This window comes from Agromyces sp. NPDC058104, from assembly GCF_042884835.1.
GTDB lineage: Bacteria > Actinomycetota > Actinomycetes > Actinomycetales > Microbacteriaceae > Agromyces.
Map to the genome: position 1 here is coordinate 687420 of NZ_JBHVTD010000003.1, position 56514 is coordinate 743933.

The window sequence follows — 56514 nt, forward strand, 5'->3', positions numbered from 1 at the left end:
ACACGTCGAGCGCGTCGGCGAAGCTGCCGTAGTTGGTGGTGAAGAAGCCGTCGATGCCCTCGCGCGCGGCGGGGTCGAAGTAGAGGTTGCCGAACTGCTCGACCGGGATGACCTTCGTCTCGATCTCGAGCCCGATCGCCTGGCCGGCTGCCTGGATCACGTTCGCGGTCTGCTCGTGCACGGCCGAGCTGCCCTGCACGGCGAGCACGATGGGCGCGTCGGGCGCTCCGGCCTCGGCGACGAGCCGCTTCGCCCCCTCGAGGTCGGCGTCGGCCGAGAACTCCTTCGAGGCCTGCTCGAAGGCCTCGGTCTCGTAGCCCCAGTAGTCGGGGCCCGCGAGGGTGGTCGCCGGGATGCCGGCGCCCTGGAAGACGACCTTCGTGAGCGCCGCGCGGTCGATCGCGAGCGAGAGCGCCTGGCGGATGCGCTCGTCGCCGAGGCCGCCGTCGAAGTTCGCCGTGACCATGGTCCAGAACACCAGCGACTTGCCGTAGCTCGTCGTGACCTCGTCGCTGTTGGCGAGCTGGGTGAGGCCGGCCGGCGGCAGGTAGAAGTACTGGCCGTCGACGTCGCCCGTGCGCAGCGCGTTGACCGCGGTCGACTCGTCGGCGATGAAGCTGAAGCTGAGCTTCGCCGCGAGCGGCACCTCGCCCCAGTAGCCCGCGTTCGCGGCGAGCTCGATGCTCTTGCCCGAGTTCCACGCGGCGAGCGAGAAGGGGCCGGTGCACGAGAGGCCCCCGCTCGGGGTGCCGAACGCCTCGCCCGCGGTCTCGGCTGCGGCCTTCTCGACGATCGCGCCGGCCGCGGTGCCCATCGCCTGCGTGAACAGCACGTCGGGCTGGGTGAGCTTCACCGTGACCTGGTCGGGCGCGGTGACCTCCACCGAGTCGACGTTCTGGAAGTAGCTCGAGAAGTAGCTCGTCGCGGTCTCGCCGAGCTGGCGCTGCAGCGAGTAGGCGACGTCCTCGGCGGTGAGCGGGTTGCCGTTCCAGAAGGTGACGCCGTCGCGGATCGTGTAGACGATCGTGGTGTCGTCGGGCTGGTCGACCGCCGAGGCGAGGCCGGGCTCGGTGGCGAGCTCGGGCGTGAGCCGCACGAGGCTCTCGCAGAGGTTCGCGGTGACCGTGTTCTCGGCGTAGTTGAAGCCGAAGATCGGGTCGAGCGACATCGGCTCGTACGGCAGGTTCCACTTGACCTCGTCGACGGGCTGCGTGCCCGGCTCGGTGGTCGTCGCGAGGTCGGCGAGGTCGATCGAGAGCCCGCCCTCCTCGCCGTCGTTCTGGGCTGCGGTGCAGGCGGTGAGGGTGAGACCGATGACGGCCAATGCGGCCGACGCGGTCAGGATGCGGCGTCGTGACACGGGGAACTCCTTCGTCGTGGTGTCGGGGTGGTGGTTCGTGGGGTGGTGGGTGCGGTGCGGTGATGCGGGCACGGTTGCGGGGACGCGTTCAGCGCCGATGCAGGGTGCGGTCGTCGCGGACGACGCGCACGGGCGCGGGCCGGTCGACCACGATCTGGGCGAGCGACTCGCCCCGGAACTCGAGCCGGGCTGGGTGGGTGGGCCCCGACCAGTCGGCGAGGTCGGCGGCGCCGATCAGGCGGGCCCCCTCGGTGGACGAGATGCGGTAGCAGCGCTCGAGCTCGGCGTCGGTCCTCGCGCCGGTGCGGTACGCGAGCAGGTGCGCGCGGTCGACCATGCTGCCGCTGCCGAACGGGCTCCACGAGTCGCGGACGCCGTCGGAGCCGGCGGCGAGCTGCACGCCGTGCGCCTCGAGCAGGGCGAGGTCGGGCACGGGGTCGTCGCCGAGCGCGCAGGTCGTGACCCAGAGGCGGGCCGCGGCGACGCGGTCGAGCGTGTCGCGCAGCGACGGGGCCGAGGCATCCGCGAGCGCGAAGGCGTGGCTCACGGTCACCCGCCCCTGCATGCCGGCCGCCTCGGTGCGCGCCGCGATCTCGCGGATCTGCGCGAGCCCGGGCTCGCCGCCGTCGTGGAGGTGGATGTCGAGGTCGCGTCCGGCGCGCTGCGCCAGGCCGAACACGGCGTCGAGGTGCGCGTCGACGTCGCCCTCGAGGCCGAGCGGGTCGATGCCGCCGACGAGGTCGGCGCCGGCGCCGAGCGCCGCGGTCATGACGTCGAGCGTGCCGGGGTTCGTGAGGAGCCCGAACTGCGGGAAGGCCACGATCTGCACGGTGAGCTCGGGGGCGAGCCGCTCGGCGGCCGCGCGTACGCCCTCGACGTTGCGGAGGCCGAGCTCGGTCGAGACGTCGACGTGCGCGCGCATGCCCAGCGTGCCGTTCGCGCGGGCCGCGCTGAGCAGGGCGAACGCGCGCTCCTCCACGCTGCGCGTCTCGGCGAGCTGGGTCGCGAGGTCGCCCGCGATGAGCTCGGGCAGGGAGGCCGCGGGGCGCCGCGACGTCCATCGCCCGCCCCAGCTCGACTTGTCGGGGTGGATGTGCGCATCGACGAGCGCCGGGGCGACCACGACGCCGTCGGGGGACGGAACGGGCGAGACCTCTGCGGACCGGGCGCGGTCGTGGTCGATCGTCGTGATCGCGTCTGCCATGTGGGCGAACTCCTTCGTTCGAGCGTGACGGGCACCTGCCGCGTATTTGTCAGATGTTATGATAACCATACTTTCGAGCTGGAAGAGAATGGACCCGTGGAACCCATCCGACGCAAGTCACTCGTCGACACCGTGGTCGACCGCCTGAACACCGAGATCGCCTCCGGCGCCTGGCCGATCGGCACGCGCATCCCGACCGAGGCCGAACTCACCGAACGCCTCGGCGTCAGCCGACCCTCCGTGCGCGAGGCGGTGCGCTCCGTCGTGCAGCTCGGCCTCCTCGAGACCCGCCAGGGCGACGGCACCTACGTCGTCGCGAGCGACGCGACCGAGGTGGCGCTGCGCCGCACCCTCGGCGGGGCCGACTCGCGCGAGGTCCTCACCGTGCGACGCGCGCTCGACGTGCTCGCCGCGCGCGAGGCGGCCCTGCACCGCACCGAGGCCGACCTCGCCGCGCTCAGGGGCGAACTGGCGCTGCGGCGCCAGGCCATCACCCGCAGCGACGTCGAGGCCTTCGCGAACCACGACGTCGCGTTCCACGTCGGGGTCGCCGAGGCGTCGCACAACCGGCTCCTCGTCGGCATCTACGCGAGCTTCGACGGCTCCCTGCGACAGTCGGTCGCGCACAACTCGTGCCTCTCGAACAACGCAGACCCGAGCGTCGTCGACCTGCACGAGGCGCTGCTGCACGCGATCGTCGCCCGCGACGTCGATGCGGCCACCGCCGCCGCCCTCGGCGTGCTCGACCAGACCGAGCAGTCCCTGCATGACTGAGCGGGGCGTCGGCATCGGCGCCCCGCTCCTCGCCGGCGTGCTCGTGGTCGGCATCGGCCTCTCGGTGCGGTCGCCGATCACGAGCGTCTCCGCACTGCTGCCCGAGATCGAGGCCGCCGACGACTTCAGCGCGGCCGGCCTGGCGACGCTGAGCGCCATCCCCGTGCTGCTCTTCGGACTCGCCGCGCCCCTCGCGCCGGTGTTCGCCCGCCGGTTCGGGGTCGACCGCGCCGCCGCGATCCTGCTGACCGCGCTCGGCGTCGCGATGCTGGTGCGGCCGTTCGGCCCGACCGCGCTCATCGCGGGCACCGTGGTCGTCGGCGCGAGCATCTCGCTGCTCGGCATCCTCACCCCACAGCTCGTGCGCACGCATCTGCGGCGGCGCCAGGGACTCTGGTCGGGCGTCTACACCTCGGTGTTCGGCGTCAGCGCAGCGCTCGGCGCCGCGCTCGCGATGCCGCTGTTCGACGCGCTCGGCGGCGACGCCGCCACGGCACTGCTCGTCTGGGCGCTCCCGATCTGCCTCGTCGCCGTGTTCGCGCTGCTCGCCGCGCCGCGCCTGGCCGCGACGGCGACGGGCGCGGGCGAGCCGAGCACGTCGGCGGGCGACGGCTCGATCCTGCGCGCCCCGCGGGTCTGGTCGGTCACGGGCTTCTTCGGATGCCAGGCGCTCATCTACTTCGCGCTCACCGCCTGGCTCCCGACGATCGTGATCGACCGTGGAGCCGACGCCGCGACGGGCGGTCTGCTGCTCGCCTGGCTCAGCATCGCCGGGATCCCGGCCGCGCTCCTCGCACCCACGATCGCGGCGCGCTTCCGGAGCCAGTCGGCCGTGACGTCGGTCGTCTCGCTGCTCTCCGCGGCGGGGCTCGCGGGGCTCGCATTCGCCCCGGCCTCGTGGGCCGTCGCGTTCGTCGCCGTGCTCGGCGTCGCGCAGAGCGCGGCCTTCGGCCTCGCGGTCGGCCTCATCGTGCAGAAGGCGCCGAGCGCCGCGCGCACCGCCTCGTTCTCGGCGGTCGCCCAGGGCGTCGGCTACGCGGTCGCCGCGCTCGGTCCGCTCGCGCTCGGCATGTTCTCGACGGCGGGCGTCGGCTGGTCGACGCTGCTCGCCGCGCTCCTCGGCGTCGCCGCGGCGCAGCTCGTCTTCGGCGTGCTGGCCGGCCGGCCGCTCAGCCCTGCGACCGTGTCGGCCCCACCCTCGCCGCCCTCGCACGATGCCGAGCGGCTCGAGGGGCCCCACCGCACCTGATCCGGCGCCTCCCCGCCACCACCCCCACTCCGCCGAAGGACCCCGAATGCTCATCCGAAACGTCCGCCCCTGGGGATCGACCGCCGTCGATGTCCGCATCGAAGCCGGCCGCATCGCGGAGGTGCTCCCCCGCGAGGACGCGGCCGCGCCGCGCCCGGCCGAGGCACGGGATTCCGCCCGCCGGCCCGGCGCGAGAGCCGGGGACGGCGAGCTCGACGGCCGGGGCCGTCTCCTCCTTCCCGCGTTCAGCGACGTGCACGTGCACCTCGACTCGACCCGCATCGGCCTGCCGTTCCGGCCGCACACGGGCGGCCCCGGCGTCTGGACCTTGGTGATGAACGACCGCGCGAACTGGCGCAACGCCGAGGTGCCGCTCGCCGAGCGCGTCGCCGGCACCCTCGAACGCATGATCGCGCACGGCACGACCCGCGTGCGCAGCTACGCGCAGGTCGACGTCGACTGCGGCCTCGAGCGCTTCGAGGCGGTCATGGCCGCGAAGGAGCGGTTCGCCGGGCAAGCCGACGTCCAGGTCATCGCCTTCCCGCAGGCCGGCCTCCTCCGCGAGGCCGGCTCGGTCGAGATCCTCGACGCGGCCCTGGCCGCGGGCGCGGACGTCGTCGGCGGCATCGACCCGTGCGAGCTCGATCGCGATCCCGCCCGCCACCTCGACCTCGTCTTCGGCCTCGCCGAGAAGTATCAGGTCGGGGTCGACATCCACCTCCACGAGCCGGGCGAGCTCGCCGTGTTCAGCACCGAGCTCGTGATGGAGCGCACGCGCGCACTCGGCATGCAGGGCAGGGTCACCATGTCGCACGCCTACAGCCTGGGCTCGGTGTCGGATGCCACGAGCCGACGCCTGATCGACGGCTTCGCCGAGCTCGACCTCGCCCTCGCGACCGTCGCCCCCGCGGCCTCCGGCCAGCTCCCGCTCGTCGACCTCGCCGAGGCGGGGGTCAGGGTGGGCCTCGGCGAGGACGGCCAGCGCGACTACTGGAGCCCGTACGGCAACTGCGACCTGCTCGATCGCACCTGGCAGCTGGCGTTCACGCGCGGGTTCCGCCGCGACGAGCTGATCGAGCACTGCCTCGCGATCGCCACGATGGGCGGCGCGAGCATCATGGACGCCGACTCGCCGCGACTCGCCGGCGTCGGCGACCGTCCGGGCCTCGCCGTCGGCGACCGCGCCGACCTCGTGCTCGTCGACGGCGAGACCCCGACGAGCGCCGTCATGGACCGCGGCTCCGACCGCACGGTGCTCCACGATGGGCGGGTCGTCGCCGACGACCTCCGGCTCGTCGACTGACCGGCCGCCGCTCAGCCGCGGGCGGCGGTGCGCTTCGGCGCGGGCGGAGCCTGGGGCATCCGCCGCACCTGGCCGAAGCGCTCGGCCGCGGGCACGAGCAGCAGCGGGCGCGCGAGCACCCAGCCGCCGACCATGACGACGATCGACACGGCGAAGATCGCGAAGCCGATCCAGTCGTCGGACTCCCGTGCCGCGTACATGTGGTTGAGGTTGCGCAGCGCCCCGGTCGCGAGCACGAGCACGACGTGCGCGAAGGTGAAGAGCAGGAAGAACAGCATCACGGGGTAGTGCAGCGCGCGGGCGGCGCGCTCGGGCACGGCCCGCGCGAGCGGGCCCTCGAGCGGCCAGCCCGGCGAGAGCCGGAGCCCCGTGAGGATCGCGAGCGGCGAGGCGATGAAGACGATCGCGAAGTAGGCGAGCACCTGGGCGTCGTTGTACGACACCCAGGAGTTCTCGGTCGGCCAGTCGAGCGAGAGGTACTGCAGCACGACCGAGATCGAGCCGGGCACCACGTCCCAGCTCGTCGGCACGATGCGCACCCACTGCCCGGTCGCGAACAGCAGCACCACGTAGACGACGCCGTTCAGCACCCAGAACGCATCGACGACGAGGTGCAGCCACACCGAGATGCCGAGTCGGCGGGGGGCTCCCTTCGTCCGCGGCCACCGCGTGTTGTCGCGCGTCCAGAAGGCGGGCGGGCGGGCTTTCGAGCGCACGATGAGCCCCGTGCGCACGAGCATCACGAGGAAGAAGGCGTTGAAGAAGTGCTGCCAGCCGAGCCAGGCCGGAATGCCGACGGGAGCCCCCTCGGGCAACGGGGTGTGGCCGGGGTACTCGGCGATGAACGCCTCGACGGCGGGCAGGGTGCGCAGTCCCCGCGCGACGAGCACCGCCACCGCGAGGAGCACGAGCAGGCCGCCGGCGACGAGGAGGAGGCGCTTGACGGAGAGGCCCGAGACGAGCGCGGAGCGCAGGGATGACGGCACGCCTCTCAGCGTGACAAAGCAACGGGGCCGTCGCAACTCGGGCGTAATGAAGCGATCGACTCGTCGCCCGCGATGGATGCTCCGGCGAGCCCGGCCGAGCACGCCCGCCGAGGCCGACCACCGCCGGGAATTCGCGCCGTGCGGGTGCGGCTCCGTGCTCTCGGCGGCGCGAAGGGGCAGAGTGAGCACATGTTCGAGACCGATGCCGCCGATGTCGCCCAGCGGAGCTCGACCGGCTCGCTGCCGCCCGCGCCGCGGGTCGACGAGCTCGTCGCCGCCGCGCACGCGCGGTACGCGCCGCTCGACGAGGGCGACGTCGCCGACTACATCCCCGAGCTCGCCGAGGCCGATCCGGCCTGGTTCGGGCTCGCCCTGGTCGGGGTCGACGGCCGTGCGCACACCGCGGGCGACGCCGACGTGGCGTTCTCGATCCAGTCGATCTCGAAGGCGTTCGTGTTCGCGCTCGTCTGCGACGAGCTCGGCCACGAACTCGTGCACGAACGGGTCGGCGTCAACAACACCGGCCTCCCGTTCAACTCGGTCATCGCGCTCGAGCTCAACGACGGCAGCCCCATGAACTCCATGGTGAACGCCGGGGCGATCGCGACGACCGCCCTCGTCCCCGCCGCCGACGCCGAGGACCGCTGGCGGCGCATCCGGGACGGGCTGTCCCGCTTCGCGGGCCGGCCGCTCGACCTCGACGACGTGGTGCATCGCTCCGAGTCGCTCACGAACCATCGCAACCGCGCGCTCGCCCGCCTGCTGCAGAGCTACGGGCGTCTCGACGTCGACCCCGACGAGACCGTCGACGTGTACACCCGGCAGTGCTCGCTCTCGGTGACGGCCGTCGACCTCGCGATCATGGGTGCGACCCTCGCCGACGGCGGGGTGAACCCCGTGACGGGAGAACGCGTCGTCTCCGCCGAGGCGTGCCGCGACACGCTCGCCCTGCTCGCCTCGTGCGGACTGTACGAGCGTTCCGGCGAGTGGCTCTTCGAGATCGGGATGCCCGCGAAGTCGGGCGTCGCCGGCGGCCTCGTCGCGGTCGCGCCCGGCAAGGGCGCGATCGGCACGTTCTCGCCGCGGCTCGACCCCGCGGGCAACAGCGTCCGCGGGCAACGGGCGTGCGCCCATCTCTCGCGCTCGCTCGGACTCAACCTGTTCGCCTCGGACCCCGCGGGTCCGGCACCGGCCGGCGCAGCCGGCCCGATCGGAGGAACGACACGATGACCGAGACCATCGCCCCCGCTCCGACCCGGGAACGCCGATCCTGGGCGCCCATGGTCGGGCTCTTCCTCGCCCAGGTGCTCATGTCGTTCAACGTCGCCGCGCTGCCGATCTCGCTCGGCGGCATGGTCGAGGACTTCGGCGTGCCGCCGACCGTCGCGTCGACGACGATCGTCGTCTACGGCCTCGCGGTCGCCGCGCTCGTGATGACGGGCGCGAAGCTCGGCCAGCGCATCGGCTGGGTCCTCATCTTCCGCGTCGTGGTCGCCGTCTTCGCGGTCTCGTCGCTCATGATGATCCTGTCGCCCACGATCGGCTGGGCGATCGCCGGCCAGGTGCTCGCCGGGGCATCCGCCGCGATCATCGTGCCCGCACTCGTCGCCCTCATCGCCGAGAACTACCGCGGGGACCAGCAGGCGACCGCGGTCGGCTCGCTCGGCTCCGCCCGGGCGTTCTCCGGCATCAGCGCCTTCCTCATCGGCGGCACGCTCGGCACGCTCGTCGGGTGGCGCCCCGTCTTCTTCATCACCCTCGGCCTCGCCGTCGCGGTGTTCGCCCTGAGCTTCCGGCTGCGCGGCGACCGGGGCGACAAGGGCATCCGCATCGACCTCGTCGCGTCGGCCCTCATCGGCGCCGCGATCGTGCTCCTCACGCTCGGCTTCAACAACCTCAACGCCTGGGGCATCCTGCTCGCCGAGCCGGGCGCCCCGTTCTCCGTGCTCGGCCTCTCCCCCGCACCCGTCTTCGTCGTCGCCGGCCTGATCCTCGGCCAGGGCTTCTTCATGTGGACGAAGCGCCGAATGCGGCTCGGCCGCGTGCCGCTCGTCGACCTCGGGGTGCTCAGCGAGCCGACCGAGCGGGCGGCGGTGTACGCGATGTTCATCATCGTGGCGATGGAGGCCGCCGTGAACTTCACCGTGCCGACCTACATCCAGGTCGTGCAGGGGCGCACCCCGTTCGACACCTCGCTCGCGATGATGCCGTTCAACCTGACGGTGTTCGTCACCGCGACGCTCATCGTGCGCTTCTACCGTCGCCACAGCCCGCGCACGATCGCCCTGTTCGCGTTCGGCCTCACGACCGCCGCGCTCCTCTGGCTCGCATTCGTCGTCACGAACAACTGGGAGACGGTGCCGACGATCCTGGGGCTCATCGTCTTCGGCATCGGCCAGGGTGCGCTCGTGACGCTCGTGTTCAACGTGCTCGTGACGGCGGCGCCCAAGGAGCTCGCGGGCGACGTCGGCTCGATCCGCGGCACGACCCAGAACCTCGCGAGCGCCGTGGGCACCGCGCTCATGGGGGCCCTGCTCGTCACGATGCTCACGCTCAACTTCACGCAGGCTGCGGCCGAGCACCCCGAGATCCCCGAGGAGCTGAAGGCCGAGGTCGGTCTCGGCCAGGTGAACTTCGTGAGCAACGACGAGCTGCGCGCGACGTTCGAGGCGACGAGCGCGACCCCCGAGCAGGTCGACGCCGCCGTCGCCATCAACGAGGAGGAGCGGCTGAACACCCTGCGCCTCGGGTTCCTCGTGCTCGCAGGACTCAGCGCGCTCGCGGCGCTGCCGGCGTCGCGCCTGCCGAAGTACAAGCCCGAGGAGATCCCCGACCCGATGGCCGCGGCAGGCGGCGGCGACTGACGGCGGAGCTCAGATGCGTGCGGTGTAGTCGACGAGCCAGCTCTTCAGCTCCGCACCGAGGTCGTCGCGATCGACCGCGAGCTGGATCACGGCCTTGATGTAGTCCAGCTTGTCGCCCGTGTCGTACCGGCGACCCCGGAACACGACCCCGTACACCCCGCCCGTGCCCGCCACGTCCTCCGCCATCGTCATCAACGCGTCGGTCAACTGGATCTCACCGCCCTTGCCCGGCGCCGTCTCCGCCAGCACGTCGAACACCTCCGGCTTCAGCACATACCGGCCGATCACCGCATAGTTCGACGGCGCGACCTCCTTCGCGGGCTTCTCCACCAGACCCGTGATCCGCACCACATCCGGATCCTCCGTCGCCTCGACCTGCGCCGCCCCGTACAAGTGGATCTGATCCGGATCCACCTCCAACAACGCCACGATCGACGCATCCCGCTTCTGCTGCTCGTCCAGCATCCGCGTCAGCAACTCGTCCCGCGCGTCGATGATGTCATCACCCAGCAGCACCGCGAACGGCTCATCACCCACATGCATGTGCGCCCGATGCACCGCATGCCCGAGCCCCAACGGGTCGCCCTGCCGCACGTAATGCATATCGGCCAGCTCGGTCGACTCGTTCACCTTCTCGAGCTTGGCCGTATCGCCCTTCCGCTCCAGGGTCGCCTCCAACTCGGCCACCCGGTCGAAGTGATTCTCCAACGCGTTCTTGTTCCGACCCGTGATCATCAACACGTCCGTCAGGCCCGCATTCACCGCCTCCTCGACCACGTACTGGATCGCCGGCTTGTCGACCACCGGCAGCATCTCCTTCGGCATCGCCTTCGTCGCCGGCAGGAACCGCGTCCCCAACCCCGCCGCAGGAATGACCGCCTTCGTGATGCGCCCGTCCGCGGGCGCCGCCATGCTGTCCGTCATCGTCGTCTCCGTCATCGTCGTCGCTCTGCTCGTGGTGCCGGCCCGCGCGGCCGGCGTCGTGCCTCCCCGCCCGCTCATGCAGGCCGGAACCCGGTCGTCTCGGGCGGCGGGGCGTGCCGGATCATCAGGTGGCGCGTCACCGAGTAGTCGAGCAGCGGCTCGATCGACATGTCCTTGCCGAAGCCCGAGCCCTTGACGCCGCCGTGCGGCGCCTCCGAGGCGATCGGCAGGTGGTCGTTCACCCAGGTCACGCCCACGTCGAGCGACTGGCTGACCCGCAGCGCGCGGCCGACGTCGCTGGTCCAGACCGAGGAGGCGAGCCCGTAGGCGCTGTCGTTCGCGAGCGCGATGCCCTCGGCCTCGCCGTCGAAGGGCAGCACGACGAGCACCGGGCCGAAGACCTCGCCCTGCACGATCTCCGACGACTGCGCGGCCCCGACGAGCAGGGTCGGCGCGAAGTACGAGCCGATGCCGTCGAGCGAGCGGCCGCCGACGAGCGCCTCGGCGCCCTCGGCGACGGCGCGCGAGACGAAGCCCTCGACCCGCTCGCGATGGGCCCGCGACACGAGCGGCCCGATGTGCGTCTCGGGGTCCATCGGGTCGCCCGCGACGACACCCGAGACGGCCTGTCGCAGCGCCGCGACGCCGTCGTCGTAGACCGATCTCTCGAGGTAGACCCGGGTCGCCGCGGTGCAGTCCTGGCCCGAGTTGTAGGTGGCCCCCATCGTGACGGCCTGCGCCATGGCGCCGAGGTCGGCGTCGGCGAAGACGATGACCGGCGCCTTGCCGCCGAGCTCGAGATGCACGCGCTTCACCCCGTCGACCGCGCCGCGCATGACGGCCTTGCCCGTCTGGGTCGAGCCGGTGACGCTCACCATGTCGACCTCGCGGTGCGTGACGAGCGCCTGGCCCACTTCGGCGTCGCCCGTGACGACGTTGAAGATGCCGGCGGGCAGCCCGGCCTCGAGGGCGAGCTCCGCGAAGCGAAGGGTCGTGCGCGGGGTCGCGGGAGCGGGCTTCACGATCACCGCGTTGCCCGCGGCGAGCGCGGGGCCGGCCTTCCAGATCGCCATGATGAGCGGGAAGTTCCACGGCGTGATGCCCGCGACGACGCCCACCGGGCGCCGGGTGAGGATCGAGGTGTAGCCGTTCGAGAACGATCCGGCGCCGGTGCCGTCGAGCGAGCGCGCCGCACCCGCGAAGAAGCGCAGGTTGTCGATGCCGAAGGGCAGCTCGCCGTCGAACGCGGTCGTCCACGGCTTGCCCGAGTCCTCGACCTCGAGCTTCGCGAGGTGCTCGGCATCGGCCTCGAGCGCGTCGGCGAGGCGGAGCAGTGCGAGCGAGCGCTCCCCCGGCGTCTTCGCCGCCCAGGCGGGTTGCGCGGCCCGCGCCGCGGCGGCGGCCTCGTCGACGTCGGCGACGCCCGAGGCGGTGAACGACGCGACCTCCTGCTCGGTCGCCGGGTTGGTGATGACGGCGTCGCCGCCGGTGCCGGGGCGGTACTCCCCGATGAAGGTGCCGGTCGTCATGGGTGCTCCTTTCGAGAGCGGTCGCGGGCGCAGGGCCCGGTGGTCAGGAGTTGAATCCGAGGCCGAAGCGGTCGAGGGTGCGCAGCCACAGGTTGCGCCGGCCCGCGTGCGCGTCGGCCGCGAGGATGGAGCGCCGGGTGAACTGCACGATCGGGTTGCGCAACGGCTCGGGCGGGATGGGGAACGGCCGCCGCCGGACGATGTCGTAGCGGAGCCGGGAGCTGGGTTCGCCCGCCAGCAGGTCGAGCGCGACATCCGCCGAGAATCGCGACGCGCCCACGCCGAGCCCCGTGTGCCCGGCGGCGTAGGCGACCCTGCCGCCGCGGGCCGTGCCGTACGCCGCGGTGAACCGCGTCGTCGAGTCGATCGGGCCGGCCCACCGGTGCGTGAAGCGGAGGCCCTCGAGCTGCGGGAAGGTCTCGAAGAAGTGCCGCGCGAGCAGCTCGTGCGAGGCGTCGCGCTGCTCGAGGCTCGCGTCGACCCGGCCGCCGAAGTAGTACACCGCGTCCCATCCGCCGAAGAGGATGCGGCCGTCGGCGGTCGGCCGGTAGTAGTGGAACTGGTTGCCCGCGTCGGTGAGTCCCTGCCCCTCGGCCCAGCCGACGGCGGCGCGCTGCCGGGCATCGAGCGGCTCGGTCATGAGCACGTGGTCGTAGAGCGGCATGATGTAGTTGCCGAGCCGGCGCAACGGCGACGGGTAGGCCGCAGTCGCGACGACCGCGTTCCGCGCGTCGACATGGCCGAGGGCGGTCCGCACGCGCACGCCCTCGCCATGGCGGTCGACGCCGGTCGCGGCGGATGCCTCGAAGATGCGCACCCCGCGACGCTCGAGCTCGGCGGCCATGCCCCAGGCGAGCCGCGCGGGGTCGATGAGCACCGTGCCGGTGCGATCGCGGAGGCCGCCGAGATAGCTCGGCGAGTGCACGTCGGCCTGCATCTCATCCCGGTCGAGCATCTCGAGTGCGACCCCGTGCCGCGCACCGAGCTCGTGCGCCACGCGCAGGCCGTCGAGCTGCCACGGCTCGACGGCGATCGTCGTCTTGCCCGCGCGGCTCAGGCCGCAGTCGATGCCCGCCAGCTCGATCGTGGCGACGAGCTCGGCGAGGTTGCGCTCGCCCTCCTCGTGGAGCGCTCCCACCTGGTCGGGCCAGATCGCGGTGCCGTGGGTGAGCCCGTGCGTGAGCGAGCTCGAGACGAACCCGCCGTTGCGACCGGTCGCGCCGTGGGCGACGCGTTCGGCCTCGAGCACCACGACGGATGCCCCGGGGTCGCGCTCGAGCGACCGCCATGCCGTCCAGAGTCCGGTGAAGCCGCCGCCGATGACGACGAGGTCGGCGTCGACCGGCTCGGTGAGCGACGGGCGGGGCGCGGGCGCGCCCTCGTCGAGACCGCGGTCGGTCCAGTAGGGGCGCGGCGCCGCCTCGGCGATCGCGGACCGGGCCTGCGTCGCGGCGGCGCTCACACCCGTTCCCGGGCGCCGACGCGCTCGATCACGTCGGCCGCGGCCGAGACGCCGTCGCGCGACCGGATGTCGGCGCCCGCGGCGGCGACGCGCTCGCGCAGCTCGGCATCGGCGAGCAGGGAGCCCACGGCGCCCGCGAGCTCGTCGGGTGTGAAGCGGTAGGGGTCGAGCCGGACTCCGTAGCCCTGCTCGTGCACCCGTTGGGCGTTGTCGTACTGGTCCCAGAAGAGCGGCAGCAGCACCATGGGCTTGCCGAAGTGCAGTGCCTCGGTCGTCGTGTTGTTGCCGCCGTGGGTGATGACGAGGTCGACGAGCGGCAGGATCGTCGTCTGCGGGAGGAACTCGGCGCCCCACATGTTGCCGGCGAGCTCGAACTCGTCGTGCAGCGGCCCCTTCGACACGATGACGTTGACCGGCTGGTCGGCGAGCGCGGCGATGACCCGCTGCATGAGCTCGACGTCGGCCGAGCCGAGCGAGCCGAGGCTGAAGTAGACGAGCGGGCGGGTGCCGTCGGTGAACGAGACGGGCAGGTCGGCGGGCGCCTGCTCGGTCTCGCGCACCGAGGAGTCGAGCCGGTGCCAGGCCTCGTCGAGCGGGCGCTCGACGTGGTAGTCGAGCACCTCGGGGTAGACGTAGAGGTTCTCGTCACCGCGGTGGATGAACTCGAGGTCGGGCAGGGCGGGTGCCCCCTGCTCCTGCACCCAGGCGTCGAACTCGGTCCAGAGCTTCCGGTGGGTGCGCTCGTACTCGGCCCGGAAGGCGGGCCAGGCATCGCGCTCGTCCTTGCCGAGCCCCGAGAACACCGGCGCGATGTGCTCGCCCGGCACCTCGAGCGGGTTGCACGAGACGATCCGCACGAACGGCACCCCTGCGGTGACGAGCGCGGGGAACGCGAGCACGTTGTCCTCGATGATGACGTCGGGCCGCACGCGGTCGATGATCGCCTTGAGCTGCGGCTCGCAGTACTTCGCCCCGTCGACGAGCGCCTGCCAGATCGGCAGCGTCACCGTCTCGAGCTGCTCCGCCGTCGTCTTGCGGAACTCGGGAGAGACCTCGCGGATGTAGTCCTTCCAGAACTGGCCGGCGTCCTGCTCGACCTCCTCCTCGGGCGCGGGGGCCAGGTCGACGAGATCCTCCTCGAAGCCGAGCGCGGCGAGCTTGCCCTCCCACGACCGCTCGGCGGCGAAGACCACGCGATGCCCCCGCTGGAGCAGCGCATTGCCGATGCCGATGCAGTTGTTCGTCGGCCCGTAGGCGCTCTCGGGCATGAAGAGGAACGTGCGGCGCTCGTCGCCCATGGTGACTCCTTCGTCGATTTATTGAATGGTGATGAAAAGAATCTGAGTTGTCAAGCATTCGGTGAAATAAGGTCGATTCGACGTATCATTTACCAAGAATGCAGAGAACTCGTCAGTGAGGGGACCCCGGATGGCGCGACCGAAACGCCAAGAGGAGCGACGCAGCCAGCTCGTCGCCGCCGCCCAGCGGGCGATCGCGGCGCACGGCCCCGACGGCGCGCGGCTCAACCGCGTGGCCGAGGAGGCCGGGCTCACGTCGAGCGCGGTGCTCTACTACTACCCCGACATCGACGAGCTCATGTTCGAGGCGAACCGAGCCGGCATGGAGCGCTTCTACGAGGCGCGCGTGCGCATGCTCGAACAGCTCCCCGACGACCCGGTGGCGCGTCTGCTGGCCCTGGCCGAGTCGGGTCTGCCGAGCGGCCCGGGCGACACCGAAGTGCGCCTGCTCTGCGAGCTCGGCGGCTCGGCCGGCCGCAACCCCCTGATGGCCTCGCTCCTCACGACGCTCTACGACCGCCAGGTCGGCATGTACCAGGTGGTGCTCGAGCAGGGTGCGGCCCGCGGCATCTTCACGCTCGCGCAGCCGTCGCTCGTGATCGCACGCAACCTCGTCGCCCTCGAGGACGCCTACGGGTACCGCATCATCGCCGGCCACCCGACGATCGACCACGACGGGGCGCTCGAGCTCATCGTCGCGAGCGCCAGGCTCGCGACGGGTCATGCGCTGACCCCCTCCGCCTCCTCCTGAGCCGACCGGCCGGGGCCGGCCGCTCCGCCTGCGCCGCTCGCGTCGCGGCGGGCGGCCTCGGTGTCGGCATCGACGCCGGCAGCGGGCTGCTCGGCCTCCGCTGCGCCGCGGGCGACCACGGCCGCGCGGCCGAACCGCACGCCGACGGCGTCGCCACGGGCGAACCCGCTCGCACCGTGGACCGAGGCGAGGATCGGCGCCGCGACCCCCGGCACGACGACGGACAGCGTCGACGCACCGCCGAGGAAGTAGGTGTCCACGACCTCGCCGCGCAGCGTCGCGGTAGCGACGTCGGCCGTCAGTTCGACCTCTTCGGGGCGTACGACCGCGGTCGCGGCGGCCCCGTCGGCGAACCCGTGCGACGCGACCTCGACGGCGCCGACGCCGGGCACGTCCACCTGCCCGGCGCGCACCACCCCGTCGAGCAGGTTCGCCGAGCCGATGAACGACGCGACGAACCGCGACGCGGGATCGGCGTAGAGCTCCTGCGGGGTCGCGAGCTGCTCCAGCCGGCCGTCGCGCAGCACTGCGATGCGGTCGGCCATCGACATCGCCTCCTCCTGGTCGTGCGTGACGACGACGAAGGTGAGCCCGACCTCGTGCTGCAGCCGCTTCAGTTCGAGCTGCATCGAGGCGCGCACCTGGCGGTCGAGGGCCGAGAGCGGCTCGTCGAGCAGCAGCAGCTTCGGCCGCTTGACGATCGCGCGGGCGAGCGCGACGCGCTGGCGCTGGCCACCCGACAGCTGGCCCGGTCGACGTTTGGCGAGGTGGCCGAGGCCGACGACGTCCATGACCTCGGCGACGCGCGTCACGATCTCGCTGCGGCCGATGCCCTCGGCCTCGAGCCCGTATGCGACGTTCTTCTCGACCGAGAGGTGCGGGAACAGCGCGTAGCTCTGGAACATCATGTTGACGGGCCGCTTGTGCGGGGGCATCTGCAGCAGGTCGTCGCCGTCGATCTCGATGCGCCCCGCGGCCGGGGACTCGAATCCGGCGATCGAGCGCAGCAGGGTCGTCTTGCCGCAGCCCGACGGGCCCAGCAGGGCGAAGAACTCGTTGTGGGCGATGTCGAGGGAGATGTCGTGCAGGGCGACCGTGTCGCCGTAGACGGCGCGGACGCCGTCGACGTGGAGGAGGGGTGCGGTGCTCACTTCGTGGTTCCTGTCAGTCGGGTCAGTCGTTGCGCCGCGATCACCGTGACGATGCTCACGAGCAGGAGGAGGCTGGCGAGGGCGTTCACCTCGGGCGTGACCCCGAAGCGCACCATCGAGTAGATGACGATCGGCAGGGTCGGCTGGGTGGGCGCGGTCGTGAAGAACGCGATCACGAACTCGTCGATCGAGAGGGTGAAGGCGAGCAGCGCGCCCGCCACGATGCCGGGCGCGAGCTGCGGCAGGGTCACCCGCATGAACGTGCGCACGGGGCCGGCACCGAGGTCGCGCGAGGCCTCCTCGAGGCTCGGATCGAGCCCGGCCATGCGGGCGAGCACGATGGCCGTGACGAACGCCGTCGCGAAGACGGCGTGCGCCAGGATCGCCGAGTGCAGCCCGAGCGTGATCGACAGCAGCGAGAAGAAGGTGAGCAGGCCGATGCCGAGCAACAGGTCGGGCAGGATCGCCGGTGCGATCGCGAACGCCCGGATGAGTCCGCCGCGCGTGTACTTCTGGATGCCGTAGGCGAGCAGGGTGCCGAGCACCGTCGCGATGGCCGTCGCGCCCGCCGCGACGATCAGCGTGTTGACGAGCCCCTGCATGATCGCCTCGTCGGCGAAGAGCTCGGGGTACCAGCGCAGCGAGAAGCCGCGCCAGACGAAGAGGTTCTCGGAGTCGTTGAAGCTCATCACGACGACGACGAGGATCGGCAGGTAGAGGAAGGCGTAGCCGAGCCAGAGCGGCACGAGGATGCCGCGGGGCTTGCGCACGGCGCGCGGCGTCGCAGCCGGATCGGCCTCGCGCATCGCGCGCGTGGGCGGGTTCTGCACGTCAACCACGTCGGCTCCCCTCGGTCAGCCGTCGCGAGACGGCGGTCTGCACCAGGATCACGACCACGAGCATGATCGTGAGCACGAGCGCGAGCGTGGCCCCGAAGGGCCAGTCCCGCGCCTCGAAGAACTGGTCGCGGACGAGGTTGCCGACCATGATCGTCTTGCCGCCGCCGATGAGTTCTGGGATCACGAAGTTCGACATCGCCGGCACGAAGACGAAGATGCAGCCCGTGAGGGCCCCGGGCAGCGAGAGGGGCAGTGTCACCGTGCGGAACGCACGCCATCCCGTCGCGCCGAGGTTCGTCGCGGCCTCGCGCAACGACGGGTCGAGCTGCTGCAGCGAGGCGTAGAGCGGCAGCACCATGAGCGGCAGGTACATGTAGAGCAGCCCGACGACGATGGCCTGCGGCGTGTAGAGCATCGAGATCGGGTCGTCGATGACGCCGAGGCCCTGCAGCCACTGGTTGACCCAGCCGGCATTGTTGAGCAGCAGGATCCAGGCGTAGGTGCGGATGAGGAAGTTCGTCCAGAACGGCAGCACGATCGCGACGAGCGCGACCGTGCGCCACTTCGGCGAGAGACCCGCGATCGCGTAGGCCATCGGGTAGCCGAGGAGGAGCGCGAGGAGCGTCACGACGAGGGCGACGAGCACCGACTGGCCGATGACGCCGAGGTAGAGGGGTTCGGCGAGCTTCGCCCAGTTGTCGAGGGTGAACTCGAAGACGATTCCGCCGAAGCGGCCGCGCTTGAAGAAGCTGTAGAAGGCGAGCAGCCCGACCGGGATCGCCATGAAGACGATGAGGAAGATCGTGCCTGGTGCGAGGAACGGGACCGGGGCGAACCCCCGCCCCGCGCGCCGGGCGCGCGGGGCGGGAGTCGTCGGGTCGAGCGTCGAGGTCACGGCGTCAGTTCGTCGCGAGCACTTCGGCGTTGAGGTCGACGTACTTCAGCGAGTCCTCGCCGAGGTCGACGATCACCTCCTGCTCGAACAGCTCGTCGACCGTGATGCCGAGCGTCGGGTACTGCTCGATGAGGGCGGGGTCGAGGGCCTCCATCGCGGCCTGGTTCGGCACCTTGTAGAGGATGTTCTCGGCGACCCAGGTCTGCACCTCGGGGTCGAGGATGTAGTTGATGAAGGCCATCGCGGCCTCCATGTTCTCCGAGCTCTTGAGGACGGTCATCGTGTCGACCCAGAGGTCGGCGCCCTCGTCGGGGATCACGAACTCGATGTCGGGGTTCTCGGCGATGCCGTAGTTGCACCAGCCGTCCCACGCCTCGACGAGGGCGGCCTCGCCCGAGACGAGCTTCGAGTAGAAGGTCGTGTCGTCGTAGGCGAGCAACGTCGGCTTCGTCTCGAGGAGCTGGGCCTTCGCCTCCTCGAGCTCGGCGTCGTCGGTCGTGTTGAGCGAGTACCCCTGGGCCTTGAGCGCGGGCATGGCGAGCCAGCGGTCGGTCGAGAGCATCGTGGTCTTTCCGGCGAGCTCGGGCTTCGGGTCGAGGAGGTCGTTCCACGAGGTCGGCGCGAAGCCGGTCAGGTCGGGGCGGTAGCAGAGGCCGGTCGTGCCCCAGGCGTAGGGCTCGGAGTAGACGTTGCCCTTGTCGTAGTCGAGCTCGAGCGCCTCGGGGTAGAGGTTCTCCTCGTTCGGGATGAGCGACTTGTCGAGCTCCTGCAGCAGTCCCTGCTCACCGAGCGCCTGCGCGTACTGGCCCGAGACGAACGCGACGTCGATGCCGGGGTCGGCGCTCGCGGTGAGCTTCGCGACGATGTCCTCATTCGTGGTGTGGTTCACGATCGTCGTCTTGACGCCGGTCGCCTCCTCGAACTGCTCCGCGAGATCCTCGGGGTAGTAATCGGCCCAGACCGAGACCGTGAGCGTCTGCTCGCTGAGGTCGGCGTCTGGGTCGAGTGCCTCTCCCCCGCCGCCGCCGCCGGTCGAACACGACGTGGCGGCGAGAGCGAGCGCGAGTGTGCCGGCCGCGGCTGCGGCGATGCGGCGGGTCGAGCGCATGTGGAACCTCCTGCAACGGTGAACAAGGTTGAGCGATTGTTGCATCGGTCGTCAAGAAATGGCAATGCCCCCGAGAGAGTACTGGAGCGCGGGTTGCCGAATAGTTATAATCCGTATTCAATGAACTCGATGATGAGCGGTGAACGACCGGTCGTCGACGGACGAGAGCTCTCCGTCGACGACGCCGGCGCTGTGCTCGTCGACGGACGGCGCCCGGCCGCGGGCGACGGCCTCGGCCGGGCCCTCGCCCGATCGGTGCTCGGCGAGACCGTCGCGGCCGACGCCCATGAGCGGGCGATCACGGTCGACCAGACCAACGTCTCGGTCATCGTCGACGAGCGCCTCGTCGTGAAGATCGTCGGCCGCTGGGCTGCGGCCGACCGTGCGGCGACCCTGCTCGAGCGCCTCGCCGACGCCGGCAGCGACGACGTCGACCGCCTCGTCGGACGGGTGGGGTGGCGGCATCCCGACCTCGGCGTCTCCACCGTCGCGATCGTCACCGAGTATCTGCCCGGCGCCGAGGACGGCTGGACCTGGGCCGTCGACGACGTCGTCGAACACCTCGCGACGGGTGCCGAGCCCGACTGGCCGGCGCTGCTCGGCACGAGGGTCGCCCGAATCCACGACGTGCTGGGGCGCACCGCGACGCCGTCGGGCGACGACGCCCCTGCGGCCAGGCTCGCTCGAGCCGAGGACGCGCTCGCGAGGGCACTGTCGGCGACCGACCCCGCCGACGGGGCCGGCGGCGCGCGACTGCACAATCGTCGCGAGTCGCTCGCCAGCGACATCCGTTCGCTCGAGGGTGCGGCGGCCGGCCTCGAGTTCCCGATCCACGGCGACCTCCACCTCGGCCAGGTGCTCGCGTCGCCCGGCGCCGACGGGCGACGCTACACCGTCATCGACTTCGACGGCGATCCCCAGCTCTCGTCCGGCGACCGCGAGCGCGCCGATGCGGCGGCCCGCGACCTGGCGCACCTCCTGGTCTCGCTCGACCTCGTCGCCGCCGTCGCCCAGCGACGCCTCGGTCGCGCCGACGGGCGCGCGTTCGCGTGGTCCGACCGGGCGCAGGCGGCACTCCTCGCGGCCTACCGCGCCGGGCTCTCGCGCCCCGAGCTGTTCGACGAGACGCTCGTGCCCGGCTTCCGCGCCGAGCAGCTCGTGGCCGAGCTGCACTACGCCGACCGGTTCCTTCCGGTCTGGCGATACGCCCCCGATGCCGCCATCTCCCACCGACACCGCCCGACCGACGACCACCCGGAGGCCCCGTGGACCCCGCCGCCTTTCGCGCCGACCTCGACCTGATCCCCGACTCCCTCGCGACCCTCGCCGATGCCCTCGATGCGGGCCTCCCCGGCCTCGACGCCGTCGCCGCGATCGGCATGGGGCTCGGCCCCGTGCCGCGCGTGCTCGTGCTCGGCATGGGCTCGAGTCGCTACGCCGCCGACGTCGTCGCACGCCACCACCGGGCGGCCGGGCTCAACGTCGTGGTCGAGCTCGCGAGCGCCGCCCTCTTGCCGGCGCCGTCGCCCGACCTCGTGGTGGTCGCCGTCTCGGCGACCGGCGGCAGCGTCGAGGTGCTGCGCGCCATCGAGCGCTACCGCGGCACCGGTCGCCTCGTCGCCATCACGAACAGGGCCGATTCGCCGCTCGGCGAGCGCGCCGACGTCGTCGTGCCGCTCATCGCGGGCGTCGAGGCCTCCGGCATCGCCTGCCGCACCTTCCGAGCGACCTTCGCGGTGCTCGACGCGGTGCTTCGCGCGATCCGATCCGATGACGTCTCCGCTCCCTTCGACGCGGCAGTCCTCCGCCGCGCCGCCGAGGCCGCGCACGATCTCCTGCGCACCTCGATCGACTGGCTCGACCCGGTCACGCGACTCCTCGCCGGACCGTCGGGCACGTGGACGCTCGCCCCGGTGGAACGGCTCTCGAGCTCGCAGCAGTCGGCGCTCATGCTGCGCGAGGTGCCGCGCGTCGGCGCCTTCGCCTCCGAGACCGGAGACTGGTCGCACGTCGACGTGTATCTCACGAAGACCCAGGACTACCGCGCACTCGTGTTCGCCGGATCGGCGTGGGACGCGCAGGCGCTCGACTGGATGGCTTCGCGCGGCTCGCGCCTCGTGTCGGTCGGCGCCGCACTGCCCGGCGCCGAGGTCGTCGTCCGCCATCGCCACGACGACGAACCCGACGTCGCGCTGCTCGCCGAGGTGCTCGTCGGCGAACTCGTCGCGAACCGGCTCCTCGACACGGCGGACGCCGGCACAGGCGCCTGAGCCGCATCGCCCGCGACAGGCGACGCAGGTCGCCGCCGGGCCGGGTCGGATGCCGGGCGGGGTCGCGGGCCCGGTCGGGGGTCGCGGACGCCACGGGCGCAGACCCGTCGCATCGAGCTGTCGCACCGCCGTCGCCGCATGCGGCGACGCGCCGCGCCCGAACATCGCGAATCGTTCGGGCGCGGCGCTCCTGTCGGAGTTCCCCTCGACTCCCGGCTAGAGTCCTCGGAGCAACTGGTCGGCCTGCGTGACGCCCGAGGTGTACGACGAGGAGACGGTGCTCGTGCGCATGCCCGCCCAGTAGAGGACGCCGGCGACCGTCGCCGCCATGTCGGCCGAGCTGCCGCCGCTGCCGTACGGCCCCCACGAGTAGGGTTCGTTGGCCCAGTCGGTCATCACGGCCTTGTGGTACTGCAAGCCCTGGTCGCCCGCCGAGCTGCGCACGACCTCGAGGACGGCCTGATACTTCTGCTCGAGCGGGAGCGTGTGGAGCTCTCGCGCGGCGGCGCCCGTCTCCCACCCGACGATGACCTGCCCCGTGTAGCCGGGGTACGCGATGGAGGCGTTCCAGAGCGTCGTCGGGAATCGGTCCATCGACTCGGCGTAGCCCCAGTTGTCAGTGCCGTTCGGCGTGAAGACCCTGTCCGTGAACTCGAGCACGCACTTGAAGATGTTGCTGTACGTGAACGCGTCGAAGGCGGCCCATTTCGCGGCGGGAAGCCCCGGGGCGAAGGTGATGTCGCGGCGCTTCATCACGCCCGCCGGGACGGCGAACACCACCCGCTTCGCGCTCATGGTGCCCTTCGAGGTGCGCAGCTCGACGCCGCTGGCCGTGTAGTCGACCTCCTGCACCACGGTTCGCAGCATCACCGGGACGTCGCCGGCGATGAAGCGCAGCAGCAGGTCGTAGCCGCCGATGATCTTGTAGTCGCCGTCGTCGTACCGGGGGTCGCTCGGGTCCAGGATCTCGGGAGCCGGCGCCTGCTCGGGGTGCAGGCTGTACCGGATGCAGTCCCTCAGCGGCGCGACGGCGCGGGTCGCTGCGGTGTTGTACAAGGGCTCGCTGTCGTCGGTCAGCTCGTAGATGAGGCCGCTCGGCGTGTTCGTCGCGGTCACGCCGAGGCGCCGCAGGTACGCGTCGGCCTGCTCACCCGGCAGCGCTGCCGGCAGGGGCACGTTCTGCCCCGCCGGGTCGTGCTGGAGGAGGCCGTCGGGGATGCCGAGCGGGAAGAGCCACGAGGTCGGGGAGTCCCACTGGTGCCATTGCGACGACGCCGACGACGCCGGCGCGTCGGCGAGGCGGATGACGTTGTGCTGGAACATCCGCAGGTCGAACCCGGCCTGCTCGATCCAGGGATACGTGGACGCGTAGGGGCCGCCGTGCACGAGTTCGCAGCCGCGCTCGATCGGGATGCCCATCGACGTGCGGTCCGTGTACATGCGGCCGCCGATCCGATCCCGCGCCTCGACGATCACGACCCGCAGCTCGGGATTCTGGTCGGTGAGGCGGCGGGCCGCACCGATCCCCGCCGCCCCGGCTCCGACGACGATCACGTCCCAGTTCTTCTTGTCGCCGGTCGGATGCCTCAGCGAGGGCGTGCCGTTGCCGTGCCCGTTGCCGGGGCCGATCGGCGGGCCGGATGCGGCGAATTCCGCGAGTCCCCCTGCGGCGGCGAGCCCGCCCATCAGGAGGCCGCGGCGGCTGATGTTGTCCATTGGTGCAACTCCTTCATTGCTTGGATGTTCGATGACTGCGACGGCGCGTTCGGGGCGCCCGTCGCGCGACGGCATGCCGGACGACGGCATGCGCGAGGGTTCGCATCACCGTCACCAACGGACGGCGAGCGAGGGTCGGGATGGGGAGCGGTCGCCTAGTCGGCGCTGGAGACCTCGGGGACGCCCCATCCGTAGGCGAGCTTGTGCACTTCGAGCACGAAGAACGACTCGGTCGACACGACGCCGTCGACGGCGCCGATCTTGTTCTCGAGCACATCCACGATGTGCGCGACGTCGCGGCAGATGACCTCGACCATCACGTCGAACTTCCCGCTCGTGATCACCACGTAGCTCGTCTCGGGCAGCGCCGCGAGCGAGGTGCAGACGGCCCGAGCCGTGCCCGGGCGCACGCGAACCCCGATGAGGGCGAGCCGGTCGAAGCCGATGGCCAGCGGGTTGGCGATCCCGACGACCTGGAGGACGCCTTCGTCCTCCAGCTTCTTGAGGCGGTAGCGCACCGACGAGGCCGGTACGTCGAACTCGGCGGCGAGACTGGAGATCGTGCGCCGGCCGTCGACCTGGAGGGCCGCGATGATGCGGCGGTCGAGGTGGTCAAGGCCGTCGAGCTCGTTCACGGGTCGAGGCTAGCGCGGATCGCCGACGTCTGGTCGATCGCGGCGGTACGGCGATGTCGGCGGTGCCGTCGACGGATGGGTCATGGGGAATCCTCTCTCACTCGGTCGGGCACGGATCGGGCCGCAGGCTCGTGCAGGCCGCTGCCGCTCGCCGGACGGCTCACGCCGGCGGCCGCTGAGGACTCGCGACTCTCCGTCGAGCGCACCACGACTCGCTCTCGAGTCGATCTGACGGTCATCCTTGCGAAGATTTGTCGAATGCGCAATCATCTGAGGCAACTTCTCACAATTCAACAGCCACACGGATGCTCGCATCACGAATCGTCTGCTCGATGGCGAGCGACGAGGTTCGCGGCATCGATCCTGCACCATGTCAGCAACGCTCCACCGATACGGACAGCGAGGTTCTTCATGAAGGCGACCCCACGCGGCACCACGCCGCTCACGACTCGGATCGGATCGATCCTCCGCGCGCACGGCGAGGCCGAGCGGCGCGGTGTGCCGGTCGACGAGGTGCTCGGCGAGGCGGCCGACGCCCGCGCCGAGGCATCCGGCTCGAGCGATCGCGACCGCGACCGCGACCGCGACCGTGCGCAGCCGAGCCGGCGGGACGCCCTCAGGGTCGCCGGCATCGCCGGTGCGGGCGCCGCGCTCGCGATGGCCGCGCCGATGCCGGCCGCGGCCGCCGCGGCGAAGCCCGCACCCGCCCCGAGCGTCGCGATCGTCGGCGCCGGACTCGCCGGCACGCGCGCGGCGCACTGGCTCTGGCGGACCAAGGGCATCGCCTCGACCGTCTACGAGGGCAGCTCGCGGGCCGGCGGGCGCTGCTACAGCCTGCGCGGATTCTTCGACGACGGCATCGTCGTCGAGCACGGCGGCGCGCTCATCAACACCGACCACAACGCGATCCGCAACCTGGCGTCGAACCTCGGCCTGAGCCTCGACGTCGTGTCGGGCGGCAGCTACATGGGCTGGGAGGACAAGTACCGCATCGACGGCGCCGACTACCCCTACGACGATGCCAACGCCGACTGGGGCCAGGTGTACCAGGCGATGAAGGCCGACCTGGCCGCCGCCCCCTACTGCCAGACCTACGACGCGCACACCGCCGCCGGAGTGGCGCTCGACGAGATGACGGTCGACGAGTGGCTCGCGGCGAAGGTGCCCGGCGGGCTGTCGAGCCGGTTCGCGAAGCTCATGCAGTCGAACGTGATGGCCGAGTACGGTCTCGATTCGCACGAGCAATCGGCCCTCAACCTCGTGTACCTGCTCGGCTGGAACTCGCAGAACAGTCTCTCGCCCATCAACGGCGCCGACGAGAAGTACCTCGTGCGGGGCGGCAACGACCAGCTCGTCACGCGCATGATCGACGAACTGCCCGCGAACACGGTGCGTTACGGCCACGAGCTCGTCGCCGTGAAGCGCAACGCCGACGGCACCGTGCGACTCAGCTTCAAGGTCGGCAACCAGACGATCGACAAGACGGTCGACCGGGCCATCCTCGCCCTGCCGTTCACGACGCTGCGCGAATGCGACCTCAGCCAGTCGGGATTCTCGGCCCTGACGCGACGGGCGATCGACGAGCTCGGCCTCGGGGCGAACGCGAAGATCCACGTGCAGGTCTCCCAGCGGCCGTGGGTCTCGCAGGGCTTCGGCGGGGCGGCCTACACGAATCCCTCCGGGTTCCAGTGCGGCTGGGACGACACCGCCTCGCACCCGCTCCCGGTCGGCGTCTACAACTTCTTCCCGTCGGGCGATCAGGTGAAGGCGTGGTCGGGGGTGCCCTTCGGCACCGCCCCGGCGGCCCAGGTGCAGAACTACCTGGCGCAGCTCGAACCGATCTTTCCGGGCGTCTCGGCGGCCTACTCGGGCAAGGCGTACCGCGACTTCTGGTGGGCGAACCGGTGGTCGAAGGGCGCCTACACCTGCCAGCGCCCCGGCCAGTACACCCAGCTGTTCGGCGTCGGCGCGACGCCCGAGGGCAACGTGCACTTCGCCGGCGAGCACACGAGCGTCGAATACTACGGATTCCTGAACGGCGCCGTCACCTCGGGCGAGCGCGCGGCGAAGGCGGTGGCGCTCTCTTGAACGCGCCCTCCTGAACGCGTGCTCACGGCTTCCGTGTCGCGGACGCTCCCGAACGCGACCGCGGCGCGGAGGCCGTGAGCGCGATCGAGGCGCCGCGCCCGCTCACTGCGGGTACGGCGTCTCGCCGCGCTCGAGGCCGCCGACGAGCTTCGCGAGCCGGTTCGCCCGGCTCGTCGCGCTCGGCGCGGTCGTCACGCGATGGAGCACGGCGTAGCGGTTGGTCGCGTTCAGCCGGTCGAAGAGCGCGGATGCCTCGGGTGACGCCGCCAGCGCGGCCGCCAGGTCGTCGGGCACCTGCGCCGAGGACGCGCCGGCGTAGGCGCGCTGCCACCGACCGTCGGCCTTGGCCCGGTCGATCTCGGCCTGGCCGCGCGCCCGCATGCGGCCATCGCCGACGAGGCCCGCGACGAGCCCGATGTTGCGCTGCGACCAGAGCGAGGCGCGCCGGCGCGGCGTGAACCGCTGCAGGAAGCACGCGGCGTCGTGGCTGCGCTTCTGCCCGTCGATCCAGCCGCTGCAGAGCGCCTCGTCGAGGGCCTCGGCGTAGCTCAGCGAGGTCGGCTCGGTGGTGCCCTTCTTCGCGAGCAGCAGCCAGACCCCGTCGGAGGCGTCTTCGTTCGCGTCGAGCCAGGCGCGCCAGGCGGCGCGGTCGGCGACGACGAAGGGGGTGATCTCTGCACTCACGGCGGGCTCCCTCTGCGGCCGCGGAGACGGTGGCGCCCCCGGTCCTCACAGCGTACGCAGCGCCACCGACGCCGCCGCCGTCGTTCGGCTCCGCCGCATTGTTAGGGTAGGCTCACCTCATCCCCGCCGCTCGGCACTCCCCCTCCGCACCGGAAGCCCCTGATCGATGCCCCTGACCGCCCCCGCCGTCGGCGTGTCGATGCTGGGCGGTCGCGCAGGGGATCCGGCGCTCGTCGCCCAGGGCCGCGTCGTCGACTACGCCGAGCTCCGCGACCGCGTCGCCCGGCGGCGTGACGAGCTCGGCACGACCCGCCGACTCGTCATGACCGAGGCGGGCAACGCGCTCGAGCCCGTCGTCACGTACCTCGCCGCGCTCGAGGGCGGCCACCCCGTGCTGTTCGTCCCGCCCGAGGGCGACGACACCGCCCGGCGCAACCGCGCCGCCCTCGTCGAGCGGTTCGACCCCGACGTGATCGCCCGGACCGACGCCCACGACGCCGACGGCCCGCGGTGGACCCTCGACGAGCGGCGCGCGGGCACCCGGCACGAGCTCCACCCCGAGCTCGCGCTGCTCGCGAGCACCTCGGGATCGACGGGCTCGCCGAAGCTCGTGCGCCTCTCTGCCGACAACCTGCGCTCGAACGCCGCCGCGATCGCCGAGTACCTGCGGCTCTCCCCCGCCGACCGCGCCGCCACGACCCTGCCCCTCCAGTACTGCTACGGGCTCTCCGTCGTGAACAGCCACCTGCTGTCGGGCGCGAGCCTCCTGCTCACGGAGCGATCGGTCACCGACGAGGACTTCTGGCAGGAGGCGTCCGAGCATCGGATCACCTCGTTCGCGGGCGTGCCGTACACCTTCGAGCTGCTCGAGGCCGGCGGCTTCGGCGACCGCGAGCTGCCGAGCCTGCGCTATCTCACCCAAGCGGGCGGACGCCTCGCCCCCGAGGCCGTGCGGCGCATCGCGGCGCTCGGCGAACGCCGCGGCTTCGAGCTCTACGTCATGTACGGCCAGACCGAGGCGACCGCGCGCATGGCCTACCTGCCGCCCGAGCTCGCGGCGACCGCCGCCGGCGCGATCGGCCGGCCCATCCCCGGCGGGCGGCTTCGCATCGACCCGCTCGGCGGGGCCGACGACGGGTCGGATGGCTCGGACCCCGCCTCGCACGACGGCGCCGGCGCCGGCGCGCCGGCCGAAGGCAGCCGCACGGGCATGGTCGACGGCACGGGCGAGCTCGTCTACGAGGGGCCGAACGTGATGCTCGGCTACGCCGAGGCGCCCGCCGACTTCGCCCTCGGCCGCACGGTGCACGAGCTCCGCACCGGAGACCTCGCCCGCCGCCGCGACGACGGCCTCTTCGAGATCGTCGGACGCGCCAACCGCTTCGCCAAGGTGTTCGGGCTCCGGATCGACCTCGATCGCGTCGAGCGGCTGCTCGCCGAGGAGGGCGTCACCGCGCGCGCCGCCACCGACGACGAGCGCCTGCTCGTCTTCGCGACCTCCGAGCGCGCCGTCGCCCGCGCCCGCGAACGCGCGGCGACGCTCACGGGGCTGCCGCCGCACGTCGTCGCGGGCTACGCGGTCGCCGAGTTCCCCCGGACCTCGAGCGGCAAGCCCGACACCGCAGCGCTCGTGCGCTTCGCGGCCGACCACGATCGGCTGCTCGGCGAAGCCGGCGGATCCGGGGGCCCGGGCGACGTCGACGATGCGCCCGAGCAGGTGCGCCGGGTCTTCGCCACCCTGCTCGGCCGGCCCGAGGCGGGCCTCGACGATTCGTTCGCGGGGCTCGGCGGCGACTCCCTCAGCTACATCGAAGTGTCCTTGCGGCTCGAGGAGCTGCTCGGCGCCCTCCCCCGCGAATGGCCCCGACTGACCGCGCGCGAGCTCGGCGCCCACGCGGGCCGGCACCGCGCCCCCGGCGCCGGCGCGGCGCTCGACGGAGTCGCGGACGCTGCCGGGCCGGGAGCCTCACCCGTCGCCTCCGCCGAGACCGGGCCCCGGGCATCCGACCCCGGCACCGCCGGCCGGCGACGCCGCCCGTGGACGGCGCGTCTCGAGACCCCGGCGGTGCTGCGCGCCGCCGCGATCGTGCTCATCGTCGGCACGCACGCCGACCTCTTCATGATGAAGGGCGGGGCGCACCTGCTGCTCGCGGTCGCGGGCTACAACCTCGCCCGGTTCCAGCTGGCCGCGGTGCCGGGCGCGACCCGGGTGCGCCGACTCGCCCGCAGCGCCGTGCAGCTCGCCGTGCCCGCCGTGCTCTGGATCGGCGCGGTCGCCCTCGTGACCGGCCAGTACCGGCCCGCCACCGCACTGCTCGTGAACAACCTCATGCCGAGCGACGGCAGATGGAACGAGCAGTGGCAGTTCTGGTTCCTCGAGGCCGCGGTCTGGACCATCGTCGGCCTCGCGCTGCTCTTCTCGGTGCGGGCGATCGACCGGCTCGAACGGCGGGCTCCGTTCGGGTTCGCCCTCGCCGCGCTCGCGCTCGCCCTCGCCGCGCGCTTCGCGATCGCGGGCCCCCATGCCGAGCACGTCGAACGGTACAGCGCGCCCGTCGTGATCTGGCTCCTCGCGCTCGGCTGGCTCGTCGCCCGCGCCGACACCACCGCGCGCCGGCTCCTCGTCTCGGCCGTCGCGATCGTGAGCTCCTTCGGGTTCTTCGGCGAACCCGGCCGGGAGGCGATCGTCGCGGCCGGGGTGCTCGCGCTCGTCTGGGTCCCCGCGGTCCGGCTGCCCCGGCTCGTCGTGCCCGTCGTCGCGACGCTCGCGGGCGCCTCGATGTTCGTCTACCTGACCCACTGGCAGGTCTACCCGCCGTTCGAGGCCTCGGCGCCGTGGCTCGGCACGCTGCTCTCGTTCGCGGTCGGCGTGCTCGCGTGGCGCGCGTACCTCCTCGCGAGCGGGCGGCTCTCACGAATGACGGCTCGGGCGCGCGGCGCTCTCGCGTCGCGTGCGACGGCCAAGCGGGCACGGCTGGTGCGATCGGCGGAGGCGACCGAACGGACCCGCCCCCGGCAGCCGTGCCCCCGGGCGGAAGCGCTCGCTCAATCGACCGGGGCGGTCGCCGCGATCGGCGGCTGATCGCCCTCGGGGTAGAGCACCACGCCGCCGTCGACGGCGACCTGCACCGGGCAGCCGGGCTCGAAGCGCCCGGCCTCGTGCAGCGGCACGCGGTGCGTCACCTCGACCGGGAACTCGGCGGCGCCGAGGCGGAGCCGCAGCTCGGCCGAGGCGCCGGTGCGGCGCACTCCCACGACGGTCGCGTTGCCGTCGGCCGCGCCCGGGTCGAGCCGCAGCTGTTCGGGCCGCAGCATGGCGCAGACGCGCTCGGCGCCGCCGCTGCGATCGTGACGCACCACGAGGCATCCGAACGCGCAATCGGCGAGGTCGGCGCCGGCCGAGCGCGCGGGCACGACGACGACGTCGCCGAGGAACTCGGCGACGCCCGCGTCGATCGGCGCGTCGAACACCGCCGCCGGGTCGCCGGCCTGCACCAGCCGGCCGCCGGCGAGCACGCCGACCTGCTGGCCGAACGAGAGCGCTTCGTCCTGGTCGTGGGTGACGAGCACGGCGGTCACGCCGCTGCGCTCGAGCACGTCGATCACGGCCCGGCGCGTCTGCGCGCGCAGTCCCGTGTCGAGGGCGCTGAACGGCTCGTCGAGGAGGATCACGCTCGGCCGCAGGGCGAGGGCACGGGCGAGCGCGACGCGCTGCTGCTGCCCGCCCGAGAGCTCGTGCGGCATGCGCTCGGCGAGCGCCGGGTCGAGCGAGGCGAGGTCCATGAGCTCGCGGACCCGGGCGGCCCTGCCCGCGCCCCGGGGCAGCGCGAAGGCGATGTTGCGCGCGACCGAGAGGTGCGGGAACAGGGCGCCGTCCTGCGCGACGTAGCCGATGCCGCGGCGGTGCGCGGGCATCGCCGCGGCCGGGCTCGCGAGCTCGCGTCCGTCGAGCGAGATCGTGCCGGCGTCGGGGCGCTCGAAGCCCGCGATGAGCCGAAGCAGCGTGCTCTTGCCGCTGCCCGAGGAGCCGACGAGCGCGAGCCGGGTGCCGTCAGGCACCTCGAGCGAGACGCCCTGCAGCACCTCGGTGCCGCCGAAGGATTTCGAGATGCGGTGAAGTCGCAGCGTCATCGGAGGCTCCGTCGGGTGGCGTGGGCGAACATGAGGGCGACCGCGGGCACCGAGAGCAGCACGAGCAGCACGGCGTACGGTGCGGCGGCCGGGTAGTCGAGCGAGGACGCTGCGGACCAGAAGCTCGTCGCGACGGTGCGGGTGCCCGTCGGCGCGAGCAGCAGCGTCGCGGTCAGCTCGTTCGCCGCACCGAGTGCGACGAGCGCGCCGCCCGCGCCGACGGCGGGCAGGAGCATCGGCGCGGTGACCCGCAGGCGGGCGGCCCACGGCGCGACGCCGAGCGACCTCGCCGCCTCCTCGAGCGACTCGGGCACCTGCGAGAGGCCCGCCCGCAGCGGCACGAGCGCACGGGGCAGGAAGATCACGACGTAGGCGACGATCACCGTGAACGCGGTCTGGTAGAGCCCCGGCGCGAACGCGAGCGTGGTCGCGACGAGGGCGAGGGCCACGATGATCGCCGGCAGGCTGCTCGCGAGGTAGGCGGCGCCCTCGAGCAGCCGCGAGAGCCGGCCCGGGTAGCGCACCGCGAGCCAGGCGAAGGGCAGCGCGACGAGGATCGCGCAGGCCGCCCCGCCGATCGACAGGACGAGCGTCTGCACGGCGGCGGGCACGAGGGCCGCGATGTCGAACGCGTCGGCGGCGAAGAGCCAGCGCACGACGCTCGTGAGCGGCACCACGGTCGCGGCCACGACGACGGCCGCGGCGGCGAGCACCGTCAGCGGAGCGAGCCGACCGAGCCCGAGTCGGGCGGGCGGGTGCGGCGAACCGCTGCCGACCCGCGCGTACCTGGCTCGGCCGCTGCCCCGGGCGAGCGACTCGAGCGCCAGGAGCCCGAGGCAGAGCAGCGCGAGCACGAGGCCGAGCGCCGCCGCGTTCGGCCCCGCGAAGGTGGCCTGGTAGGCGACGACGATCGCGGTCGTGAAGGTGTCGAATCGGAGGAACGCGAAGGCGCCGTACTCGGCGAGGAGGTGCAGCGCGACGACGAGCGCGCCGCCGAGCACGGCGAGGCGCAGCTGCGGCAGCACGACGCGGGCGAACACGCCCCACGAGCCCATGCCGAGCGCCCGCGCCGACTCCTCGAGCGCGGGGTCGAGCCCGCGGATCGCCGCGAGCGCGGGGAGGTAGACGAGCGGGAAGTAGGCGAGCACGGCGACGAGCACCCCGCCCCAGAGTCCGCTGATCGACGGGATCGCGCTCGCCCAGCCGTAGCTCGCCACGAACGCCGGGATCGCGAGCGGGGCGACGAAGCCGACGGCGAACAGGCGCCGCGCGGGCAGTGCGGTGCGTTCGACGAGCCAGGCCGCGCCGACGCCGAGCACGACGCTCGCCGGCACGCCGATGACGACGAGCAGCACGGTGTTGACGAGCAGCTCGCCGACCTTGGGCCGGAACACGAGGTCCGAGAGCTCGGCCCAGCCCATCGCGAACGCGGCCTGGACGACGTAGGCGATCGGCACGAGCGCACCCGCGGCGAGCACCGCGACGACCACGACCAGGCCGACGGGCGCCCGACGCCGATGCGTCGCGACCGTCGGCTGCGTGGTCGCGGTCGGGGTCAGAGCAGGCCGGCTTCCGTCATCAGCTCGATCACCTTCGGGCCGTTGAGCGACGAGGGGTCGATCACGGGGGCGTCGAGGGTGTCGAGCGGGGGCAGCTCGGGCTTCGCGGCGACGCCCGAGGCGACCGGGTACTCGAAGCTGTAGCCCTCGCCGAGGATCCGCTGCCCCTCCTCGCCCGCGAGGAACGCGAGGAACTGCTGGGCCTCGTCGGGGTGCTTCGCGTTCTCCAGCACGCCTCCGCCCGAGACGCTGACGAAGGCGCCCGGGTCCTGGTCGCCGAAGTAGTGCAGCTTCGTGTCGCCGCTGTCCTCTGCGGCGGCATCCTGGTCGCGGTACCAGTAGTAGTGGTAGATGACGCCGACCGGCACCTCGCCGGCGTTGACCGCCTTCATGGTGACGATGTTGTTGCGGTACTCGACCGCGTTCTCGGCCATGCCCTCGAGCCAGGCGCGGGTCGCGTCTTCGCCCTGCGTCTCGAGCACGGCCGAGACGATCGCCTGGAAGTCGGCCTTCGCGGGGGCCGCGCCCCAGCGATCCTTCCACTCGGGCTTCTCGAGGTCCATGAGCGAGGCGGGGAGCTCGGCCTCGCTGATCAGCTCGGGGTTGTAGACGAGCACGGTGGAACGGGCGGCGATGCCAGTCCACGCGCCCGAGGCCGGGCGGTACTGCTCGGGCACGAGCGCGAGGGTCGACTCGTCGACCGGGGCGAAGAGGCCCGCCTCCTCGACGAGCGACATGGCCGGCGAGTTCTCGGTGAGGAAGACGTCGGCCTTCGACGCCGCACCCTCCTGCACGAGCTGATTGCCGAGCTCGCTGTCGTCGCCGTTGCGGAGCACGACCTCGATGCCCGTCTCCTCGGTGAAGGCGTCGGCCCACTCCTGGGTGAGCTCCTCGTGCTGGGCGTTGTAGACGACGAGGGCGTCCTCGTCGACCGCGGCGTCTCCCGAGCCTCCGGCGGCGCAGCCGCTGAGGAGCAGGGTGACGGCGACGGCGGGCACGACGGCACGGCGCAGGACTTGACGCATGGAGAGGGGGACCTTTCAGGCCGAAGCAGGCAGGTAAGGCTATCCTAAAGCACTGCGCCGCGTCATCCCGCCTCGATTCCAGGGCGTCCGGATGCCCCGTGGCCTGCCCCGCTCGCTACTGCATTCCCGCCTCGCGAGCGGCCCGGTAGCGCTCGACCGCTCGCAGCCCTCCGGCGAGGGCGCCGAAGAGCACGGCTGCGATCGGCCAGATCACCCACGAGATGCCCCACGCACTGCCGATGAAGCTCCAGGCGAGGAAGATCGCGACGACGATCGGCCAGTAGAACGCGCCGACCACCCCGACGAGGCTGCGCTCGTCGCCGCTCGCGTAGCCCTCGGAATCGGTCTTCGTCAGCGTCTCGGCGACGGATTGCGCCCAGTTGCTCGGGATGAAGAGGAGGAGCCCGATCGCGACCATCGCGAGCGTGCCGGCGACGGCGACGCCGATCCAGCTGTTCGTCACCGACGGCGGCGCGAGCAGGCTCATCGCCAGCACCGGCGACGCGGCGAGGATCCAGAGCCCAATCGCGATCTGGAGAGCCGTCGCCCGCCGGGGCGCGGCCTCGGCGACGAGCTCGCCGGCCCACCGGTCGACGTCGGGCGAGCGGGTGAACTCCCCCGCGGCGAACCTGCGGAAGGGGCCGAGCTGCGCGTCGCGGCGCACGATCATGAGCACGGCGACCACGACGACGACGAGCAGGCACGCGAGCCCGATCAGCACGGCGAGGTCCTGGCCGAGCGCGATCGCCCCGCCGGTCGCGAGCGTCGCGAGCGCGATGAGCGGTGCCGGCGCCAGGACGAACATCGCGACGGCCAGCGCCAGGCGCGACTCGGTGCGCCGCCGCACGTCGGCGTACCGCTCGGCCTCGTCCCGTGTGACGGGCGCGGGCGCGAGCCGCCGCGCGGCGTGCGACGCGGGCGCGCCCGCGCCCGCGCCCATCGCCGCTGCGGTCGGGGTCGCCGTCGGCGTCGGGGCGATCTCTGCGCTGATACCGAGCTGCGGGGCGAGCTCGTCGAGGTTGCCGAACTCGGTGATGACGCGGCCGACGGCCTCGTTCTCGGACAGGCCGTCGGCGAGGTACCCGTGGTACGCGTCCTCCATCATCGTGTGGAGCTCGGCCTTCGCCTCGAGCAGCTTCGGCGTCGGTGCGTACGCGCCGAACATCGTCTCGAGGTAGGCGGTGATGACGTTCATGCTTCGACTCCTTCGATGAACCGGTCGACGACCGACTTCGTGTCGCGCCATTCGGCGACCTTCTGCTCGAGGTGGGCGAGCCCGTCGTCGCTGATGCGGTAATAGGTGCGCGGCTTGCCCGACTCGGATGCCCCGGCGTACGAGGTGACGAGCGCCGCCGCCTCGAGTCGCTTGACGGCGGAGTACAGGGTGGTCTGCTTGATGCTGTACTCGGCGCCGGTCACGGCGTGGATCTGCTGCGCGAGCTCGTAGGCGTACGACGGCCGTTGCCGAAGCAGCGACAGCACCATCAGGTCGACGTACCCGCGGATCGCATCGGCACTGATCATGACGCCCTCCCATCGCATCGCGTTGCACTGCTGAACGTACTACGCGTGCCGTAGTACGTCAAGCATTCTGCGATGAGGACTCGGCGCTCGTGATCACTCGGGCGGCGTCGACTCCGTCCGTCGGGGCAGGTCGCGCCGCCGGAGCCACGGCTGCAGCCAGGAGGCCGCATTGGCGAGCAGCGCCACGACCCCCATGGCGAAGATGACCGGAGCCGGCCCCCACTGCTCGGCGAGCACACCGGCCAGCACCCCGGCGATCGGCATGCCGGCGAAGTTCACCAGCTGCGCGCTCGTCGCCTGGCGCGCCAGCATGCGCTCGGGCACGTAGGACTGCACCCAGGTGCGCCGCAGCACGTTCGCGGCGACGATGCCCGCGACGGCGACCGCGTTCGCCGAGACGACGAGCCAGAGCACCGGGCCCGGCTGGGCGAAGGCGAGCAGGGGCAGCATGAGCCCAGCCGCCGTCAGCGTGATGCTGACGCCTCGCGCGTCGCCGAGCAGGCGCCCGAGCGCGGGGGCGGCGAGCGCGCCGACCACGCCGCCGATGGAGGAGAGGGCGAAGACGATGCCGATCGCCGCCGGGTCGAGCCGCAGATCTCGACTGAGCCAGAGCACGAGGACCGCCTGCTGGCCGATCAGCCCGAAGTTCGCGACCGCCCCCTGCACCGCGAAGAAGCGCAGCCGCCGGTCGCCGAACACCAGCCGGAGACCCGAGCGCACCGACGCCCGCAGAGGCTCGCGTTGGGGAGCCGTCGTCGGCGGCTGCGGCCGCATCAGCACGAGGCAGACGACCGAGATCGCGAGCCCGACGGCCTCGCCGAGCATGCCCCTCACCGGGCCGACGAGCTGTCCGACGAGCCCGCCGAGGCCCGGCCCCACCGTGTTGGCGGCGTTCTCGGTGCCGAACAGCAGGCTGTTGGCGACCGGCCGGTCGCGCTCGGGCACGATGCGCACGAGCAGCTTCGTGTACGCCGACCTGAACGCGATCGTGGCCGTGCCGACGACGAGCGCGACGACGACGAGCTGCCACAGGCCCAGCAGGCCGAATGCCGCGGCCACGGGCACTGACGCGTACGCCGCGGTCGAGACCGAGTTGGCCCCGATCATCACGGCGCGCGGCGAGCGGCCGTCGACCCAGGCGCCGATCGGCAGCCCCACGACGAGCCACGGCAGCCAGGTGGCCGCGGCGATCATGCCCATCCACGTCGGGGAGGCGTCGAGGAGGCTGACGGCGACGAGCGGCAGCAGCACGCTGGTCATCCCGGCGCCGGTGACGGATGCCGCCTCGCCGGCCCACAGCAACAGGAAGTCGCGGTTGCGCCGGAGACCGCCGCCCTGCGCACCCCGCGTCCTCCGGCTGCCGGCCACACCCCCGGCCGGCGGCTGCGCCTCGCGCAGGCCCGCGACGGGGGCATCCGCGTCCACAACGACGTCGACGCCCGCCGGCCCGCCGGCCCGCCGAGCCTGCTCGACGCTCACGGCCGGTTCGGGAACGCGCGCGCCCACAGCAGCACCGCCTCCCGCCCGTCGTGATCGCGACCGGAGTACGAGCGGACCAGCGCGACGATCGCCTCGTCGAGCTCGGCCAGCTCGGCCGGGCTGAGCCAGAGCCGCGACTGGTGGGCGAACGCGACCTCGGACCACTCGGGGCGCGCGTCGCGCTCCGCCAGCCACCGTCGCGCCCGGTCGTGCTGCTCCTGGAGCATCTGCGACTCGAGCGAGTCGGCGACCGTGCGCGCGGCCGGATCGGCCAGGCCCGACGACGACCAGCGAACCCCCCGCTGCGCGCGCTGCCACCAGTGCTCGCGGGCGTCACGGGCGAGCTCGGGCGCCTCGATGACGAGGCCCGCCCTGGCCAGGATGCCGAGGTGGTGGCTGACGCTGCCGATCGCGACGCCCGCGCGCTCGGCGAGCATCGACACGGTGGCCGGACCGTCGACGGCGAGCAGGTCGTAGAGGCGGTTGCGGAGCGGATGCGTGAACGCCTTCAGCACGTCGGCGTCGACGATGTCGCGGATGCCGTCGGCGGGTTCGGGGGTGGTCTCCATGTCCCTGACGATAGATGCACAAGAGACTTTGTACAAGTGTTCTTGTGTATTTTCCGAGCGGCGCAGACGTATGTCAACGGGCAGACGCCGCACGGTCGTGCGTGCGAGGCTGTGGCACCACCGCACCATCGACGGAAGGAACACGCTCGTGACCACCGCCGCCTCCCACTCATCGATCGGCGACACCGCCGGCCGGCGCGACGTCGCCAGGCAGCTCGTCGTCCTCATCAGCTCGGTGCTCGCCATCGTCGCGGCGTTCATCGGCTCCGGCGTCGTCGTCGGCACCCCGATCCAGGATGCGGCCGGCGGCGCGCTCGACGCCGATTCGACGCTGATCGCGCCGGGCACCGGCGCCTTCCGCATCTGGAGCGTGATCTACGTCGGCATGCTCGCCTACGCGATCTGGCAGGCGCTGCCGGCCCAACGGCACGACGAGCGCCAGCGCCGCCTGGGCTGGTGGGTGACCGCGTCCCTCGTGCTGAATGCGGTCTGGATCGCGAGCGTGCAGCTCGACCTCCTGGCGCTCAGCCTGCCGATCATCGCGACCCTCCTCGTCGTGCTCTGCCGACTCTTCGTCATCCTGCGCGGCACCGCCCCGAAGAACCGGGTCGAGGCCGTCGTCGCCGACGGGTCGATCGGCCTGCACCTCGGGTGGGTCGTCATCGCGACGGCGGCCAACGCCACCGCCGTGCTCGTCGCCGCCGGCTTCGACGGCTTCGGCCTCGATCCCGAGATCTGGGCGGTGCTCGTGCTGGCTGCCGCGGCGGCAGCCGGAGTCGCGCTCGCGTTCCGGGGCGGCGGACGCATCGCGCCGGCGCTGGCGCTGAGCTGGGGGCTGTGCTGGGTCGCCGTCGCGCGGCTCACGGACGAGCCGCACTCGGTCACGACCGGCGTCGCCGCGCTGATCGCTGCGGCCGTCGTGGTCGCCGCCACGGCGATCGCACGGGTGCGTCACGAACGGGCCCGACCGCGGAGCACCGGTGGTCGACTCGAGCCCGCCGTCTCGGAGTGAGCGACCGGCCGACGTCGCCGGGATCGGTCAGGCCGACGTGACCCGATCCTCCCCCGGGCTCCACGCGTCGGCCGGGTCGACGGCCCGGGCGAGGCGGCCGGCGATGACCCCGAGCTGACGCACCTGCTGCGGGGTGAGCGACTCGAACACGAGCCGCTCGACGAGCGCGTGATGCGCCGGCGTCGACTGCACGACCGTCTCGTGCCCCGCGTCCGTCAGCACGGCAAGGGTGACGCGTCCGTCGTCGGGGGCGACCTCGCGACGAACCAGCCCCTTTCGCTCGAGACGCGAGATCGCGCGCGACAGTCGCGAGAGCGTGCTGCTCGCGAATCCCGCCAGCGTGCTCATCCTGAGCGTGCGTTCGTGTGCGCTGTCGAGCGCGAAGAGGATCCCATGCTCGAAATGGGTGAGGCCGCTGTCGCGCTGCAGCTGGGCGTCGAGCGCCGCCGGGAGCCGTTCGAGGAGCGTGGCCACGGAGGCCCACACCTCGAGCTGGGCCGCGCTCAGGCCTGACGAGTCGGACGGGATCGGCATGTTCCGAGGCTACGGCACGTGGGATTCGGCGGCTGGGCGACACTCCAAAACTTGCTCAGGAAAGTGAATTCCACCTAGAATCACTTTCCCAAGCAAGTAAATTGTGGCGCCAGATGCGTCATGGAAGGAGACACGGATGGATCTGCGACTTCAGGGCAGGACCGCGTTCATCAGCGGGTCGACGCAGGGCATCGGTTTCGCGATCGCCCAGGCGCTCGCCGCCGAGGGCGTGCGGGTCGTGCTGAACGGACGCACGCCTGAGCGGGTCGACGCGGCCGTCGCCCGGCTCCGCGTCTCGCACCCGGGGGCCGAGCACACGGGGCTCGCGGCCGACTTCTCCTCGCCGCACGAGGTGGCGCGCCTGATGGGCGAGCTCGACGACCTCGGCGACGTCGACATCCTCGTCAACAACGTCGGGCTCTTCGGACTCGCCCGGTTCGAGTCGATCACCGACGATGACTGGGGCCGCTACCTCGACGTGAACCTGATGAGCGGCGTCCGCCTCTCGAGAGCTCTGCTGCCCGGCATGCTGGACCGGGGCTGGGGTCGTGTCATCTTCGTCGGCAGCGAATCCGGCGTGAACGTCCCCGCCGACATGGTGCACTACGGCGTCACCAAGGCCGCGATGATCGCCCTCGGCAACGGCCTCGCCAAGCTCACCCGGGGCACCGCGGTCACCGTCAACACCGTCCTCGGCGGTCCCACCTACTCCGACGGCGTCGCGGCGACCGTCGCGTCGATCGCCGAGTCGCAGTCGGCTCCGGTCGACGCCGTCAAGGCGGCGATCATCGGGCAGAACACGACGACGCTCCTCGAGCGGTTCCTCGACCCGTCGGAGATCGCCGGCCTCGTCGCCTTCCTGGCCAGCCCGGCCGCCTCGGCGACCAACGGTGCGGCCGTCCGCGCCGACGGCGGCGTGCTCACCACGATGCTGTGACGACCTCGGGGGCGCACCGGGTCGCGAGCGGCCGCAGCCGCAGCCGGGGCCGCGAGCGGCACGTGCGTCCCCGCTCCCCGCACGGGCGTCGTTGCGTCGCGCGCGCGGTCGCACCGCCACGCGCGCGACGCGCCGTTCAGGCCGCGCCGGGCGCCGCGATCGGCTCGGCCGCGATGCCGCCGGCCTCCGCGCCGGCGCCGCGATCGGTGCCGCGCGCACCCGCCATGTGCCGGGCGGCGACGAGCCCGAACACGCAGGCCGGACCGATCGTCGACCCCGGACCGGGATAGGTGTGCCCCATCACCGCGGCCGAGTTGTTGCCCGCGGAGTACAGGCCGTCGATGACCGAGCCGTCGGCCCTGAGCGCACGCGCGTGCTCGTCGGTGACGACCCCGCCCTTGGTGCCGAGGTCGCCGATGACGACCTCGTAGGCCGTGAACGGGCCGCGCTCGATCGGGGCGAGGTTGTTGTTCGGGAGGACGGTCGGGTCGCCGTAGTAGCGGTCGTAGGCCGAGTCGCCCCGCTGGAAGTCCTGGTCGCGGCCGGTGCGGGCGAATCCGTTGAACTTCTCGATCTCGGCGGCGAACGCCTCGCGATCGACGCCGATCTTCGCGGCGAGCTCGTCGAGCGTGGGCGCGGTCACCTTGATGCCCTGCTTCGTCATCGCGGCGTTGGCCTTCGGATCGGCGGCGAAGGTGAGGAAGTACCGCTTCGCGTAGCGTCCGTCGAGGATCATCCAGTACGGCCCGGTGGCGCCGTCGTGCTCGAGCATGTGGTGGCCGAGGTCGACGTACGACTCCGACTCGTTCGCGAAGCGGCGTCCGCCCTTGTCGACGAGCAGCGAGTGGGGCATCGAGCGCTCGCCGACGATGAACGAGTTGAGGCCGCCCTCGACCGGGCGCACCGTGGCGCCCCACCAGGCGTCCTCCATGTACTCGAGGTCTGCCCCGACCGCCGCGGCCATGTCGATGCCGCCGCCGAGCGCACCGGGCGACCCGGCCGGGTTGCCCTCGACGCCCTGCAGCTCCTTGCGTCGTTCGCGGTCGCGGTCGAACCCGCCGGCGGCGAGCATGACGCCCCTGCGGGCCCGCACCGTGACGAGTTCGCCGCCGCGCTCGACCTCGACCCCGACGACCCGGTCGCCCTCGACGACGAGTCGCCGGGCCGGCGAGTCGAGCCAGAGCGGCACGCCGCCGTCGAGCACGACCGACTTCGCGAACGAGGTCGCGAGCGCCGCGCCCATGCCGACCAGGATCCGGCCGGTGACGAGACCGCCCAGCGTGCGGAACACGAGCCGAACGCCCTGCCAGAAGCCCGACCACGTCGACCAGGCGCGGCCGAGCAGGTACATGTCGCTGTTGAGCATCGGAAACGGCAGCAGCGCCCGCGACTTCTTGCGCCATGCGCCGATGCGGCGGCTGTCGACCGGCGCGAGCTCGATCGAGCGGCCGATCTTGCCGCCGGGGAGCTCGGGGTAGTAGTCGGGGTAATTGGCCGCCCGGATCCACCGGAAGCCGTAGCGCTCGCTCGTGAGGACGAAGTCGGCGATCCCGTCGACGAACGCCTCCTTGCGCGCGCGATTCGACGATCGGCCGGGCTCGCCGACGGTCTCATCGAGGTAGCGGAGCGCCTCCTCGCGGGAGTCGAGCGCGCCGTCGCGCTGCATGAGCGGGTTGTTCGGCAGCCAGAGCCCGCCGCCGGACATGGCGGTGTTGCCGCCGAAGCGGTCGGTGCTCTCGACCATCAGCACGGTGAGCCCCTCGTCGATCGCGCCGAGCGCGGTGGCGAAGGCGGCGGCGCCCGATCCGACGACGACGACGTCGACCTCGTCGCTCGGGTGTTCGGATGGGGGCGTTCGGGTGTCGGTCATGAATCCTCCTTGATCGATGACGGTTTCATATTACGTAACGGAGCGTTTTGTGAATAGAGCCGATACGGTGTGACCATGACCGAGCGACGACGCGGTGCGGTCCGCAGCGAGAAGGCGCGGGTGGCGATCCTGAACGCGACGGCGGCGCAGCTCGCCGAACGCGGGTGGGACCAGCTCACGATCGAGGGCATCGCGGCCGACGCCGGGGTCGGCAAGCCGACGATCTACCGGTGGTGGCCGTCGAAGAGCGCGCTCATCGCCGACGCCCTGCTCGAGGGCGCCATCGTGCTGCCCACTCCCCTGCCGGCCGACACCGGCGACCTCCGCGCCGACCTGGTCGACTGGCTCGAGCCGACCCTCGGGCTCACCGGCGACTCCGATGCGACCGCCCTGACCCGCTACCTCGTCGCCGCGGCGGCGGAGGACGCGGTCGTCGGCCACCGTCTCGACGAGGCCAACCCCGCCACCCGCCTCCTCGCCGAGCGGCTGGCCGTCGCGCAGGAGCGCGGCGAGCTCGCCGCGACCGCCTCGATCGAGCTGATCGTCGATGCGCTCATCGGCGCGTTCATCCTGCGGGCGCTCCGCCGTGCGCCGACTCAGCCCGGGCAGGCGGCGGCGCTCGTCGACGCGGTGCTCTTCGAGCAACTGGGCACGGCGGCCGCGCGCGGCTGAGGCTGCAGGCGACTCGAGACGCACAGCCGGAAACACGAAAACCCCCGGCGAACCGGGGGTTTCTCACTGCTGGGGTACCTGGACTCGAACCAAGAACAACTGAAAGGGGTCCAGGTCCGAGCAACGCTCCTGCCCTCAGGCGAAATTCCGCGGATTTCCGCGGTTCTCATGCCGTCAGTCTACCGACAATTCGCGACCGCTACGGGTTCGATTGACGGCGCAATCGGGCGTATCCGGCACGTTTCGGGCATACGGACGCCGTTAACCCAGGTCTCTGATGGGTTGCGCACGTCCTCGCTGACTGGCGACATTACGCAGCGGCACGAACGCAACCTCGCCCGCGAGCATCCTGGCTCCTCCATAGCGCGGTTCACCCTCACGGCGTCACCCCAACGCTTACCGCGGTCATGCTACGAACAGGCTGCCGCCTGGACGGACTTGCCCATCATTTGATGCAAATGTCATCCAAACTATGGATATACAATGCGCATTGTGGTCTACTTGTCACCCAGGCGGTGGCACATCCCCACCACTCCCGTCACCTGGAGTCGTCCCTCAACACACTGCACTGTCCTGCAGAACACACTGTCCTACAGAGAGGTAGCACAATGAGAACTCGTAGCAAGATCCTCGGATCGCTGGCTGGCGCCACCGGCCTGATGCTCGCGCTGAGCGGCTGCATCGGCTCGGCCGGAGCCCCCGCTCAGACGGACGCGGCCGTGGGCGGCGAGATCCGCGTCCTCATCAACGCCGGCGGGAACGCGACGTGGCTCGAGGCCGCGATCCCCGAGTTCGAGAAGGCGAACCCCGAGTACACGGTCACGCTCGATGTGCAGGAGGCGGCCGCGATCCGTGAGCGGATGGTGCAGCTCTATTCGAGCACGGACGCGCCGGACCTCGCGATGGCGCAGTGGGCGACTCCGCAGTACCAGACGCTGCTCGAGGCCGACGCTCTCGCGGACGTGAGTGGGGTCTGGCAGGACAGCGGCCTGGCCGAGAACAATACGGAACAGGTGATCGCCGGCTGGACCGCCGACGGCGAGCAGTACGGCATTCCGCTGACGAAGACCTGGTTCCCGGTGCTCTTCTACAACAAGGCGCTCTTCGAACAGGCCGGCATCACCGCGCCCGAGGGGGTTCCGACCGAGCGCGAATGGAACGACATCATCGCGAAGCTGAAGGCGGCGGGTATCCAGCCGGTCGCCATCGCCGCGGCGACCGGACAGGCCGGCGCGATGCACTTCGTCAATGCGCGGCTCGCTGCACACGCGAGCCCCGACGAGTACGCGAAGTTCACCGAGCCCACGCTCGATCCCGAGCTCGTGAAGTCCGAGGCGTTCCGTGCGTCGGTGAACGACCTGGTGGAGTGGGGCACGGCGGGCGTCTTCGCTGAAGGAGCCGCGAGCGCGCAGGAGGCGCAGGCGATCAGCCTTTTCGCCGCGGGCGGCGCCGCGATGGTCTCGGTCGGCGTCTGGGGTGACGGCATCATCGATTCCCAGAGCCCTGCCTTCGAGACCGGATGGATGCTCTACCCAGAGGCAGAGGAGCCCACGAAGTTCCTGTCGCTCAATTCCGGCGGCCTGGTGATCCCGAACTCGGCGAACAACGTCGTCGGCGCGAAGAAGCTCGCCGAATTCCTCTCGGGTGCGGAGGCACAGGCGCTTATCGCCACCTCGTCGAGCCAGACTCCGACCCGCACCGACATCGATGCCGACGTCCTTGCTGACGCGCTGCTGCCCAACACGAACGAGATGCGCGAGTCGTTCGACTCGATCGGCGAGGTGAGCCCGTGGATCGATCCGCTCGTCTCGCCGTACCTCTCCGACAATCTTTCACGGGTGCTCGTGGGTGAGATCACGCCCGACCAGTTCATCGAAGAGTTCTCCGCGAAGCTGTCCGAGTAGGCGAATACCGGATATGAGCTCAGCAACACGGGTCGCGGTGCGTGCCACCTCGCACCGCGACCCCGCGCCTCCGCCTCGTCCGGCCCAGCGCCGCACGCCGCTGCGGGTGCGGGCCCGTCAGAGCGGTACGCTCTGGTGGGTCCTGCCCGCGGTCGCGCTCTCTTTCCTCTTCGTGCTCTACCCCGTGCTCGAGACGTTCCGGTTGTCGGTGTACGAATGGCCCGGACTCGGGCCGCTGACCTTCGTTGGGCTCGGCAACTTCACCGACCTGCTCGTGAATCCAGAGTTCTGGCACTCTCTGAAGAACAACATGCTCTTCGCCGTACTGCTGACCGGCGGAACAATCGGCTTGGGGCTGCTCTTCGCGCTGGCGATCGCCGGACGCGTACGGTTCTGGCGGACATATCAGTTCATCATCTTCCTGCCGCACATCCTCCCGGTCACGGTCGTCGCGATCCTCTGGACCAACTCGCTCGACCCGAACTACGGCTGGCTGACTCAGCTGCTCCGTCCGGTCAATCCCGAATGGAGCGACCTGCTCGGCAACCCGAGCACGGCGATGCTCGTGATCTGCCTCGTGAGCATCTGGCAGCACGCCGGCTTCCCGATGGTCATGTTCGCCGGCGCACTCTCGAGCCTGCCCGCCGAAGTCATCGAGGCCGGTCGACTCGACGGCGCGAACGCCGTGCAGATGGCCACCCGCATCCAGCTGCCGCTCATCAGAGACGTCATCGCGACCGTCGTCCTCCTGCAGCTGATCTTTTCGTTCAAGGTGTTCGACATCGTGCAAGCGATGACCGCCGGCGGACCGGGCTCGGCAACCCAGGTGCTCGGCACCTTGATCTACCGCAGCGCGTACACCGACGGTGACTTCGGCATGGCATCCGCGACTGCGGTCCTCGCGAGTCTCATCATCACGGTGATCTCGTTCATCTACCTGTTCTTCCTCCGACCCGCGAAGATGGAGCGCAACGGATGAAACTCGCCCGCAGGCCTCTGAAGCTCATCGGGCACCTCCTCCTGGCCGCTTGGGCGGCCGCGGTGCTGGTGCCCCTCTTCCTCGCCGTCCTGGCATCGCTGAAGACCAATACCGAGATCTTCGCGAACCCGTTCGGCATCGACCTTGCCAACCTGCGCTGGGAGAACTACGCCACCGCTTGGAACGGCCCACCCGGCGGCGGCCCACTCTGGCAGTACGTCCTCAACAGCGTCATCGCGACCGCATGCACCCTCCTGATCGGCGTCACTCTCAGCACAGCCGCAGCCTACGGCCTCGCCCGCGCAGGCGGTCGCACGGCGATGTTCGTCACGCGGCTCTTCACGTTCATGCTCACCATCCCGGTCCTCGCGATTCTGGTGCCGATCTTCTTCATTGCCGGATCCATGGGGTTACGCAACAGCCCGTGGGGTATCAGCGTGGTGTACGCCGCGTTCGTCATTCCGCTGGCCACACTCCTGCTCCGGCCGTTCTTTGCCTCAATCCCGGCCGAGCTCAGCGAAGCCGCCCAACTCGACGGCGCAGGCCAAGTCCGCACATTCACCGCCATCTACCTGCCACTGGCATGGCCTGCGATCCTCAGCGTGCTGATCATCGAGCTGATCGGGTTCTGGAGCGAGTTCGGCATCGCCATCGTGCTGCTCACCGTACGCGAGAGCAAGACGCTGCCCATCGGCCTGCTCGCATTCAAGGGAGAGTTCTTCACCGACCTCGGCGTCCAGTTCGCCGGACTTCTTCTCGCCGCTGCCCCACTCGTGGTCATCTACTTCATCTTCAGCAAGCGCATTATGGCGGGCCTATCCGCGTCAGGCATGTTGAAGTAGCCACGCCCAGACAGACAGACAGACAAGAGAAATCGTGCACCCAATGACCAAGACCGCGACGGGCCTGATGCCCATCCTCGCAACCCCGTTCGATTCGTCAGGCGCGCTCGACCGGCCGAGCTTCCGCCGCCTCCTCGAGTTCGAGCTCGAGAGCGGCGTCGACGGGGTCGCAGTTTTCGGAATGGCCAGCGAGGGCTTCGCGCTTCGGACTGACGAGCGCCGCATCATCCTCGACGATGTGCGCGACGTCGTCGGCGGTGCCGTGCCGGTGATCGCCGGCGTGAACGCGACCTCCACGGTCGGTGCCATCGAGCAGGCGCGCGAAGCCGTCGAAGGCGGCGCAGACGTGCTCATGGTGCTGCCGCCGTACATGGTGAAACCCGCGCCTGCCTCGCTCGTCGACTTCTACGGACAGGTTGCAGCGTCAACTCCGGCGCACATCATGGTGCAGGATGCCCCGGGTGCGACCGGCGTCGCGATGTCGCCGGCGTTGATCGCCGAGCTGAGCCGCATCGACGGGGTGGAATCAGTCAAGGTCGAGGCGCCACCCACGGCGCCGAAAGTCGGCGCCGTCATCGACGCCCTCGACAGTAATGACTTCGCCATCATCGGCGGCCAGAACGCGCTGTTCTGCCTCGAGGAGTACGCTCGCGGCGCCATAGGCACGATGCCGGCGTGCGAGTTCCCTGACTTGCTGAAGCCGATACTCGACGACTGGCGCATCGCCGATTTGGCAGCTGCGCGGGACGGGTTCCAGCGGCTCCTGCCGCTCATCCTGCTCGGCCTCCAGCCGGGGATCGCTTGGTCGGTGCACAAGGAGGTGCTCGTGGCTCGGGGGATCATCGCGCACGCCGCTGTCCGGTATCCGGCGGTCGATGTCGATGCGGGCACCCGCATCGCTATCCGCGTGGTGCTCGATGAACTCGGCCTGCGGGCCGGGGCCGTGCGGGCACGCGCATGACCGGCCGGGGCGTGCTTGTGATCGGCGCGAAATCGGACATCGCGCACGCCATCGCCCGCTCGTTCGCCGACAACGGCGACCGGCTCTTCGGGGCCGGTCTCGACGTATCGGATGACCCGGTTTGGGCCGGGTTCGAAGTCGCTGACTGCGCCGATCCGGAACGCGCGAACCACGTCGTCTACACCGCGCTCGAGACGCTGGGGCGGCTCGACGTGCTGGTGCTGGCCGCGGCGCGCATTACCTTCGTCTCGGCCGACCAAGCGACCGATGAGCAGTGGCGGAGCACGATCGGCGCCAGCCTTGACACGGCCTTCTTCACCGCTCGGGCCGTTCTCCCCCATCTTCCCCGTGGTGGCTCCATCGTCGCGATCTCCTCGGTGAACGCGGTCCGCGCAGCACCGGCGCTTCCGGCATACGCCGCTGCCAAGGCGGGTCTCGAGGGCCTCGTTCGTCAGCTCGCGCTCGAGTACGGTCCGCGCGGGATCCGCGTCAACGCGGTCGCGCCTGGCACGATCAAGGCCGAACGGTACGACCATGCCGAAGGGTACCCGCTCGGCCGTGTCGGGCGGCCCGAGGAGGTCGCCGCGGTCGTGTCGTTCCTAGCGTCCGACGGGGCTTCGTTCATCACAGGAGCCACAATCCCGGTCGACGGTGGGCTGTCGATCTCGTCGCCAGCCGCATGGCTGCAGCCATCCCTGCGGTCGCTGTGGATGTGACCGCGCCGAAGTTCATCGTCGGTGCCTATGCCATTACCTCGGGCCTCGGCGCGCCCGATGACCTCGCTCTCACGAACGCGGTGCTCGCAACCCCGGGGGTCGACAGGTTCGAGATCCCCATATTTGGTGATCGGCTGCACGATAACGAGCGCGGACTGCTCGAGACAATCGGCAACGAGAAGACGCTGGTGACCACGCTCGTCGGGGCGACCGTCGAGAGGTTGGCGAATGACGTCGCGTTCGGACTCGCCTCGACCGACGAGTTCGGGCGGGCACGTGCGCTTCTGCCGTGTCAGCGACCACACCGGCCGGCAGATCGTCTCGGGTATCGAACTGCACCTCGCGTGTGGCATGGATCCTCCGGCGACGCGCTCGCTCACTCGCTCGACGAGGTCGCCGGGTGGGACTGGGAGGGTACCGAACTCCTGCTCGAACACTGCGGTGCCGGGCGGCCCACGGCGCCCGCGCGGAAAGGCGTCTTGCGACTGAAGGAAGAGTTCGATGGGATCGATCGGTCTGGCGCCGGTCGGTGTGGTTGTCAACCGGGGACGTTCCGCCATCGAGGGGCGGTCTGCCGTCAGCCCGCTCGAGCGTCTTCAGGCCGCTCGAGCGCGTGGGCGGTTGCGCGGCTTGGTGTTCTCGGGAGTACCCGCCGCGGTATCGGCCCGTGGCGGCGCTTGGGCGGACGTGCACCTGCCTCCCGCTGGTGCGATCGATTCCGACGAGTTGTCGCTGCTCGACGAGTCAGCGATGGTCGAATGCCTCGTCATCGTCGCGACGAGCGACCTCGCCTTCCTCGGACTCAGGGTTTCGAACGGCCGAGAGGCGTCGATCGCGAGTCGTGCCACAATGCTGGCGCGTTCACTGGACACGACGGACTGTGTGGCGACCGCGACGGCTGGAGGACTCGCCCTGAGCCGGACAATCACCGCAACCTCGCTCGAATTCAGCATGCACAAAATGAATGCGACACCCATACAATGGAAGCGGAGAGGATCGCACAAAATGGCTTCAGATTCGGCTGGCGGCACGCAAGCGGTCATGCGTGCGCTCTCACTGCTCGCCTGCTTCTCGGGTGACCAAGGCGAGCTGCGGGTATCCGAGCTCTGCGCGATGACCGGGCTCGGCCAGTCGACCGTCTCCCGCATGATGTCCTCGCTCGATCGCATCGGGTACGTCGTTCAAGACGAGCGTACCGGGCTCTACCGGCTCGGTCAGGCCCCGATTACCATGGGCTCGATCGCGCTCAACCAGTCACCGGTGTTCACTGCGGCCCGCCAGGTCGCGCAGAATCTGGCGCACCGTGTCGGCCTCGGAGCGAACGTCGCCGAGCGCAACGGAGACCAACTCTTCTATCTGTGCAACTTCGAGGGCCCGAACGCTCCGAAGTCCTTCACCATGGCCGGGCGCACCGCACCGCTGAACGCCACTGCGATCGGAAAGGCGATTCTGTCGGGCATGGCGCGCGAAGAGGTCGACGCGTACCTGGCGACCGGCGTGCAGAAGTTCACGCCGCAAACGATCACCGAACCTGCGGCAATGCATGCTGCGCTCGACGGGATCCGCTCACGGGGGTACTCCACCGAGGTTGAGGAGCTCGCATTTGGTCGGGCCTGCCTTGCCGCCCCCATCCGCACCAGAGGGGGCGCCACCGTCGCCGCCATCTCGGTGAGCGGACCGCTATCTGCGATCGACCTCGATCATCCGCAAGAGCTCGCTCTGCAAGTGATCGAGGCCGCCGACGAGATTTCAGTCGCGCTCGGTTACAGCCCGTCCCAACGGCCGGTGCTGGCCGCCTCCACTGCCTGAGCGATACCCTGCGCCCGCGCCTCGCGTGGCGCCTAACCCGCCAAGGAGCGCGAGTGAAGATCCAGCGTGTCGAGACGTTCCCTGTGTTCCTCAGCCAGCGGGAGGCCGGAGACTCCTACGCCGGCTCGGCGACAATCCCGCACGGCGGATACCGACTAAACCCGCCGTGGCGCAGCCTGTACTCTCCCGGTTACGAGTCCCTCTTCGTGAAGATCACGACCGACGACGGTCTGGTCGGCTGGGGCGAGGCATTAGCACCGGTGGCTCCCGAGGTCCCTGCAACAATCGTCGACCGCATACTGGCTCCGCTGCTTGTTGGTATGGACCCGCGGGCCGTTCGCGTATTGTGGCATCGGATGACTGAGTCCATGCGCGAACGCGGTCACCTCGTCGGGCACCAAGCCGATGCCATGGCCGCGGTCGACATCGCGCTCTGGGATCTCTGGGGCAAGGCCCTCGACAGCCCGGTCGCGGCGCTCGCCGGCGGTGCGTTCACGGACTCGGTTCCGAGTTACGTGTCGGGAATCAGGGGTGCGGATGACGCGGAGAAGCGCGATCGTGCGCGCGAACTCGCCGAACGCGGCATCCGACGGTTCAAACTGCACTTGGGCTCCGGCATCGCCACCGACCTCGCGACCTACGACGCCGTACGCTCGGCGCACCCCGACATCACCGTCGCCCTGGACGCTCATTGGCAATATTCCCTCGGCGAGGCGAAACTACTCGGCCGCGAACTCGATGATCGACGGGCATGGTTCTTCGAGGCCCCGCTCGCACCCGAAGATGTCGAAGGGCATCGCGAGCTCGCTGAGTACATCGCCACACCTGTCGCCGTCGGCGAGGCGATGCGAAACCGCTTCGAGTTCGCCGATTGGATGCAGCGTCGAGCAGTACGGGTAGCGCAGCCCGACATCGGACGCACCGGCATCACCGAGGGCCTCGCGATCGCTATGCTCGGCGACGCCTATGGGGTGCAGGTCGCGCCGCACCACTCGGCGGCGTTTGGCGTCGTGATGGCAGCGGGCGTTCATGTGTCGGCGGCCACGCCCGCGCTCCTCGCGTTCGAGTACCAGCCTTACACCGTGGGCGTTGCGAACCGGTTGCTAGTCGACCCGCTGCGCATCGATGACGCCGGCTATTTCGCCCTTCCTGCAGCCCCCGGCCTCGGCATCAAGGTCGACGAAGCCGCGGTTCGTCGGTACATCCTCGACTGAGACGAGCTTGTGGCGAGGCCAGGTGATCGGCGCAGCACACGGCGGATGCCCCGCGGGGGGCGGGAATCGCACTGTCCGGGGCATCCGGCGGTCATCGAACCCCTGCGGGTTGAGCGGGCTCGGTCAACCGCAGCTTCAGGCATCGTACGCGACATGCTCGTGGCAGTTGCCCTGACGGACAGCCGTTTCACCTCGACCTCGATGGTGCCTGCAGGACCTCGACGGCGCGGGCCTTAAACAACGCGGTCGCGTTCTTGCACGACGACACACACCTTCCCCGCGATGCAACGGGTCTCGATCACCGCGGCGACCTTGAGCGTCGGCTCAAGCGTCGGCGCAGTCGAGCTTCGGGTTCGCCCAGCTAGCACGGTCCCAGCTGTTCGCACCATTGGAGTCGATGTGCAGACGCATCCACGTGACACCGGTCAGGTCGACAGTGAGCTTCCTCGCGGGGTCGGCGCGGGTCAGCACCCCCGCTGTCTGCACGTTTGACGTCGTCGTCCACTCCGACTTCCGTGGTCAACGAGGTGCAGCGGCGATCATCCAGAACGGGGCGCCGGAGACTGTGAGACTTCCGACAGATCACCCCACCGATCCCGGCCGCCCTCTTCGACACACTCGCCACGCTGACCCGAACGACGAGGCAGTCTCCACCCAGTTTCACTCGGCACTTCAGAACCCGAGTCGTGGAGCGACGACGCGCGCCCTTACAGAGAACCGGTCGCGGCGCACCCCCAAATCGCAGGACGGACCGCGTGGAGCGTCGCCGCGACTAAGAGGCGCCCGGGCGCAGCACCCGTCCGTCGCGGCACGGCAGCCGACGGAACTGGCCGGTCGCCGCGAGCGCGACGATTACGAGGGCCATCACGATCCACGTGACCGCGCCGAGCGGGCTCACCAGCGGCAGCGGCGCCGGCGACCCGGCGGCGATCACGAGGGAGAGGAAGCCCGCCGCCGCGTTGAACGCGCCGTGGCCGAAGACCGCGGGCCAGACGGATCCGGTGCGCAGCCGAGTCCAGCCGAGGAGGATGCCGAAGAGAGTACAGCCGCCGACCATCAAGGCGAGGCCAGAAGCATCTGTAAGCCCGAAGTTGTATCCGAGGAGGATGATCGGGCTGTGCCAGAGGCCCCAGATGACTCCGCTGACGATGAGCGCCGACCAGTTACCGAGGGGCTGGAGGCTCGGCAGCAGCCACCCGCGCCAGCCGATCTCCTCGCCAAATGCAGCGACGCCGTTGGCCAGGGCGCCGATGGGGATGGCGATCAGCTGTAGCGCGACAAGCAGTTGGATGGGGACAGGCGGAGTCTCGACGCCGAGTGTCGTGAGTTGCTGGGCGAACCCCGAGAATTCCACGAGGTCGAGCGTGACCAGCCCGAGGGCGGCGGCGAGCAGGGCTCCGAGCACGACGACGAGGATGCTGCCGAAGATCGCGCCGACAGTCATCCAGATCGTGCGAGCGAGTGGGCGGAGCGGCCAGAGACCGAGGTACTCGGGGATCGATGCCGGACGCGGGGCCTGCACGAGGAACACTGTGGCGACCGTCGCGACGAGCGGGGCGAACATCATGACAGGCAGCAGCACCCCAGCGATTGGGTTCGCGAGACCGCCGTCAATCCAGAGCGGAAATGCGATCGCCCAGGCGAGCCCGAACGAGATCGCCACGTATGTGATGACGGCGGCCCACTGCACACCCTCCGGGGTGGCTCGCATCGCTGGTCCCCCGGCGTCCCCTGCGGTCTCGCGGCCGTCATTGGCGGCGGCCGCGTTGATCGCGTCGACCAGCCGGCGCGGCTCGTTGACGGTAAGCACGAGCCGCTCGAAGCGCTCGTCGGCCAGCTCGATCACGATGGTCGCTCCTGGAGTGCTGACGTTCCAAAACGTCTTCTCTCCGTCACGCACGAAGGTGCCCGACCACTTGCCCGGAGCGGAGAGAGCGGGCGCGCGAACGCCCTTGGGTTCGTGGTTCGCGCCTAGATCGAACGTGGCGCCGCGCACGTGCGCGAGCGGCACCTCTATTCGCCGGGTAAGCGACCACACCTTGTCTATCCCCTTCGGCTCGACGAACAGGGAGCCGTTCTGGATGGTGACGATGTTCATGAGGTCCTCTCCGACGAATGCGTTATGGAAGGCAGGCTGAGGTCAGCGCGCTCGAGCAGCCGGGCACCGAGCTTCGCGGACGGGTCGCCACCAGGAAGCTCCGCGAGCCGCTCAGCGCAGAGCTCGCGCACATCTCGGTCACGCGGCGCGAGCTCGAGCAGTGCAACGAGGAGGAGATCGAGGGTCTCGACCTCCTTGACGTCCGCATGGCGGAGCGCCTCGAGGAACAGCCCACGCTTGCTGCCGAACGCCTTGTAGAGGCTGCCACGGTGCAGGCCGCTCGCGGTCACGAGATCGTCGATCGACGTACCCTCGTAGCCCGTACACAGGAACGACTCGGCGCACCGCGCGATGACATCACGTTCGTCGAAGCTCCTGTTTCGTCCCACGCCTCGACGTTAGCGATTGGTGAACGTTCAGTCAAGAACGATCGGTCAACAATCGGTCAGTATGGCTCAGTGGGGCGCAGGCGACAAAGCTTGTCCCCCCTGGCCCACTCAGTGGCGAGAGCTTGCTTGAACTGTGGTGGCGACCGAGTTCGCGAGGCAGCGGGCGCCAGCCGATCCGGCCGCCCCTGAGGCGGTCACTCGATCGCACCGGCGCCCCGGCACATGACTTGATGCCTTCGGCTCGGTTGCAGCCGTTGATATTGCTCGTTCCCCCTGTCCGCCCGGTCGGACCCGCGGCATCTCAGCCCGAACGCTCCGCCGCAGAGGTCTCTGCGGGCGAGCTGCCGGAGCCGTCGTCAAGAGCTGCATCGCCTGGAGTCGGTTGCACCTCCTTCCGCAGGATGCGCATGGACTGCCCAACACTCCTTGCCAGAGCCGGGAGCTTCGGTGCGCCGAAGAGGAGCAGGACGATCGCCAGCACGATCAGAAGGTGCCAGCCACTGAGATTCGCAACCATGAGAACTCCTTGTCACATATTTCGTACTTCGTATATCGTGAACATATGCTCAACGAAGTGCAATCACCAGAATCAGCCGACACCCGCCCTCGTGCAGCTCTGAGCCGCCGTACGTTCCTGGGAGGCGCTGTTGGCGCCTCCGCGGCGAGCGCGCTCGTCCTCGCGGGACCCTACACGCCCGTGCATGCTGCCCCCGGAAGCAGCTACGTCCTCCAATGGGACCGCTTCAGGCAGACGATCTTGGGTCTCGGATTCGAGATCCAAAGCGACTCAATCGGTTCCGGAAACCTCGGGCTGCCCGAGGCGACAACCTCCGTGCCGCACGACCTGACCTCGAGCGAACGGACACGCTTGTGCACCGAGATGCTCCGGGCGGGAACTGATCGCGGATTTCGCTACTGTCGCCTCGCACTGGGGCTGTATCTGCGCGGGCTGACCGCCGACCAGCGCAATATCGTCGGCCGGTGGCCGGAACAGATGGCAGAGCTGCGCGAGATGGTGGCGAAGTCCAAGGTCGAAGGCATGGCCGTCGAGTACTGGTCCCCGACCCCGTATTGGAAGTCGACCAACAGCTACGTCCGCGGCACCCTGAAGAGCGGCGACCAGGATTTCCTCAGTGAGTTCGCCGATGCGCTCGTTCAGGATGTCCGCTACCTCGAGGACAACGGCCTCCCCGTCTCATGGTGGTGCCTGCAGAACGAGCCGTACCTGCAGACAAGCTACTCGAGTTGCGAATACTCCGACGAGCTCTACCACGCCGCGTTCCGCACGACTGCATCGCGAATCCGTTCGGAGTTCCCGCACATTCTGATCCATGCGACCAGCCACGGCGGGCAGTTCGGCCGTGGTGGCGCGGCCATCCGCTCCGATGATTCGGCTCTGGCACTCGTCGACGGGTGGACTTGGCACAGAATCGGAGCGGACTCAAACGAGCAACTTCCCGGCCAGTGGGACTTCAGCAAGGATGCTGAGGACCGTGCGGTCTACAACAATGAGTTCGAGTATCTGAGCTGGGGCGACAAGCCGATGCCCTGGTATCCAGTGAATACCGCGCAGTCGATCATGAACTGGATGACCTTTCATGATTCACCCACGTGGATCTGGCTCCATGCGCTGAAGCCGACCTACAACGCCGAGTCGGTCGGGTACTCACTCGGATTCTGGCGCCCTTGGGACGACGACGACTTCAGTCACTTCCCGGAGCTGCAGAAGGGCCACTGGACATGGAACCCCATGAACTGGAACGGCCTTTCGGGGTTCTTGCGGCATATGCCCTGGGACGCGGTACGCATCGAGGTGGATGAGCCGACCGTTCGACCCGACCACCGGATCATGGCCTGGATCGCTCCCGGCGGTCAACGGACGTTCGTGCTTACGAACCGCACGGCGAGCGCATACACGTTCCATCTCGATGTCGGTGATGCCGCCGCGTATCGCGGCAGCCGTTACGGGTTCGATGCCAACGCGATCGATCTCGACATCAAGTCGGGTCCGACGTTCAGCGTCGATATCCCCGCGTACTCGATCGAATTCTGGACGGAGGAGCAGGCATGACCACGGCAAACGATATCGAATCGATGACGGTGCCGGACGCAGTCGAGGTCATCATCGACAACCTCGACGCAGAGCTCACGGGAACGTGGTTGGTGTCCTCGTTCCAGCCGAACTTCTACGGCAGCAACTACCACTATGCCAACAGGTCGGCCGTGTCGACGGAACCCCGCGTCGCTCGCTGGCGACCGTCAATCCCGCGCGCCGGTGAGTTCGAGGTCTTCGTGTGGTTGCCGGACGGCAAGCCCGACCGCTCCCAGGCGGTCAAGTACCGCGTTCATCACGACGGTGAGATCTCGGAGTTCCTGATCGACCAGACCGAGCCCGGCGGGAAATGGCGACGGCTCGGAGACTCAACCCTTTCGTTCAGCGGATCTGGTGACGAGTTCGTCGAACTCCGAATGTCGGACGTGCCGGTGAAACAGGGGTTTGCCGTCTACGTCCACGTCGACGCTGTGCGGGTCGCAACGCCGCCGCCGCCGCCGTCGGAAGCCCCAGGAGATCTGCAGGTGAAGACCGGACGCAACTGGGTCGAAGTCTGGTGGTCGGCCGTCGATGACGCGGATCGGTACAACGTCTCACGCAGTGTCGATGGCGGAGAACCCGAAGAGTATGAGGCCACGGGCCGCGCGTTTCTCGATCTCGATCTGAAACCCGGCTCCACGGCGCAGTACCGCATCCGGGCCGCGAACGCTTCGGGCGTGGGCCCCGAGTCGCAGGTCGTGGAAGGGCGATGCCGCACCGGTGCGCCGCTTCAGGCGGTGCAGGGGCTTACGATCTCGTCCGAGAACGGTCGTCCGCGGCTCCAGTGGAACGCCTCGCGCGACGCTCGGGGGTACCGGATCGAACGCACCAATCGGAGTGGCGGGAACTTGAAGGTCATCGCGGAGGTCGGCGCGGACGCGACGTCGTTCACCGACACCGCGTCCCCCGACCGCGCCCACTACGTCGTGCGATCCGTCAATGAGCATGGACCTGCGGTTCTCGGTTCCTGGCAGGTGAACTGGAAGCGCTGAACGTGCTGCGCCGTTGACGCCGGATCTCTGGTGACCGCGAACGTCGCACGACGACGGCAACTCGAGCCGTCGAGGGGCCCGCAGAACCATGTCGGGCTCCTCGGCGGTGTTCATCG

General features: G+C 70.6%; 48 protein-coding genes and 3 pseudogenes (1 of these 51 cut by a window edge). 23 read left to right on the forward strand and 28 right to left on the reverse strand.

The window, feature by feature from the left end:
• Together ACFVTH_RS17070 and ACFVTH_RS17075 are read right to left on the reverse strand one after the other, a co-directional pair.
• Window positions 1-1432, reverse strand: partial view of an ABC transporter substrate-binding protein gene (locus tag ACFVTH_RS17070; protein WP_387093417.1) — the 5' portion only. 269 nt of this gene lie to the left of the window's left edge; the window shows 1432 of its 1701 coding nt (coding positions 1-1432); its start codon is at window positions 1430-1432; its stop codon lies off the left edge, out of view.
• A gap of 16 nt (window positions 1433-1448) precedes the next feature.
• Entirely contained in the window at window positions 1449-2564 is a 1116-nt protein-coding gene (locus ACFVTH_RS17075) for an amidohydrolase family protein (protein WP_387093419.1), read from the reverse strand.
• A gap of 96 nt (window positions 2565-2660) precedes the next feature.
• On the opposite strand from ACFVTH_RS17075, the gene ACFVTH_RS17080 reads away from it, so the two are divergent.
• Genes ACFVTH_RS17080 through ACFVTH_RS17090 form a run of 3 tightly spaced genes read left to right on the forward strand, consistent with a single transcriptional unit; the run spans window position 2661 to window position 5890 of the window.
• Entirely contained in the window at window positions 2661-3338 is a 678-nt protein-coding gene (locus ACFVTH_RS17080; protein ID WP_387093422.1) for a FadR/GntR family transcriptional regulator, read from the forward strand.
• Window positions 3331-4587: an MFS transporter gene (locus ACFVTH_RS17085; RefSeq protein ID WP_387093424.1), complete on the forward strand. Its 1257-nt coding sequence runs from the start codon at window positions 3331-3333 to the stop codon at window positions 4585-4587. The genes ACFVTH_RS17080 and ACFVTH_RS17085 overlap by 8 nt, the downstream gene beginning before the upstream one ends.
• A 46-nt stretch (window positions 4588-4633) precedes the next feature.
• Window positions 4634-5890, forward strand: coding sequence for an amidohydrolase family protein (locus tag ACFVTH_RS17090; RefSeq protein ID WP_387093427.1), 1257 nt, complete (start codon window positions 4634-4636; stop codon window positions 5888-5890).
• An 11-nt stretch (window positions 5891-5901) separates the two neighbouring features.
• Here the strand turns inward: ACFVTH_RS17090 and ACFVTH_RS17095 are convergent, their stop codons facing one another.
• The gene (locus ACFVTH_RS17095; RefSeq protein WP_387093430.1) at window positions 5902-6876 is read right to left on the reverse strand and encodes a cytochrome b/b6 domain-containing protein; all 975 of its coding nucleotides are present in this window, start codon (window positions 6874-6876) and stop codon (window positions 5902-5904) included.
• Between the two features lie 189 nt (window positions 6877-7065).
• On the opposite strand from ACFVTH_RS17095, the gene glsA reads away from it, so the two are divergent.
• Together glsA and ACFVTH_RS17105 are read left to right on the forward strand one after the other, a co-directional pair.
• Complete coding sequence (gene glsA, locus ACFVTH_RS17100; RefSeq protein WP_387093432.1) at window positions 7066-8106, forward strand: glutaminase A; 1041 nt, start codon at window positions 7066-7068, stop codon at window positions 8104-8106.
• The gene (locus ACFVTH_RS17105; protein WP_387093436.1) at window positions 8103-9740 is read left to right on the forward strand and encodes an MFS transporter; all 1638 of its coding nucleotides are present in this window, start codon (window positions 8103-8105) and stop codon (window positions 9738-9740) included. Before glsA ends, ACFVTH_RS17105 begins: the two co-directional genes overlap by 4 nt.
• 9 nt (window positions 9741-9749) lie before the next feature.
• Here the strand turns inward: ACFVTH_RS17105 and galU are convergent, their stop codons facing one another.
• The 4 genes from galU to ACFVTH_RS17125 form a co-directional block, all read right to left on the reverse strand.
• The gene (galU, locus tag ACFVTH_RS17110) at window positions 9750-10652 is read right to left on the reverse strand and encodes a UTP--glucose-1-phosphate uridylyltransferase GalU (protein ID WP_387093679.1); all 903 of its coding nucleotides are present in this window, start codon (window positions 10650-10652) and stop codon (window positions 9750-9752) included.
• A gap of 86 nt (window positions 10653-10738) precedes the next feature.
• Window positions 10739-12193, reverse strand: a complete 1455-nt coding sequence (locus ACFVTH_RS17115; protein WP_387093438.1) for an aminobutyraldehyde dehydrogenase — start codon at window positions 12191-12193, stop codon at window positions 10739-10741.
• A 43-nt stretch (window positions 12194-12236) separates the two neighbouring features.
• Complete coding sequence (locus ACFVTH_RS17120; RefSeq protein ID WP_387093441.1) at window positions 12237-13655, reverse strand: NAD(P)/FAD-dependent oxidoreductase; 1419 nt, start codon at window positions 13653-13655, stop codon at window positions 12237-12239.
• Window positions 13652-14953, reverse strand: a complete 1302-nt coding sequence (locus tag ACFVTH_RS17125; RefSeq protein ID WP_387093444.1) for a glycosyltransferase — start codon at window positions 14951-14953, stop codon at window positions 13652-13654. The genes ACFVTH_RS17120 and ACFVTH_RS17125 overlap by 4 nt, the downstream gene beginning before the upstream one ends.
• A gap of 130 nt (window positions 14954-15083) precedes the next feature.
• Here ACFVTH_RS17125 and ACFVTH_RS17130 point away from each other — a divergent pair, with 130 nt between their 5' ends.
• Window positions 15084-15704 (forward strand): TetR/AcrR family transcriptional regulator, encoded by a 621-nt coding sequence (locus ACFVTH_RS17130; protein WP_387093446.1) that lies wholly within the window; start codon window positions 15084-15086, stop codon window positions 15702-15704.
• Here ACFVTH_RS17130 and ACFVTH_RS17135 read toward each other — a convergent pair.
• Genes ACFVTH_RS17135 through ACFVTH_RS17150 form a run of 4 tightly spaced genes read right to left on the reverse strand, consistent with a single transcriptional unit; the run spans window position 15674 to window position 19697 of the window.
• On the reverse strand, window positions 15674-16855 hold the full coding sequence (locus ACFVTH_RS17135; RefSeq protein ID WP_387093449.1) for an ABC transporter ATP-binding protein: 1182 nt from the start codon (window positions 16853-16855) through the stop codon (window positions 15674-15676). The genes ACFVTH_RS17130 and ACFVTH_RS17135 overlap by 31 nt on opposite strands.
• Complete coding sequence (locus tag ACFVTH_RS17140) at window positions 16852-17694, reverse strand: ABC transporter permease (RefSeq protein ID WP_387093452.1); 843 nt, start codon at window positions 17692-17694, stop codon at window positions 16852-16854. The genes ACFVTH_RS17135 and ACFVTH_RS17140 overlap by 4 nt, the downstream gene beginning before the upstream one ends.
• Window positions 17687-18589 (reverse strand): ABC transporter permease, encoded by a 903-nt coding sequence (locus ACFVTH_RS17145; protein ID WP_387093455.1) that lies wholly within the window; start codon window positions 18587-18589, stop codon window positions 17687-17689. The genes ACFVTH_RS17140 and ACFVTH_RS17145 overlap by 8 nt, the downstream gene beginning before the upstream one ends.
• A 4-nt stretch (window positions 18590-18593) precedes the next feature.
• Window positions 18594-19697 (reverse strand): spermidine/putrescine ABC transporter substrate-binding protein, encoded by a 1104-nt coding sequence (locus ACFVTH_RS17150; protein WP_387093458.1) that lies wholly within the window; start codon window positions 19695-19697, stop codon window positions 18594-18596.
• Between the two features lie 132 nt (window positions 19698-19829).
• Here ACFVTH_RS17150 and ACFVTH_RS17155 point away from each other — a divergent pair, with 132 nt between their 5' ends.
• Together ACFVTH_RS17155 and ACFVTH_RS17160 are read left to right on the forward strand one after the other, a co-directional pair.
• Entirely contained in the window at window positions 19830-20999 is a 1170-nt protein-coding gene (locus ACFVTH_RS17155; protein WP_387093461.1) for a hypothetical protein, read from the forward strand.
• Complete coding sequence (locus ACFVTH_RS17160) at window positions 20963-21967, forward strand: SIS domain-containing protein (RefSeq protein ID WP_387093464.1); 1005 nt, start codon at window positions 20963-20965, stop codon at window positions 21965-21967. The genes ACFVTH_RS17155 and ACFVTH_RS17160 overlap by 37 nt, the downstream gene beginning before the upstream one ends.
• Window positions 21968-22183: 216 nt before the next feature.
• On the opposite strand, the pseudogene ACFVTH_RS17165 reads toward ACFVTH_RS17160, so the two are convergent.
• The 3 genes and pseudogenes from ACFVTH_RS17165 to ACFVTH_RS17175 all read right to left on the reverse strand — a co-directional run.
• A pseudogene (locus ACFVTH_RS17165) lies at window positions 22184-22981 on the reverse strand (flavin monoamine oxidase family protein); the annotation flags it as partial.
• Between the two features lie 318 nt (window positions 22982-23299).
• Window positions 23300-23773 (reverse strand): annotated as a pseudogene (locus tag ACFVTH_RS17170) (FAD-dependent oxidoreductase); the annotation flags it as partial.
• A 65-nt stretch (window positions 23774-23838) separates the two neighbouring features.
• Window positions 23839-24318 carry an Lrp/AsnC family transcriptional regulator gene (locus ACFVTH_RS17175; RefSeq protein ID WP_387093467.1) on the reverse strand — a complete coding sequence of 160 codons (480 nt, stop codon included), beginning with the start codon at window positions 24316-24318 and terminating at the stop codon, window positions 23839-23841.
• Window positions 24319-24729: 411 nt separating this feature from the next.
• On the opposite strand from ACFVTH_RS17175, the gene ACFVTH_RS17180 reads away from it, so the two are divergent.
• On the forward strand, window positions 24730-26406 hold the full coding sequence (locus ACFVTH_RS17180) for a flavin monoamine oxidase family protein (protein ID WP_387093470.1): 1677 nt from the start codon (window positions 24730-24732) through the stop codon (window positions 26404-26406).
• Between the two features lie 102 nt (window positions 26407-26508).
• Here the strand turns inward: ACFVTH_RS17180 and ACFVTH_RS17185 are convergent, their stop codons facing one another.
• On the reverse strand, window positions 26509-27090 hold the full coding sequence (locus ACFVTH_RS17185; RefSeq protein ID WP_387093472.1) for a YdeI family protein: 582 nt from the start codon (window positions 27088-27090) through the stop codon (window positions 26509-26511).
• A 166-nt stretch (window positions 27091-27256) separates the two neighbouring features.
• Here ACFVTH_RS17185 and ACFVTH_RS17190 point away from each other — a divergent pair, with 166 nt between their 5' ends.
• Window positions 27257-30172 (forward strand): AMP-binding protein, encoded by a 2916-nt coding sequence (locus ACFVTH_RS17190; RefSeq protein WP_387093475.1) that lies wholly within the window; start codon window positions 27257-27259, stop codon window positions 30170-30172.
• On the opposite strand, the gene ACFVTH_RS17195 is transcribed toward ACFVTH_RS17190, so the two are convergent.
• The 7 genes from ACFVTH_RS17195 to ACFVTH_RS17225 form a co-directional block, all read right to left on the reverse strand.
• Window positions 30136-31221 carry an ABC transporter ATP-binding protein gene (locus tag ACFVTH_RS17195; protein ID WP_387093477.1) on the reverse strand — a complete coding sequence of 362 codons (1086 nt, stop codon included), beginning with the start codon at window positions 31219-31221 and terminating at the stop codon, window positions 30136-30138. The genes ACFVTH_RS17190 and ACFVTH_RS17195 overlap by 37 nt on opposite strands.
• Window positions 31218-32711, reverse strand: a complete 1494-nt coding sequence (locus ACFVTH_RS17200; protein ID WP_387093481.1) for an ABC transporter permease — start codon at window positions 32709-32711, stop codon at window positions 31218-31220. Before ACFVTH_RS17200 ends, ACFVTH_RS17195 begins: the two co-directional genes overlap by 4 nt.
• Window positions 32712-32776: 65 nt before the next feature.
• Window positions 32777-33805 (reverse strand): iron ABC transporter substrate-binding protein, encoded by a 1029-nt coding sequence (locus ACFVTH_RS17205; RefSeq protein ID WP_387093484.1) that lies wholly within the window; start codon window positions 33803-33805, stop codon window positions 32777-32779.
• A gap of 115 nt (window positions 33806-33920) precedes the next feature.
• Complete coding sequence (locus tag ACFVTH_RS17210) at window positions 33921-35000, reverse strand: permease prefix domain 1-containing protein (protein WP_387093487.1); 1080 nt, start codon at window positions 34998-35000, stop codon at window positions 33921-33923.
• Complete coding sequence (locus ACFVTH_RS17215; RefSeq protein ID WP_387093490.1) at window positions 34997-35329, reverse strand: PadR family transcriptional regulator; 333 nt, start codon at window positions 35327-35329, stop codon at window positions 34997-34999. Before ACFVTH_RS17215 ends, ACFVTH_RS17210 begins: the two co-directional genes overlap by 4 nt.
• A gap of 93 nt (window positions 35330-35422) precedes the next feature.
• Window positions 35423-36835: an MFS transporter gene (locus ACFVTH_RS17220; RefSeq protein WP_387093492.1), complete on the reverse strand. Its 1413-nt coding sequence runs from the start codon at window positions 36833-36835 to the stop codon at window positions 35423-35425.
• A complete protein-coding gene (locus ACFVTH_RS17225; protein ID WP_387093495.1) occupies window positions 36805-37377 on the reverse strand; it encodes an ArsR/SmtB family transcription factor in 573 nt (190 codons plus the stop codon). The genes ACFVTH_RS17220 and ACFVTH_RS17225 overlap by 31 nt, the downstream gene beginning before the upstream one ends.
• A gap of 148 nt (window positions 37378-37525) precedes the next feature.
• Here ACFVTH_RS17225 and ACFVTH_RS17230 point away from each other — a divergent pair, with 148 nt between their 5' ends.
• Window positions 37526-38389, forward strand: a complete 864-nt coding sequence (locus ACFVTH_RS17230; protein WP_387093497.1) for a TspO/MBR family protein — start codon at window positions 37526-37528, stop codon at window positions 38387-38389.
• A 27-nt stretch (window positions 38390-38416) separates the two neighbouring features.
• On the opposite strand, the gene ACFVTH_RS17235 is transcribed toward ACFVTH_RS17230, so the two are convergent.
• Window positions 38417-38923: a MarR family winged helix-turn-helix transcriptional regulator gene (locus ACFVTH_RS17235; protein ID WP_387093500.1), complete on the reverse strand. Its 507-nt coding sequence runs from the start codon at window positions 38921-38923 to the stop codon at window positions 38417-38419.
• A 136-nt stretch (window positions 38924-39059) separates the two neighbouring features.
• On the opposite strand from ACFVTH_RS17235, the gene ACFVTH_RS17240 reads away from it, so the two are divergent.
• The gene (locus ACFVTH_RS17240) at window positions 39060-39860 is read left to right on the forward strand and encodes an SDR family NAD(P)-dependent oxidoreductase (RefSeq protein WP_387093503.1); all 801 of its coding nucleotides are present in this window, start codon (window positions 39060-39062) and stop codon (window positions 39858-39860) included.
• A 136-nt stretch (window positions 39861-39996) separates the two neighbouring features.
• Here the strand turns inward: ACFVTH_RS17240 and ACFVTH_RS17245 are convergent, their stop codons facing one another.
• On the reverse strand, window positions 39997-41730 hold the full coding sequence (locus tag ACFVTH_RS17245; RefSeq protein WP_387093505.1) for an FAD-binding protein: 1734 nt from the start codon (window positions 41728-41730) through the stop codon (window positions 39997-39999).
• Between the two features lie 75 nt (window positions 41731-41805).
• Between ACFVTH_RS17245 and ACFVTH_RS17250 the strand changes: the two genes are divergently transcribed.
• The 9 genes and pseudogenes from ACFVTH_RS17250 (at window position 41806) to ACFVTH_RS17290 (ending at window position 50827) form a co-directional block, all read left to right on the forward strand.
• A complete protein-coding gene (locus ACFVTH_RS17250) occupies window positions 41806-42402 on the forward strand; it encodes a TetR/AcrR family transcriptional regulator (RefSeq protein ID WP_387093508.1) in 597 nt (198 codons plus the stop codon).
• 452 nt (window positions 42403-42854) lie between these two features.
• The gene (locus ACFVTH_RS17255; RefSeq protein ID WP_387093510.1) at window positions 42855-44306 is read left to right on the forward strand and encodes an ABC transporter substrate-binding protein; all 1452 of its coding nucleotides are present in this window, start codon (window positions 42855-42857) and stop codon (window positions 44304-44306) included.
• 13 nt (window positions 44307-44319) lie between these two features.
• A complete protein-coding gene (locus ACFVTH_RS17260; RefSeq protein WP_387093513.1) occupies window positions 44320-45285 on the forward strand; it encodes a carbohydrate ABC transporter permease in 966 nt (321 codons plus the stop codon).
• On the forward strand, window positions 45282-46127 hold the full coding sequence (locus tag ACFVTH_RS17265) for a carbohydrate ABC transporter permease (protein ID WP_387093515.1): 846 nt from the start codon (window positions 45282-45284) through the stop codon (window positions 46125-46127). Before ACFVTH_RS17260 ends, ACFVTH_RS17265 begins: the two co-directional genes overlap by 4 nt.
• A gap of 43 nt (window positions 46128-46170) precedes the next feature.
• Entirely contained in the window at window positions 46171-47088 is a 918-nt protein-coding gene (locus tag ACFVTH_RS17270; protein ID WP_387093518.1) for a dihydrodipicolinate synthase family protein, read from the forward strand.
• Window positions 47085-47804 (forward strand): SDR family NAD(P)-dependent oxidoreductase, encoded by a 720-nt coding sequence (locus ACFVTH_RS17275; protein WP_387093521.1) that lies wholly within the window; start codon window positions 47085-47087, stop codon window positions 47802-47804. Before ACFVTH_RS17270 ends, ACFVTH_RS17275 begins: the two co-directional genes overlap by 4 nt.
• Window positions 47768-48259, forward strand: a pseudogene (locus ACFVTH_RS17280) (DUF4862 family protein); the annotation flags it as partial. The gene ACFVTH_RS17275 and the pseudogene ACFVTH_RS17280, both read left to right, overlap by 37 nt.
• Before the next feature lie 46 nt (window positions 48260-48305).
• Window positions 48306-49613 (forward strand): DUF4862 family protein, encoded by a 1308-nt coding sequence (locus ACFVTH_RS17285; protein WP_387093523.1) that lies wholly within the window; start codon window positions 48306-48308, stop codon window positions 49611-49613.
• A 53-nt stretch (window positions 49614-49666) separates the two neighbouring features.
• Window positions 49667-50827 (forward strand): mandelate racemase/muconate lactonizing enzyme family protein, encoded by a 1161-nt coding sequence (locus ACFVTH_RS17290; protein ID WP_387093526.1) that lies wholly within the window; start codon window positions 49667-49669, stop codon window positions 50825-50827.
• 324 nt (window positions 50828-51151) lie between these two features.
• Here ACFVTH_RS17290 and ACFVTH_RS17295 read toward each other — a convergent pair whose 3' ends face one another.
• The 4 genes from ACFVTH_RS17295 to tatA all read right to left on the reverse strand — a co-directional run bounded on the left by ACFVTH_RS17295 (window position 51152) and on the right by tatA (window position 53831).
• Window positions 51152-51313, reverse strand: a complete 162-nt coding sequence (locus ACFVTH_RS17295) for an NPCBM/NEW2 domain-containing protein (protein WP_387093529.1) — start codon at window positions 51311-51313, stop codon at window positions 51152-51154.
• A gap of 286 nt (window positions 51314-51599) precedes the next feature.
• Window positions 51600-52925, reverse strand: coding sequence for a CPBP family intramembrane glutamic endopeptidase (locus tag ACFVTH_RS17300; RefSeq protein WP_387093532.1), 1326 nt, complete (start codon window positions 52923-52925; stop codon window positions 51600-51602).
• The gene (locus ACFVTH_RS17305) at window positions 52922-53314 is read right to left on the reverse strand and encodes a helix-turn-helix domain-containing protein (RefSeq protein ID WP_387093535.1); all 393 of its coding nucleotides are present in this window, start codon (window positions 53312-53314) and stop codon (window positions 52922-52924) included. The genes ACFVTH_RS17300 and ACFVTH_RS17305 overlap by 4 nt, the downstream gene beginning before the upstream one ends.
• 301 nt (window positions 53315-53615) lie before the next feature.
• Window positions 53616-53831 carry a twin-arginine translocase TatA/TatE family subunit gene (gene tatA, locus ACFVTH_RS17310; RefSeq protein ID WP_387093538.1) on the reverse strand — a complete coding sequence of 72 codons (216 nt, stop codon included), beginning with the start codon at window positions 53829-53831 and terminating at the stop codon, window positions 53616-53618.
• Window positions 53832-53876: 45 nt separating this feature from the next.
• Between tatA and ACFVTH_RS17315 the strand changes: the two genes are divergently transcribed.
• Window positions 53877-55385: a glycoside hydrolase family 30 beta sandwich domain-containing protein gene (locus tag ACFVTH_RS17315; protein ID WP_387093540.1), complete on the forward strand. Its 1509-nt coding sequence runs from the start codon at window positions 53877-53879 to the stop codon at window positions 55383-55385.
• A complete protein-coding gene (locus tag ACFVTH_RS17320) occupies window positions 55382-56398 on the forward strand; it encodes a hypothetical protein (protein ID WP_387093543.1) in 1017 nt (338 codons plus the stop codon). The genes ACFVTH_RS17315 and ACFVTH_RS17320 overlap by 4 nt, the downstream gene beginning before the upstream one ends.
• Window positions 56399-56514 lie beyond the last annotated feature (116 nt).

What these genes read in the sequence shown, in the direction of transcription:
- ACFVTH_RS17075 (WP_387093419.1), bottom strand. Translation starts at nt 2,564, where the DNA reads ATGGCAGACGCGATCACGACGATCGACCACGACCGCGCCCGGTCCGCA.
- ACFVTH_RS17085 (WP_387093424.1), top strand. Translation starts at nt 3,331, where the DNA reads ATGACTGAGCGGGGCGTCGGCATCGGCGCCCCGCTCCTCGCCGGCGTG.
- ACFVTH_RS17090 (WP_387093427.1), top strand. Translation starts at nt 4,634, where the DNA reads ATGCTCATCCGAAACGTCCGCCCCTGGGGATCGACCGCCGTCGATGTC.
- glsA (WP_387093432.1), top strand. Translation starts at nt 7,066, where the DNA reads ATGTTCGAGACCGATGCCGCCGATGTCGCCCAGCGGAGCTCGACCGGC.
- ACFVTH_RS17105 (WP_387093436.1), top strand. Translation starts at nt 8,103, where the DNA reads ATGACCGAGACCATCGCCCCCGCTCCGACCCGGGAACGCCGATCCTGG.
- galU (WP_387093679.1), bottom strand. Translation starts at nt 10,652, where the DNA reads ATGGCGGCGCCCGCGGACGGGCGCATCACGAAGGCGGTCATTCCTGCG.
- ACFVTH_RS17115 (WP_387093438.1), bottom strand. Translation starts at nt 12,193, where the DNA reads ATGACGACCGGCACCTTCATCGGGGAGTACCGCCCCGGCACCGGCGGC.
- ACFVTH_RS17125 (WP_387093444.1), bottom strand. Translation starts at nt 14,953, where the DNA reads ATGGGCGACGAGCGCCGCACGTTCCTCTTCATGCCCGAGAGCGCCTAC.
- ACFVTH_RS17130 (WP_387093446.1), top strand. Translation starts at nt 15,084, where the DNA reads ATGGCGCGACCGAAACGCCAAGAGGAGCGACGCAGCCAGCTCGTCGCC.
- ACFVTH_RS17150 (WP_387093458.1), bottom strand. Translation starts at nt 19,697, where the DNA reads ATGCGCTCGACCCGCCGCATCGCCGCAGCCGCGGCCGGCACACTCGCG.
- ACFVTH_RS17155 (WP_387093461.1), top strand. Translation starts at nt 19,830, where the DNA reads ATGAGCGGTGAACGACCGGTCGTCGACGGACGAGAGCTCTCCGTCGAC.
- ACFVTH_RS17180 (WP_387093470.1), top strand. Translation starts at nt 24,730, where the DNA reads ATGAAGGCGACCCCACGCGGCACCACGCCGCTCACGACTCGGATCGGA.
- ACFVTH_RS17190 (WP_387093475.1), top strand. Translation starts at nt 27,257, where the DNA reads ATGCCCCTGACCGCCCCCGCCGTCGGCGTGTCGATGCTGGGCGGTCGC.
- ACFVTH_RS17195 (WP_387093477.1), bottom strand. Translation starts at nt 31,221, where the DNA reads ATGACGCTGCGACTTCACCGCATCTCGAAATCCTTCGGCGGCACCGAG.
- ACFVTH_RS17205 (WP_387093484.1), bottom strand. Translation starts at nt 33,805, where the DNA reads ATGCGTCAAGTCCTGCGCCGTGCCGTCGTGCCCGCCGTCGCCGTCACC.
- ACFVTH_RS17210 (WP_387093487.1), bottom strand. Translation starts at nt 35,000, where the DNA reads ATGAACGTCATCACCGCCTACCTCGAGACGATGTTCGGCGCGTACGCA.
- ACFVTH_RS17215 (WP_387093490.1), bottom strand. Translation starts at nt 35,329, where the DNA reads ATGATCAGTGCCGATGCGATCCGCGGGTACGTCGACCTGATGGTGCTG.
- ACFVTH_RS17225 (WP_387093495.1), bottom strand. Translation starts at nt 37,377, where the DNA reads ATGGAGACCACCCCCGAACCCGCCGACGGCATCCGCGACATCGTCGAC.
- ACFVTH_RS17235 (WP_387093500.1), bottom strand. Translation starts at nt 38,923, where the DNA reads ATGCCGATCCCGTCCGACTCGTCAGGCCTGAGCGCGGCCCAGCTCGAG.
- ACFVTH_RS17240 (WP_387093503.1), top strand. Translation starts at nt 39,060, where the DNA reads ATGGATCTGCGACTTCAGGGCAGGACCGCGTTCATCAGCGGGTCGACG.
- ACFVTH_RS17245 (WP_387093505.1), bottom strand. Translation starts at nt 41,730, where the DNA reads ATGACCGACACCCGAACGCCCCCATCCGAACACCCGAGCGACGAGGTC.
- ACFVTH_RS17250 (WP_387093508.1), top strand. Translation starts at nt 41,806, where the DNA reads ATGACCGAGCGACGACGCGGTGCGGTCCGCAGCGAGAAGGCGCGGGTG.
- ACFVTH_RS17255 (WP_387093510.1), top strand. Translation starts at nt 42,855, where the DNA reads ATGCAAATGTCATCCAAACTATGGATATACAATGCGCATTGTGGTCTA.
- ACFVTH_RS17260 (WP_387093513.1), top strand. Translation starts at nt 44,320, where the DNA reads ATGAGCTCAGCAACACGGGTCGCGGTGCGTGCCACCTCGCACCGCGAC.
- ACFVTH_RS17265 (WP_387093515.1), top strand. Translation starts at nt 45,282, where the DNA reads ATGAAACTCGCCCGCAGGCCTCTGAAGCTCATCGGGCACCTCCTCCTG.
- ACFVTH_RS17270 (WP_387093518.1), top strand. Translation starts at nt 46,171, where the DNA reads ATGACCAAGACCGCGACGGGCCTGATGCCCATCCTCGCAACCCCGTTC.
- ACFVTH_RS17275 (WP_387093521.1), top strand. Translation starts at nt 47,085, where the DNA reads ATGACCGGCCGGGGCGTGCTTGTGATCGGCGCGAAATCGGACATCGCG.
- ACFVTH_RS17285 (WP_387093523.1), top strand. Translation starts at nt 48,306, where the DNA reads ATGGGATCGATCGGTCTGGCGCCGGTCGGTGTGGTTGTCAACCGGGGA.
- ACFVTH_RS17300 (WP_387093532.1), bottom strand. Translation starts at nt 52,925, where the DNA reads ATGAACATCGTCACCATCCAGAACGGCTCCCTGTTCGTCGAGCCGAAG.
- tatA (WP_387093538.1), bottom strand. Translation starts at nt 53,831, where the DNA reads ATGGTTGCGAATCTCAGTGGCTGGCACCTTCTGATCGTGCTGGCGATC.
- ACFVTH_RS17315 (WP_387093540.1), top strand. Translation starts at nt 53,877, where the DNA reads ATGCTCAACGAAGTGCAATCACCAGAATCAGCCGACACCCGCCCTCGT.
- ACFVTH_RS17320 (WP_387093543.1), top strand. Translation starts at nt 55,382, where the DNA reads ATGACCACGGCAAACGATATCGAATCGATGACGGTGCCGGACGCAGTC.